General features: G+C 74.0%; 44 protein-coding genes and 2 tRNA genes. 20 read left to right on the top strand and 26 right to left on the bottom strand.

The genetic code is table 11. From position 1 onward, the window contains the following. Positions 1 to 1,260: cupredoxin domain-containing protein (locus ECOMGDLI_RS07445; protein WP_143447563.1), on the top strand; the 1,260-nt coding region annotated here is incomplete at its 5' end. 144 nt (positions 1,261 to 1,404) lie between these two features. Here ECOMGDLI_RS07445 and ECOMGDLI_RS07440 read toward each other — a convergent pair. The 3 genes from ECOMGDLI_RS07440 to ECOMGDLI_RS07425 all read right to left on the bottom strand — a co-directional run bounded on the left by ECOMGDLI_RS07440 (position 1,405) and on the right by ECOMGDLI_RS07425 (position 6,390). After that, on the bottom strand, positions 1,405 to 2,085 hold the full coding sequence (locus tag ECOMGDLI_RS07440) for a hypothetical protein (protein ID WP_088315634.1): 681 nt from the start codon (positions 2,083 to 2,085) through the stop codon (positions 1,405 to 1,407). Further along, positions 2,085 to 2,513: a multicopper oxidase domain-containing protein gene (locus tag ECOMGDLI_RS36725; protein WP_369812724.1), complete on the bottom strand. Its 429-nt coding sequence runs from the start codon at positions 2,511 to 2,513 to the stop codon at positions 2,085 to 2,087. The genes ECOMGDLI_RS07440 and ECOMGDLI_RS36725 overlap by 1 nt, the downstream gene beginning before the upstream one ends. 2,536 nt (positions 2,514 to 5,049) lie before the next feature. Next, the gene (locus ECOMGDLI_RS07425) at positions 5,050 to 6,390 is read right to left on the bottom strand and encodes a HAMP domain-containing sensor histidine kinase (protein ID WP_088315629.1); all 1,341 of its coding nucleotides are present in this window, start codon (positions 6,388 to 6,390) and stop codon (positions 5,050 to 5,052) included. Positions 6,391 to 6,460: 70 nt separating this feature from the next. Here ECOMGDLI_RS07425 and ECOMGDLI_RS07420 point away from each other — a divergent pair, with 70 nt between their 5' ends. Then, a complete protein-coding gene (locus ECOMGDLI_RS07420) occupies positions 6,461 to 7,168 on the top strand; it encodes a response regulator transcription factor (protein ID WP_088315627.1) in 708 nt (235 codons plus the stop codon). A gap of 22 nt (positions 7,169 to 7,190) precedes the next feature. On the opposite strand, the gene ECOMGDLI_RS07415 is transcribed toward ECOMGDLI_RS07420, so the two are convergent. From ECOMGDLI_RS07415 to ECOMGDLI_RS33695, 9 genes are all read right to left on the bottom strand, one after another. Next, positions 7,191 to 7,592, bottom strand: coding sequence for a DUF4440 domain-containing protein (locus ECOMGDLI_RS07415; RefSeq protein WP_088315625.1), 402 nt, complete (start codon positions 7,590 to 7,592; stop codon positions 7,191 to 7,193). Continuing rightward, positions 7,589 to 8,590, bottom strand: coding sequence for an LLM class flavin-dependent oxidoreductase (locus tag ECOMGDLI_RS07410; protein WP_088315623.1), 1,002 nt, complete (start codon positions 8,588 to 8,590; stop codon positions 7,589 to 7,591). The genes ECOMGDLI_RS07415 and ECOMGDLI_RS07410 overlap by 4 nt, the downstream gene beginning before the upstream one ends. After that, on the bottom strand, positions 8,587 to 9,033 hold the full coding sequence (locus ECOMGDLI_RS07405; protein WP_088315621.1) for a Rid family hydrolase: 447 nt from the start codon (positions 9,031 to 9,033) through the stop codon (positions 8,587 to 8,589). The genes ECOMGDLI_RS07410 and ECOMGDLI_RS07405 overlap by 4 nt, the downstream gene beginning before the upstream one ends. Continuing rightward, the gene (locus tag ECOMGDLI_RS07400) at positions 9,030 to 9,986 is read right to left on the bottom strand and encodes an ABC transporter ATP-binding protein (RefSeq protein WP_088315619.1); all 957 of its coding nucleotides are present in this window, start codon (positions 9,984 to 9,986) and stop codon (positions 9,030 to 9,032) included. The genes ECOMGDLI_RS07405 and ECOMGDLI_RS07400 overlap by 4 nt, the downstream gene beginning before the upstream one ends. After that, positions 9,983 to 10,999: an ABC transporter ATP-binding protein gene (locus ECOMGDLI_RS35300; RefSeq protein ID WP_198954643.1), complete on the bottom strand. Its 1,017-nt coding sequence runs from the start codon at positions 10,997 to 10,999 to the stop codon at positions 9,983 to 9,985. Before ECOMGDLI_RS35300 ends, ECOMGDLI_RS07400 begins: the two co-directional genes overlap by 4 nt. Positions 11,000 to 11,004: 5 nt before the next feature. Next, complete coding sequence (locus ECOMGDLI_RS35295) at positions 11,005 to 11,895, bottom strand: ABC transporter permease (protein WP_143447560.1); 891 nt, start codon at positions 11,893 to 11,895, stop codon at positions 11,005 to 11,007. Continuing rightward, entirely contained in the window at positions 11,892 to 12,974 is a 1,083-nt protein-coding gene (locus ECOMGDLI_RS07390; RefSeq protein WP_198954642.1) for an ABC transporter permease, read from the bottom strand. Before ECOMGDLI_RS07390 ends, ECOMGDLI_RS35295 begins: the two co-directional genes overlap by 4 nt. 14 nt (positions 12,975 to 12,988) lie before the next feature. After that, the gene (locus tag ECOMGDLI_RS07385) at positions 12,989 to 14,590 is read right to left on the bottom strand and encodes an ABC transporter substrate-binding protein (protein WP_088315615.1); all 1,602 of its coding nucleotides are present in this window, start codon (positions 14,588 to 14,590) and stop codon (positions 12,989 to 12,991) included. Positions 14,591 to 14,766: 176 nt separating this feature from the next. Next, positions 14,767 to 15,786: a LacI family DNA-binding transcriptional regulator gene (locus ECOMGDLI_RS33695; protein ID WP_158220926.1), complete on the bottom strand. Its 1,020-nt coding sequence runs from the start codon at positions 15,784 to 15,786 to the stop codon at positions 14,767 to 14,769. A gap of 72 nt (positions 15,787 to 15,858) precedes the next feature. On the opposite strand from ECOMGDLI_RS33695, the gene ECOMGDLI_RS07370 reads away from it, so the two are divergent. Genes ECOMGDLI_RS07370 through ECOMGDLI_RS07355 form a run of 4 tightly spaced genes read left to right on the top strand, consistent with a single transcriptional unit; the run spans position 15,859 to position 20,175 of the window. Next, a complete protein-coding gene (locus ECOMGDLI_RS07370) occupies positions 15,859 to 17,490 on the top strand; it encodes a DUF885 family protein (RefSeq protein ID WP_088315611.1) in 1,632 nt (543 codons plus the stop codon). Next, positions 17,487 to 18,785 carry an amidohydrolase family protein gene (locus tag ECOMGDLI_RS07365; RefSeq protein ID WP_088315609.1) on the top strand — a complete coding sequence of 433 codons (1,299 nt, stop codon included), beginning with the start codon at positions 17,487 to 17,489 and terminating at the stop codon, positions 18,783 to 18,785. The genes ECOMGDLI_RS07370 and ECOMGDLI_RS07365 overlap by 4 nt, the downstream gene beginning before the upstream one ends. A 20-nt stretch (positions 18,786 to 18,805) precedes the next feature. Further along, on the top strand, positions 18,806 to 19,147 hold the full coding sequence (locus tag ECOMGDLI_RS07360; protein ID WP_088315607.1) for a TIGR04076 family protein: 342 nt from the start codon (positions 18,806 to 18,808) through the stop codon (positions 19,145 to 19,147). Next, positions 19,144 to 20,175: an LLM class flavin-dependent oxidoreductase gene (locus ECOMGDLI_RS07355; protein WP_088315605.1), complete on the top strand. Its 1,032-nt coding sequence runs from the start codon at positions 19,144 to 19,146 to the stop codon at positions 20,173 to 20,175. Before ECOMGDLI_RS07360 ends, ECOMGDLI_RS07355 begins: the two co-directional genes overlap by 4 nt. 21 nt (positions 20,176 to 20,196) lie before the next feature. Here ECOMGDLI_RS07355 and ECOMGDLI_RS07350 read toward each other — a convergent pair whose 3' ends face one another. After that, on the bottom strand, positions 20,197 to 21,105 hold the full coding sequence (locus tag ECOMGDLI_RS07350; RefSeq protein ID WP_088315603.1) for a LysR family transcriptional regulator: 909 nt from the start codon (positions 21,103 to 21,105) through the stop codon (positions 20,197 to 20,199). A gap of 103 nt (positions 21,106 to 21,208) precedes the next feature. Here ECOMGDLI_RS07350 and ECOMGDLI_RS07345 point away from each other — a divergent pair, with 103 nt between their 5' ends. The 5 genes from ECOMGDLI_RS07345 (at position 21,209) to ECOMGDLI_RS07325 (ending at position 26,788) form a co-directional block, all read left to right on the top strand. After that, positions 21,209 to 22,714, top strand: coding sequence for an aldehyde dehydrogenase family protein (locus tag ECOMGDLI_RS07345; protein WP_088315642.1), 1,506 nt, complete (start codon positions 21,209 to 21,211; stop codon positions 22,712 to 22,714). Further along, positions 22,711 to 23,892: an FAD-binding oxidoreductase gene (locus ECOMGDLI_RS07340; RefSeq protein ID WP_088315601.1), complete on the top strand. Its 1,182-nt coding sequence runs from the start codon at positions 22,711 to 22,713 to the stop codon at positions 23,890 to 23,892. The genes ECOMGDLI_RS07345 and ECOMGDLI_RS07340 overlap by 4 nt, the downstream gene beginning before the upstream one ends. A 33-nt stretch (positions 23,893 to 23,925) precedes the next feature. Continuing rightward, the gene (locus ECOMGDLI_RS07335; protein ID WP_088315599.1) at positions 23,926 to 25,428 is read left to right on the top strand and encodes an aminotransferase class I/II-fold pyridoxal phosphate-dependent enzyme; all 1,503 of its coding nucleotides are present in this window, start codon (positions 23,926 to 23,928) and stop codon (positions 25,426 to 25,428) included. A gap of 194 nt (positions 25,429 to 25,622) precedes the next feature. Beyond that, a complete protein-coding gene (locus tag ECOMGDLI_RS07330) occupies positions 25,623 to 25,931 on the top strand; it encodes a hypothetical protein (RefSeq protein WP_143447558.1) in 309 nt (102 codons plus the stop codon). 44 nt (positions 25,932 to 25,975) lie between these two features. Beyond that, positions 25,976 to 26,788, top strand: a complete 813-nt coding sequence (locus ECOMGDLI_RS07325; RefSeq protein ID WP_088315595.1) for an IclR family transcriptional regulator — start codon at positions 25,976 to 25,978, stop codon at positions 26,786 to 26,788. Positions 26,789 to 26,830: 42 nt separating this feature from the next. On the opposite strand, the gene ECOMGDLI_RS07320 is transcribed toward ECOMGDLI_RS07325, so the two are convergent. Together ECOMGDLI_RS07320 and ECOMGDLI_RS07315 are read right to left on the bottom strand one after the other, a co-directional pair. Further along, entirely contained in the window at positions 26,831 to 27,208 is a 378-nt protein-coding gene (locus tag ECOMGDLI_RS07320) for a nuclear transport factor 2 family protein (RefSeq protein WP_088315593.1), read from the bottom strand. Continuing rightward, positions 27,205 to 27,573: a nuclear transport factor 2 family protein gene (locus ECOMGDLI_RS07315; protein WP_158220925.1), complete on the bottom strand. Its 369-nt coding sequence runs from the start codon at positions 27,571 to 27,573 to the stop codon at positions 27,205 to 27,207. The genes ECOMGDLI_RS07320 and ECOMGDLI_RS07315 overlap by 4 nt, the downstream gene beginning before the upstream one ends. 285 nt (positions 27,574 to 27,858) lie before the next feature. Between ECOMGDLI_RS07315 and ECOMGDLI_RS07310 the strand changes: the two genes are divergently transcribed. The 5 genes from ECOMGDLI_RS07310 (at position 27,859) to ECOMGDLI_RS07280 (ending at position 32,463) form a co-directional block, all read left to right on the top strand. Further along, positions 27,859 to 28,860: a 3-keto-5-aminohexanoate cleavage protein gene (locus ECOMGDLI_RS07310; RefSeq protein ID WP_143447557.1), complete on the top strand. Its 1,002-nt coding sequence runs from the start codon at positions 27,859 to 27,861 to the stop codon at positions 28,858 to 28,860. Positions 28,861 to 28,919: 59 nt separating this feature from the next. Then, a complete protein-coding gene (locus ECOMGDLI_RS07305; RefSeq protein WP_088315587.1) occupies positions 28,920 to 29,978 on the top strand; it encodes a homogentisate 1,2-dioxygenase in 1,059 nt (352 codons plus the stop codon). Continuing rightward, on the top strand, positions 29,975 to 30,745 hold the full coding sequence (locus ECOMGDLI_RS33690) for an IclR family transcriptional regulator (protein ID WP_158220924.1): 771 nt from the start codon (positions 29,975 to 29,977) through the stop codon (positions 30,743 to 30,745). The genes ECOMGDLI_RS07305 and ECOMGDLI_RS33690 overlap by 4 nt, the downstream gene beginning before the upstream one ends. Positions 30,746 to 30,833: 88 nt before the next feature. Continuing rightward, positions 30,834 to 31,763: an LLM class flavin-dependent oxidoreductase gene (locus ECOMGDLI_RS07285; protein WP_088315582.1), complete on the top strand. Its 930-nt coding sequence runs from the start codon at positions 30,834 to 30,836 to the stop codon at positions 31,761 to 31,763. Further along, positions 31,756 to 32,463 carry a class II aldolase/adducin family protein gene (locus ECOMGDLI_RS07280; protein ID WP_088315580.1) on the top strand — a complete coding sequence of 236 codons (708 nt, stop codon included), beginning with the start codon at positions 31,756 to 31,758 and terminating at the stop codon, positions 32,461 to 32,463. Before ECOMGDLI_RS07285 ends, ECOMGDLI_RS07280 begins: the two co-directional genes overlap by 8 nt. A 19-nt stretch (positions 32,464 to 32,482) precedes the next feature. Here the strand turns inward: ECOMGDLI_RS07280 and pdxY are convergent, their stop codons facing one another. Next, positions 32,483 to 33,334, bottom strand: coding sequence for a pyridoxal kinase PdxY (gene pdxY / locus ECOMGDLI_RS07275; RefSeq protein WP_088315578.1), 852 nt, complete (start codon positions 33,332 to 33,334; stop codon positions 32,483 to 32,485). Positions 33,335 to 33,390: 56 nt separating this feature from the next. After that, complete coding sequence (locus ECOMGDLI_RS07270) at positions 33,391 to 34,782, bottom strand: APC family permease (RefSeq protein WP_088315575.1); 1,392 nt, start codon at positions 34,780 to 34,782, stop codon at positions 33,391 to 33,393. Between the two features lie 230 nt (positions 34,783 to 35,012). Between ECOMGDLI_RS07270 and ECOMGDLI_RS07265 the strand changes: the two genes are divergently transcribed. Continuing rightward, on the top strand, positions 35,013 to 35,906 hold the full coding sequence (locus ECOMGDLI_RS07265) for a universal stress protein (RefSeq protein WP_088315573.1): 894 nt from the start codon (positions 35,013 to 35,015) through the stop codon (positions 35,904 to 35,906). A 123-nt stretch (positions 35,907 to 36,029) separates the two neighbouring features. Here ECOMGDLI_RS07265 and ECOMGDLI_RS07260 read toward each other — a convergent pair. After that, positions 36,030 to 36,103: transfer RNA gene (locus tag ECOMGDLI_RS07260), tRNA-Met, on the bottom strand. A gap of 114 nt (positions 36,104 to 36,217) precedes the next feature. On the opposite strand from ECOMGDLI_RS07260, the gene recQ reads away from it, so the two are divergent. Both recQ and ECOMGDLI_RS07250 read left to right on the top strand, forming a co-directional pair. Further along, positions 36,218 to 38,068 carry a DNA helicase RecQ gene (recQ, locus tag ECOMGDLI_RS07255; RefSeq protein WP_088315570.1) on the top strand — a complete coding sequence of 617 codons (1,851 nt, stop codon included), beginning with the start codon at positions 36,218 to 36,220 and terminating at the stop codon, positions 38,066 to 38,068. A gap of 121 nt (positions 38,069 to 38,189) precedes the next feature. Next, positions 38,190 to 39,173: a helix-turn-helix transcriptional regulator gene (locus ECOMGDLI_RS07250; RefSeq protein WP_088315568.1), complete on the top strand. Its 984-nt coding sequence runs from the start codon at positions 38,190 to 38,192 to the stop codon at positions 39,171 to 39,173. Here ECOMGDLI_RS07250 and ECOMGDLI_RS33685 read toward each other — a convergent pair. From ECOMGDLI_RS33685 to ECOMGDLI_RS07240, 3 genes are all read right to left on the bottom strand, one after another. Beyond that, positions 39,057 to 39,491, bottom strand: a complete 435-nt coding sequence (locus ECOMGDLI_RS33685) for a hypothetical protein (protein ID WP_143447555.1) — start codon at positions 39,489 to 39,491, stop codon at positions 39,057 to 39,059. The two genes, ECOMGDLI_RS07250 and ECOMGDLI_RS33685, sit on opposite strands and share 117 nt — an antisense overlap. 150 nt (positions 39,492 to 39,641) lie before the next feature. After that, complete coding sequence (locus ECOMGDLI_RS07245) at positions 39,642 to 40,541, bottom strand: LacI family DNA-binding transcriptional regulator (protein WP_088315566.1); 900 nt, start codon at positions 40,539 to 40,541, stop codon at positions 39,642 to 39,644. After that, positions 40,538 to 43,105 (bottom strand): glycoside hydrolase family 2 protein, encoded by a 2,568-nt coding sequence (locus tag ECOMGDLI_RS07240; protein ID WP_088315564.1) that lies wholly within the window; start codon positions 43,103 to 43,105, stop codon positions 40,538 to 40,540. The genes ECOMGDLI_RS07245 and ECOMGDLI_RS07240 overlap by 4 nt, the downstream gene beginning before the upstream one ends. Before the next feature lie 90 nt (positions 43,106 to 43,195). Here ECOMGDLI_RS07240 and ECOMGDLI_RS07235 point away from each other — a divergent pair, with 90 nt between their 5' ends. Further along, positions 43,196 to 44,386, top strand: coding sequence for an ROK family transcriptional regulator (locus tag ECOMGDLI_RS07235; RefSeq protein WP_198954640.1), 1,191 nt, complete (start codon positions 43,196 to 43,198; stop codon positions 44,384 to 44,386). Between the two features lie 40 nt (positions 44,387 to 44,426). Here ECOMGDLI_RS07235 and ECOMGDLI_RS07230 read toward each other — a convergent pair whose 3' ends face one another. The 5 genes from ECOMGDLI_RS07230 to ECOMGDLI_RS07210 form a co-directional block, all read right to left on the bottom strand. After that, positions 44,427 to 45,260, bottom strand: a complete 834-nt coding sequence (locus ECOMGDLI_RS07230; protein WP_088315562.1) for a carbohydrate ABC transporter permease — start codon at positions 45,258 to 45,260, stop codon at positions 44,427 to 44,429. Then, positions 45,257 to 46,231 (bottom strand): carbohydrate ABC transporter permease, encoded by a 975-nt coding sequence (locus ECOMGDLI_RS07225; protein ID WP_088315560.1) that lies wholly within the window; start codon positions 46,229 to 46,231, stop codon positions 45,257 to 45,259. Before ECOMGDLI_RS07225 ends, ECOMGDLI_RS07230 begins: the two co-directional genes overlap by 4 nt. A 6-nt stretch (positions 46,232 to 46,237) precedes the next feature. Next, positions 46,238 to 47,572 (bottom strand): ABC transporter substrate-binding protein, encoded by a 1,335-nt coding sequence (locus tag ECOMGDLI_RS07220; protein WP_088315558.1) that lies wholly within the window; start codon positions 47,570 to 47,572, stop codon positions 46,238 to 46,240. A gap of 347 nt (positions 47,573 to 47,919) precedes the next feature. Then, a tRNA-Met gene (locus ECOMGDLI_RS07215) sits at positions 47,920 to 47,993 on the bottom strand. A 56-nt stretch (positions 47,994 to 48,049) separates the two neighbouring features. Continuing rightward, on the bottom strand, positions 48,050 to 50,920 hold a 2,871-nt coding region (locus ECOMGDLI_RS07210; protein ID WP_088315556.1), incomplete at its 5' end, for a UPF0182 family protein.

The raw sequence follows: 50,920 nt of genomic DNA, 5'->3' as shown, positions 1-50,920 counted from the left end.
CTTGTTGGCCATGGACACCGTGGCCGTCTTCGGAGCGGCGGGGGCGCGCAGTCCAAGACCATCAAGGTGACGCTCAAGGACAGCGTCTTCTCCCCGACGAGCGTGAGCGCCCACGTCGGCGACACGATCGTGTGGACCAACGCCGGCCAGATGCCGCACACCGTGACGGCCGCCGACAAGTCCTTCGACCAGCAGCTCATGCCCGGCGCGACGTTCCGGCTCGTCCTGCGCAAGGAGGGCACGATCCCGTACGTCTGCACCTACCACCCCGGCATGAAGGGCACGCTCGTCGTCGGCCCGGCCCCGGCCGGGGTGACCCTGCCGCCCGCCGGCTCGGGCGGCACGGTCTCCGGCAACGGCGCCGCAGCCAAGCCGGCCGCGGCCGCACCGCCGCCCGCCGCCAAGACCGACGGGACGAAGACGTACGAGATCAAGGCCACCGAGATGGCGTTCACGCCGAAGATGCTCGACGCCCGTGTCGGCGACACCGTCAGCTGGGTCAACACCGGGACCATCCCGCACACCGTCACCGCCAAGGACGGGTCGTTCGACAAGACCCTCCAACCGGGGCAGCGCTTCAACTACGTGCTCCGCAAGGAGGGCACCGTCGACTACGTGTGCACGTTCCACCCGGGGATGGACGGCATGCTCATGGTCAAGGCCGCCGCGAAGAACGTGAAGCTGCCCGCGGCGGGCGCGGACGACTCCGCGGCCGGGCCGGCGGCACCGGCGGTGCACCGGCACGGCAGCAGCACGACCTACGAGGTGCAGGCCAAGGACGACGCGTTCAGCCCCGCGCTGCTCGACGTCCGTGCCGGCGACACCGTCGTCTGGGTGAACGTCGGTGCGACGCCGCACCGGGTCAAGGCCGCCGACGGCTCGTTCGACAGGACGCTCGCTCCCGGCAAGCGCTTCAGCCTGACCCTCGACCGCACCGGCACCGTGCGGTACGCCGACCCTGCGCACGAGGGCATGTTCGGCGCCCTCGTCGTCCGGGCGGCGCCCGTGTCGTCGACCTCGGCGTCCGGGCCGCTGGCAGGGCTGCCGCTGCGCACCACCGGAGCGGTCGCCGTCCTCGGCCTGCTCGGGCTGCTCGCCGGCGGCCGGGTGCTGCGGGGCCGGTACGACCTCGCCGACGACGGCCCGGACGGCGCGGACGGTCCGGAGGCGGGCCAGGACGCGGACCCGGACGACGGCCCCGACGGTCGGCTGCTCGGCGCGGACGCGGACCAGGACGCCGGGACCCTCGAGTCCGTCTGACGGCCGCTCGGTACGACGAAGGCCCCGTCCGGGCACGGACGGGGCCTTCGTCGTGGGCGCACCCGCTGGGACGTGTGTGCCGGCTGGGTGACCGGCGCGGGCGCTGGTGCTGCCCGTCGCGGGGACGACGGGTGGCGATCGGTGTCAGGCGGCCGCCGGGCGGCGCCGGCGTGACGCGGCGTCGAGGCTGCCACCGGCGAGGGCGACGACCCAGCCGACGACGACGACGTTCGCGAGGACGACGAACGGGGCGACGTGCGCGATGCCCCGGGCGTGGGCGCGCAGCGTCGCCCGCTTGGCGTGGCAGGGGCCGACGCACGTCGCGTCGTTGCGGCCCGGGGTCGCCGCGGCCGCGGCGGCCCCGGCCACGGTGGCCGTACCGTGGTGCATGTACGCCATCCGGTCCGCCTCGGAGGCCTGGAACTGGTAGTCCCTGGCCGCGTTGGCGACGAGCGCGCCGACGCCGACGACACTCGTCGCCGCGACCACGAGCGCGCCCGCGACGGCGAGGGTGCGCAGGGTCCGGATCGACGGGCCGACCCGGCGCCGGGCGGCGCGCAGGGCGAGCAGGACCGCACCGACCTGGAACGGCAGCAGGAGCGCGGAGATCTCCAGCCAGAGGGCGAACGGCCCCTGGGCCCGCTCGATCGAGCCGACCGCGCCCTGGAGCGACACGACGAGGAAGACGTCGGCGAGCGACACGAGCACGGAGAGCGCCGCGACCGTGCCCCACGGCACGGGGGCCCGCCCGCCGGCGGCGACGGGCGTTGCGACCTCGTCCCCGGCCTCGCTGGTCGCGGGGCCGGGGACGACGTCGAGCGACATCAGACGATCTCCCAGCCGAACATCATCGCGTGGTCCTCGTGCGCGAGGTTGTGGCAGTGCGCCACGTAGGGACCGGTGAAGTCCCGGAACCCGCGGTAGAGGATCACCGACTCGCTGGGGTCGAGGTTGACGAGGTCCTCACGGCTCAGGTCGTCCGGGTGACCGGCGTCCGCCTTCACCGAGACGTCCTTGCCGTTGCGCATGACGGTGCGGTGCTCCTCCATGTGGAGGTGGAACGGGTGCACCCAGCCGCCGCCGCCGTTGCGGATCTCCCAGAGGTTGAACGAGCCCTTGCGCTGCTGCGCGAGCGGGGTCCTGCCCGCCGGGTTCTTCAGGCTGGTGGTGATCTGGTTCGGCTCGAACGGCTGGCCGTTGACGAGCCACTCGGTCTCGCCGCCGGCGCCGCCGCGCTGCACCTCGAAGATCATCCGGTTGTCCATCAACGTCTTCCAGTTGCTCGGAAGCGGCGGGACCGGGCGCATCTTCGTCGGGATCTTGCTGTTGTCGACGACGGCCTCCTCGATGATGATCTTCACCACCGGGACCTTGTAGTTCGGGTCCGCGGAGAACCGGGTCGAGCTGTCCCACATCCGGCCGTCGCCCATCTTCATGACGTTCGTCAGGTAGATGACGTCGCCCGGGGTGGTCGGCGTGCCGTCCTGGTACTTCGTGAAGTCGACGATGAACTCGCGGCGCTTGGCGGGCCACAGCTCGAAGGAGTCGCGGACGATCGGCTTGGGCAGCAGGCCGCCGTCGGAGGCGATCTGGGTGAACTTCATGCACTGCTGGCCGTCCGTGATCCGGTACTGGCCCTGCAGCTCGTCGCCGGAGTAGCCGAGGTCCTTCGCGGCGACCGGGCCCTTCGTCGAGGTCATGAGCTTGAACTCGTAGATCCGCGCGACCGACGCGTCGAGGAAGCGCAGCCGGTACTTGCGACGCTTGACCCGCAGCACCGGGAAGGCCGTGCCGTTGACGGTGAAGANGATCGGCTTGGGCAGCAGGCCGCCGTCGGAGGCGATCTGGGTGAACTTCATGCACTGCTGGCCGTCCGGGATCCGGTACTGGCCCTGCAGTTCGTCATCCGCGTAGCCGAGGTCCCTGGCAGCGACCGGGCCCTTGGTGGAGGTCATGAGCTTGAACTCGTAGATCCGCGCGATCGAGCAGTCGAGGAAGCGCAGCCGGTACTTGCGGCGCTTGACCCGCAGCACTGGGTAGGCGGTGCCGTTGACGGTGAAGATGTCGCCGACGAAGCCGTGGTTGGGGAAGTGCTTGAAGAAGCTCTTGCCCCACCACTCCGGGTGCGTGCGGGGGTTGCCCGCGAGCGGGAACTCGCCCTGGGAGTCGTGGATGTCCTTGTGCGTCGTCACACCGTCGTCGAGGCGGACGTCGTAGAAGGCGAGCGGGATGTCGTACTTGACGTCGAACGAACCGTCGCCGTTGTCGGTGCGCACCCCGGGCAGCCGCAGCCCCTGCCGCTCGTCACCCCCGTCGTACATCCCCTTCGGCGAGCCGTAGTCCTTCGGGTCGTAGATCGGGAAGAGCCCCACCATGCCCTTGTAGACGTTGGCGCCGGTGTGGTCCATCCGGTGGTCGTGGAACCAGAAGAAGCTCTGCTTCTCCCGGTCGTCCCCACCGGCCGGCCAGTTCAGGTAGAGGTTGTCGACGTACAGCCCCGGTAGGTAGCCCTGGTACTTCGGCCCGCGCACCATGGAGTAGTGCGGGTTGCCGTCGCTCTCGGGTGCGGTGTGCGCGTTGTGCAGGTGGGTGAGGAACGACCAGTCCGGCGCCCCGAAGTNTTGTAGACGTTCGAGCCGGTGTGGTCCATCCGGTGGTCGTGGAACCAGAAGAAGCTCTGCTTCTCCCGGTCGTCGCCACCCGCCGGCCAGTTCAGGTACAGGTTGTCGCACCACTCACCGGGCCGGTAGCCCTGGTACTTGGGGCCGTACTTCATCGTGTAGTGCGGGTTGCCGTCGCTCTCGGGTGCGGTGTGCGCGTTGTGCAGGTGGGTGAGGAACGACCAGTCCGGCGCCCCGAAGTCCTGCCGGTCCAACCCCCACGGGTTCTCGTCGAGCCGGTTGCGGAACCGCACGAGCGCGGGGCGGCCGTACTCGTTGTTGATCATCGGCCCGGGGAAGGTGCCGTTGAAACCGTAGATCGTGCTCTGCGGCAGCGAGCGCACGGTGCCGGCGGCGTAGGTGGACCCGGTCGCGTCGAAGGAGACCGTGGGCCGCCCCTTGGAGTCGATCGGCAGCACCTTCGAGGTCGTGAACGAGTGCCCGCGCACGAGCAGGTCGATCTCGTAGACGAGCGGCTCGAGACCAGGCCTCGCCCCCGGGGTCTGGTCGCACCAGATCTGGTGCCGCTCGTCGGCGTCCGCGTTCGTCTGCTGGCCGGCGCCGGGCCCGGGAGGGTCGGGCCACGCCTTCCACTCCGAGGGCGGGACCGGGCGCATCGCCTTCGGGACCGGCAGCGGGTCGGAGAACGGGCTGAGGATCAGCGGGCTCGTCGGGAACGCCTCGACGTAGATGGCGTCCGAGAACGCCATCGCCGCCGCGCCGACGAGACCGCGGGCCGACATCTGCCCCTGGTTCGTCAGGTCCGGCACCGCGACGACACGTGCCGCGGCCACGCCGGCGGCGGCGGTGCCCGCGGCCCCGAGCCGTAACGCCGTCCGGCGGGACGGTCCCCTCCGCGGCCGTTCCGCCTCGGGCGCCGCGGGGGACTCTCCCGGCCGCGGTGCGGCCGTGACGCCGTCCGTCCGGATCTCGTTGTCGATGGTCACGGTGCTGCGCTCCTTCGCCCCTGGTCGGCCGCACGGGCCTCCCGCTTCGACGGGGCGAAACGCCCAGCAGGGCCGCCCCGGCGCCGTCCGCCGTCGCACCCGGCAGGACCAGCGAGGACGATCCTCGGCAGGAGACGGCGCCGCGGGCAGCCCCGGGTTGGGGGGACCCGGCTAAGTCCTGGCTAAGCCGGTTCGCCCTCCGCCCGGCGGGCGCCGGGGCGGCCGGCACCGGGCAGGAGCAGCGTGAACCGGGTCGGCTCGCGGGACGTCAGCTCGAGCCGGCCCCCCTCGGCCGCGACGAGCGAGCGCGCGAGCGCGAGCCCGATCCCGCTGCCGCCCGCGGTCGCCACCCCTCGTCGGAACAGCTCCGCGCTCGGCAGCCGCACCGTGTCGCCCTCGTCCGCGACGTCGACCGCGACCGCACCGTGCGCGTCCCGGACCGTGACCGTCACCGCCCCCCTGCCGTGCGTCAACGCGTTGTCCAGCAACGCGTCCAGCGCCTGCCGGACGGCGGCCTCGGCCGCGGCCGTACCGGCCGAACGCGCCGTGACGAGGACGTCGAGCGGGCGGCCGGCACGGGCGTAGGCGGCGGCCCAGCGCGACTGCGCCATCCGGCCGAGCGTCTCCGGAGCGAGCGGCCGGGCCTGCGGGTCGGCGGCCCCGGACCCGGCCGGCCGGCGCAGCGACACGAGGTCGTCGACGACGACGACGAGCCGGTCGGTCGCCTCCGAGACCGTGCCGAGCCCGGCCCGCAGCGCGTGGTCCGGCCCGGCCAGGGCCGCCTCGACGGCGAGGCGCAGCCCGGTGAGCGGCGTGCGCAGTTGGTGCGTCGCGTCGTCCGCGAAGCCCGCCTCCCGCTCGAGCAGACCGCCGAGCCGCTCCCCCGTCGCCGTGAGCGCGGCGGCGGCCTCGTCGAGCTCGGGGATGCCGGAGCGGCGGATGTCGACGGCGAAGACCCCCTCGGCGAGCGCCCGGGTCGCGGTCGTGAGGTCCTGGATCGGCGCCGACACCCGGGCCGAGAGCCGGCGGGCCACGAGGGCGGCGAGGCCGAGGACGAGCAGGCCGAGCGCGGCCAGCCCGAGGACCGACTGCACGGTCCGGGTCCGCACCGCCGTCGTGGGCTCCGCGGCCCGCACCATCGCGACGACGACCCCTCGCTCCTCGACGGGGATCTCGACGACGCGCGAACCGGCGGCGTCCGACTGCCGCGGCCACGTGTCGTCGACGGCGAGCACCGGCGTCGTGGCCGGTCCCTCCCCCGCGAGGCGCCGGCCGTCGGGGCCGTAGACCGCCAGGCGCACCCCGGCGCGGCGGCCCGACCCGTCGTCCGCGCCCGCCGCCCGCGCCGAGCCCGCGACGTCGGCAGGGTCCAGGGAACCGGCCAGGCGCAGCGCGGCCCGCTCGAGCCCGGCGTCGGAGTCGCGCAGGAGGACGAGGTGGATGACGACCGCGAGCGGCGCGGCGAAGAGCACGATCGCGACGAGCGTCGTCACGAGGGAGCTGACCACCAGCCGCCGCCGCACCGGGCCTCCTGGGCGCGGCCCCCTGATCCGGGGTGTTGACCGCGACGGCGCCGATCGTAGCCTTGGGGGCATGCCAGGGGCGCTGGTGGTGGAGGACGACGAGATCATCGGCCGGATCCTGGCCGCGGGACTCGAGGAGCAGGGGCACGAGGTCACGTGGTGCGTGACCGGTGCCCTGGCCCTGCGTGCCGCCGCGCAGGGGCCGGTCGGCGTCTGCATCGTCGACCTGGGTCTGCCGGACGCCGAGGGGCTCGACGTCGTCCGGAGCCTGCGCCGCAGCCACCCGCAGGCCGTGATCGTCGTCGCGACCGCCCGCGGCGAGGCGATCGACATCGTCGCGGGGCTCGACGCCGGTGCGGACGACTACCTCGTCAAGCCGTTCACGATGATGGAGGTGCTCGCCCGGCTGCGGGCGCACACCCGGCGGCTCTCGCCCCTGGCGCCGCCCGCCCCGCTCGTCGCCGGCGCGCTGACGGTCGACACCGACCGCCGCAGCGTGAGCGTCGGCGGGGTCGAGGCACCGGTGCGGCCCAAGGAGCTGGAGCTCGTCGCCCTGCTCGCACGGTCCGTCGGGCGGGCGGTCAGCCGGCAGGTCGTGCTCCGCGAGCTGTGGCCGGACCCGGGGCGCTCGGCGCAGAAGTCGCTCAACGTCACGCTGACGACGCTGCGGCAGAAGCTCCAGGAGGCGGCCGCGACGGCCGGCGTCGAGGCGCCGGTCATCACGACGCTGCACTCCTTCGGCTACCGCCTCGAGGCGGACGGCGTGGCGGGGGGCTGAGCGCCCGCGGGCGCCGCGACGCTCAGCGGGCGACGACGTCCTCGTGGTTGTGCACGGCGAGCCAGCGTCCGCCGACCCGGCGCCACACGCTCGTGTTCCGGACCGTCTCGTCCGGGTACCCGCCGTGGAAGCGGACGACGAGCGTGTGCCGCAGCAGCGCGACGTCGTCCCAGACGTCGACCACGGGGTCGCCGGCCTCGATGGCCCGTACCCCCGGCCCCTCCCCCGCCGCGGGGCGGGCCGCCCGCAGCGCGGCGAGCCCGCCGAGCCCCACGACGAGCGGGACGTGCTCGGAGTCCCAGATCGTCACGTCCGGGTGCAGGTGCGCGTCGGCCGCGACCGGGTCGCCGGCGAGGAACGCGCTGTAGACCGCGTTGATCGCCGTCCAGACCTCGGCGGCGTCCCCGGTGAGCGGCTCGGTCATGCGGGGGCTCCGATCGCGCGCAGGGCGGGCAGGACGTCGGTGCCGAGCACCCGGACGGCGGCGACCGGGTCCGGGCCGAGCGGCGGCCCGAAGGACAGGTGGTCGGCGCCCAGGGCGACGAGGCCGCGGCAGCGGTCGACGACGTCCTGCGCGGCACCGGCGATGCCGAGGGACAGCATCCGGTCGTCGACGAGCGCGGCGGCGTCCTCGCCGCGCTGGGCCAGCCGCGCCGCCGGCAGGAAGTCGCCGGGCGCGAGCCCGGCGGCGGCGAGCAGCGTCGGCGAGATCGACGGGCCGTAGTAGGCGAGCTTGTTCGCCAGCGCCGCGCGTCCGGCGGCGGCGTCCTGCGCCACCGAGACCCAGAAGCAGGCCGGCAGGTCGAAGGCCGCCCGGCTGCGGCCGGCCGCCGCGATGCCGTCCTCGACCTGGCGGCGGGCGGCGGCGAAGTGCTCCGGCGGGTAGAGCAGCGGCAGTGCGCCGTCCGCGCACTCCCCCGCCATGTGCAGCATCCGCGGGCCCATCGCCCCGACGTAGACCGGCACGGGGCGGCCGACGGCCATGCCGAGCGGCCGCTTCGTGGCGGCCCAGCCGGGCAGCCCGGCGGGGTCGACGTCCTCGTGCCCGAGGAGCTGGCGCAGGGCGTGGACCGCCTGCCGGGTCGTCCCGAGCGGGGCCGGCCGCTCGAGCCCCGCCCAGCCGAGGAACTCCTGCGACCCGGCGCCGAGCCCGAGGCTGAACCGGCCGCCGCTCAGCTCCTGCAGGGTCGCGGCCGCCATCGCGACCTCGACGACGTTCACCGAGTACGGGTTCATCACCGCGATCCCGAGCCCGAGCGTCGTGGTCCGCACCGCGAGCGCGCCGACCAGCACGGGGGCGCTGCGCAGGAACAGGTCGTTCGAGACCCACAGCTGGTCGAAGCCGAGGTCCTCGGCCGTGCGCGCGAGCAGCACGAGGTCGTCGGGGGCGACGTCGTTGTTGAGCCGCAGGGAGAACCTCATCCGGACGACGCCCCCGCGGCCGCGCCGCCGCCCGGCGCGACGAACGCCTCGGCCTCCACCTCGACGAGGAAGCCGTCACCGACGAGCCCGGCGACGTAGTAGGTGCTGTTCGCCGGTGGTGCGGCGCCGAAGACCTCCCCGTGGGCCCGGGTCGCGGCCTCCCAGTCGGCGTCCGGGGCGAGCAGGACGCGGGTGCGGACGACGTCCTCCCGGGTGCCGCCGAGCGCCTCGACCGCGCCGAGGACGACGCCGAGGCAGTGCCGCGCCTGGCCGTACGTGTCCCCGGGGAACAGGGCCGCACCGTCCGGCCCGTGCGCGGTCGTGCCGCTCACCGCGACGAGCGGGCCGCGGCGCACCGCCCGGCTGTAGCCGCCGACGTCCTGCCAGCCCGTGCCGTCGCGCAACCGTTGCGTCCCGGCACCTGTCGTGACCGGCCCGCTCATGCGTCGGCCCGGGCGGACGGCGCGGCCCGCACGAGACAGGCCACCTCGCGGCCGGCGACCGGCTCCGGGCGCGGGTCGGTCGTGCGGCAACGGTCTTCGGCGATCGGGCAGCGCGGGTGGAACCGGCAGCCGGACGGCGGGTCCGCCGGGTCCGGGACGTCACCCGGCAGGTCCGCGGGCAGCACGCCGCCGCCGTCCGGCCGCGGGATCGCCGCGACGAGGGCCTGCGTGTACGGGTGCTGCGGGCGGGACCAGACCTGCTCGGTGGTACCGACCTCGACGACCCGCCCCAGGTACATGACGGCGACCCGGTCGGCGACCTGCCGCACGACGGACAGGTCGTGCGAGATGAGCAGCAGCCCGATGCCGCCGTCGCGGACCAGCCCGGAGAGCAGGTTCGCGACCGTGGCCTGCGCGGAGGCGTCGAGCGCGCTGATCGGCTCGTCGGCGACGATGCACAGCGGGTCGGCGGCGAGGGTGCGCGCGATGGCGATCCGCTGCCGCTGGCCGCCGCTGAACTCGTGCGGATAGGCAGCGGTCGCGGACGCCGGCAGCCCGACCCGCTCGAGCAGGGCCGCGGCCCGGGTGCGGCCCTCGGCCCGGCTGCCGCCGCCGAGGGTCACGCCGTCGGCGACGAGGTCACCGACCGTGCGCCGGGGGTTGAGCGAGGAGTACGGGTCCTGGAACACCATCTGGAGCCGGCGCAGCCGGCCCGGGCGGGCGCCCCGGCCGATCGTCGTCACCGGCTCGCCGAGGAAACGGGCCGAGCCGGCGGCGAGCGGCTCGAGCCCGACGGCGGCCCGACCGAGCGAGGACTTGCCGCAGCCGGACTCCCCGACGAGCCCGACGACCTCGCCGGCGGCCACCGTGAGGTCGACGCCGTCGAGTACGGCCGCCGCGGCCAGCTCGAGCAGCACCGGTCCGTCGTCGCGCGTGGCGCCCGGGCCGGTCATGCGGGGGCCTCCTCGTCGGCCGGCGCGGCGCCGGTCCGGTGCAGCGGGTCCGGCGGGCAGGCGAGCAGGTGCCCGGCGGTGACCGGCAGCGGCTCGGGGCGGTCGGTGGCGCAGGCCGGGACGGCGAACGCGCACCGCGGGTGGAACGGGCAGCCGGCCGGCACCTCGCCGAGGGAGGGCGGGCTGCCCGGGATCGGCCGCAGCGCGACGCGGGCCGGGTCGTCGGCGGCCTCGGGGTGCGGCAGCGCGTCGAGCAGCCCCCGGGTGTACGGGTGCCGGGGCCGCGCGAGCACCTCGGCCCGCGGCCCGCTCTCGGCGAGCCGCCCGGCGTACATCACGGCGACCCGGTCGGCCACGGCGGACATCACCCCGAGGTCGTGGGTGATGACGAGGACGGCGAGCCCGCGCTCGCGGCGCAGCCGGTCGAGCAGCCGCAGGATCCCGGCCTGGACGGTCACGTCGAGCGCCGTCGTCGGCTCGTCGGCGAGCAGCAGCCGGGGCCGGGCGGCGAGCGCCACGGCGATGGCGATGCGCTGCCGCATGCCGCCGGAGAACTGCCCCGGGTACGCGCCGAGCGCCCGCTCCGGGTCGGGGATCCGGACCGTCGCGAGCAGGTCGACGGCCTCCGCCCTGGCCGCGCTCTTCGAGAGCCCGAGGTGGTGGCGCATGTGCTCGGTGACCTGGGTGCCGACCGGCAGGATCGGGTGCAGCGCCGTCGAGGGGTCCTGCGACACCATGGCGATCTGCCGGCCGCGCAGGTCGCGCAGCTGCCGGCGGGGCAGCGAGAGCAGCTCGCGGCCGTCGAAGCGGGCGGACCCGCTCGTCCGGGCGCCGTGCGGCAGCAGGCCGAGCAGCGTCATCGCGGTCATCGTCTTGCCGCTGCCGCTCTCCCCCGCGATGCCGACGATCTCGCCCTCGGCGACGTCGAAGGACAGCCCGTCGACGGCCGGCCGCAGGCCGCGCCGGGTCGGCAGGTCGACGCGCAGGTCCTCGACCCGCAGCAGCGGTTCCACGGCGCTCACTCCCGCAGCGCCCGGGCCGTGCGCGGGTCGAGCACGTCGCGCAGGGTGTCCCCGACGAAGTTGAACGCCAGGACGACCGTGAGGATCGCCAGGCCCGGGAACAGGCCGACCCACCAGCGGTCGAAGTTCTGCGACCCGGCGGCCACCATCGCGCCCCACTCCGGCGTCGGCGGCTGCGCGCCGAGCCCGAGGAACGACAGACCGGACAGCAGCAGGACGGCGTTGCCGATGTCGAGGGCCGACATGACGAGGACCGGGCCGGCGATGTTCGGCCGGACGTCGACGAACAGCGTCCGCAGCCCGGACGCGCCGAGCAGCCGGGAGGAGACGACGTACTGCGAGGTCCGGGCCGCGAGCACGAGGCTGCGCACGAGCCGGGCGTAGCCGGGCCACGACACGATGACGACGGCGATGACCGCGTTGCGCAGCTGCGGGCCGAGCGCGGCGGCGATGGCGAGCGCGAGGATGATCCCGGGGAACGCGAAGACGAGGTCGGCCAGCCGCATGGCCACGGAGTCGACCCAGCGCCCGAAGAACCCGGCGACCGCACCGACGACCGAGCCGATGAGCGTCGAGGCCGCGACGAGGACGAAGGCCAGCGGCAGCGAGATCCGGGCGCCGTGGAGCACCCGGGACAGCACGTCGCGGCCGAGCTCGTCGGTGCCGAACCAGTGCGCCCCCGACGGCGCCTGGAGGATCGCGGCGTCCTGCGCGAGCGGGTCGCTCGGGGCGACCCATGGCGCGACGGCGGCCAGGACGAGCCAGCCGGCGATGATCGTCACGCCGACGACGGCGAGCGGCGAGCGCCACGGGGCGCGGGCGACCCCGGTGACGCCGGTGACGTCCGGCGTCGTCCCTGCCGCGGCCTGCACGGAACCGGCGCTCACGACAGCCGGATCCGCGGGTCGATGACGCCGTAGAGCAGGTCGACGAGCAGGTTGATCGCGATGTAGACCGCGGCGACGACGACGCTCACACCCATGATCGCCGGCAGGTCGAGGTTCTTGGCGCTCGTGTAGGCGTACTGCCCCAGGCCCGGCCAGGAGTAGATCGTCTCGACGAGGACGGTGCCCGACAGCAGGCTGCCGAACGCGAGACCGGCCACCGTGATGATCGAGATGAGCGCCGGGCGAAGCACGTGCCGGACGACGACGACCCGCTCGGGCAGGCCCTTGGCCCGCGCGGCGCGGACGTAGTCGTTGCCGAGGATCTCGAGCATGGACGCCCGGGTGAAGCGCAGCAGCATCCCCACGGTGTAGGTGGCGAGGACGAGCCCGGGCAGGACCAGGTGCTCCAGCGCGGAACCCAGGACGCTCCACTGGCCGGCCAGGGCGGCGTCCACCGTGAACATCCCGGTGGTGCGCGGCGGCGGGGTGAGCGCCGGGCCGAGCCGGCCGCCCCCGGGGAGCCAGCCGAGCTTGTAGAAGAAGACGAAGAACGCGAGCAGGGCGATCCAGAACGTCGGCATGGAGACACCGGCGAGGCTCACCACGCGCAGCACCTGGTCCGGCCAGCGGTCCCGGAACACCGCAGCGACGACGCCGAGGGTCACCCCGACGACGAGCGAGAGCACGATGGCGAAGAGCGCGAGCTCGAACGTCGCGGGGATGTACTCGGCGAGGTCGGCCTTGACGGTGCGGTGGCTCTGCTGCGACTCCCCGAGGTCGCCGCGGACGAGCTTGCCGAGGTAGACCCCGTACTGGACCGGCAGCGGCTTGTCGAGGCCGTACTGCGCGCGGAAGGCGGCGACCGCGGCCGGGTCCTCGACCGCCCGGTTGCCGAGGTTCGCGGCCGCCGGGTCGCCCGGGACGAGCTGGGTCAGCACGAACGAGACGAGGGTGATCCCGATGCAGAGGACCACGCCCGCGGCCAGCCGCTTGGCGAGGAAACGCCACAGGTCCCGGCGGGACGCCCGCGTGCGCGGGCGTCCCACCGGGACCGGGAGGGCGCTGTCGGCAGAGCTCACTGTCGGTACGGGTCCTAACCGAGCTCGCTGAGCGTCGCGAGCCAGACCGCGTTCGACTGCACGTTCTTCACCGACGGGCCGGCGACGACGATCTGCGCCGGCTGCAGGAGCGGCATGAACGGGCTCGTCGTGTTGAGCTCGGTCTGGATCTGCTCGTAGAGCTTGACCCGCTCCACGTCGTCGACCGTCGTCGCGGCCTTCTCGCCGAGCGCCTCGAGCGCCGGGTTCGCGCCCTTGACGTAGCCGGCGCGCTTGCCGACGAGCTGGTCGGGGAGGAAGACGAGGTAGTCGCCCGGGTCCGGGTAGTCCGGGCCCCAGAACCACAGCCCCATCTGCTCCTTGCCGTCGCGGTACTCCGCGAGGGCGGTCTGCACCGACGAGCCCTTGAGGTTCACCGTGATGCCGACCTCCTTGAGGTTGGCCTGCACCCGGGCGGCGAGGTCGCCGAAGGCGATGCCGTTGGAGGCGAAGTCGCTCGGGTAGCCGATGTCGACCGTCGGGTTGCTGATGCCGGACCGCGCGAGCGCGGCCTTCGCCCGGGTGACGTCGCGCTTGACGCCGGACCCGGCCGGCAGGCTGCCGAGGAACATCGTCGGGATGACGCCGGCCGCCTGCGTCGAGCCGGTGCCGGCGAGCGTCACGAGCCCGTCGTAGTCGATCCCGTAGCGGACGGCCTCCTGGAAGTCCTTGTTCGCCGTCGTCGCGGAGATCTTGGGGTCGTCGTTCGTGAAGAGGAAGAAGACGTTCGGCGAGGCCCCGTTGACGACCTGCACGTCCTTCATGCCCTCGGCCTGGGTCGGCGAGAGGTCGAGCGCGATCTGGGACTCGCCCTTGGTGACGTTGAGCTTCTGGACGTTGGCGGCGACGTTGCGCAGCACGACCTTGGAGTAGGCCGGCTTGGTGCCCCAGTACTTCGCGTTCGCCTCGAGGACGACCTGCGTCGTCGTGCTGAAGCTCGTCAGGGTGTACGGCCCGCTGCCCTGGGACGCCGTGTTGAGCGCCGTCTCGGCCTTGTCGTTCTTGTCCGCGCCCTCGGCGTCCGTCCCGCCCGCGGCCTTGACGGCCTTGGAGTTGAGGATGCCGAGCGCCGGGTTCGGCACGATGAACGGGATCGACGGGTTCGGCTTCTCGCTCGTGAGCACGACCGTCGAGGCGTCCGGCGCCGTCACGGTGATGCCCGCCATGAGGAACGACGGGTTGCCCGCGATCGCCTTGACCCGGTTGAGGGAGAACACGACGTCGGCGGACGTGACCGGGGTGCCGTCGGAGAAGACCGCGTCGCTGCGGAGCTTGAACGTGTACGTCGTGCCGTCCGGGGACGCCGTGTAGGACTCGGCGAGGTCCGGCACCGGCTTCTTGACGTCGCCGCCCGTGAAGGTGAGGAGCGTCGAGTAGAGGGCGCGGTCGATGAGCAGGCCCGTCGTCTCGAACATCCGGCCCGGGTCGACGGTCTTGAGGTTGAAGGTCGTGTCGACGACGAGGGTCTGGTTCGCGGGCGCGGCGGCCGAGCCGGTACCGGAGGCCGGCGTGCCCGCCGAGCTCCCGCCCCCGCACGCGGCGAGCGCCATGAGCGCCACCAGCGACGCCGAGCCGACGACGAACGAGCGTTTGCGCATGCTGCCCTCACTTCCGAGGTGGTCGACGGGCCGTCCGCCCGCGCGGCGTCGCCAGTACAAACGATTACGCAGCCCGGCGACTGCGCAACGGTCGCAGCACCGCCACCGGCCGTCAAGCAAGATCCGCATCCGGGGACCGCTTGTATCCCAACCGCAACATCACCGTCTCCCCGCCGTCACCGGGGCGGCGGTGCCCCGCACGAGGCCCGCACGGTGAGGTGGGTGCCCACCCGGAACTCCCCCGGCCGGGTCGTCCCGGGCCGGGCACCGGTGATCCGCTCGAGCAGGAGCCGGGCGGCGAGCTCGCCCATCTCCGCGGGGTTGATGTCGACGACCGTGACCGCGGGGTGCCACCAGCGCATGATCTCGGCGTCCTCGTAGCAGACGACGCTGAGCCGGCCCGGCACGTCGACCCCCGCCTCGTGGAGCGCGGGGAGCACCCCGAACGCCGCCTCGTGGTTCGTCACGAGCAGCGCGGTCGGACGGCGCCGGGCCGGCAGCGCGAGCAGCCGTGCCACCGCGTCCCGCCCGTGGGCAGGGGTGAACGGGCCGGGCAGGACGAGCTCGGCGGCCTCGGCGACCCCGGCGTCCTGCAGGCCGAGCCGGTAGCCGGCGAGCCGCTCCCGGCCCGACGTCACGGTCTGCGGGCCGCACACGACGGCGATCCGCCGGTGCTCGAGGCCCGCGAGGTGCGCGGTGGCGTCCCGCGCACCGGTGAGGTCGTCGACGAGCACGCAGTCGCCCGCCGGCCGGTCGGGCCGCCGGGCCAGGTGCACGGCGGGCAGCGCGAGCCGGCGCAGCTCGTCGGTGGCCGGTGCGTCGGCCCCGACGACGACGACGCCCTCGGCGCTGTGGTCGGCGAGCATCCGCAGCGCCTCGAGCTCGTGCGCCGCGTCGCCCCCCGTGACGGACAGCACCATCTGGTAGCCCTGCTCCGCGAGGCGCTGCTGCACGACCTCGGCGATGACGTGGAAGCTCACGTTGACGAGGTTCGTCACGACGAGCCCGACGAACCGGGAGCGGGAGGTCCGCAGTGCCCGCGCGCTGGCGTTGGGCCGGTAGCCCAGCCGGTCCGCGGCCTCGCGCACCCGGCGCACGGTGTCCGCGCTCACCCGCGGAGAGCCGTTGAGCGCCCGGGAGGCGGTCGCCACCGACACCCCGCACTCGGCCGCGACGCCGCGCAGGTCGACGGCCACGGCTCTCCCTCCTCGCACGCTCCCGGCGACGATAGTTGCGCAAACGATTGTCCAGGTCGAGTCTTGGGGACCATGCAGCAGCTCGACGACCTCGCGGACCGGTTCTGGCGGTGGCGCGCCGTGCAGCAGCCGCGCGGCCGGGACGACATCCCCCGGCTCGACCGGCCGGCGGGCTGGCTGCCCGAGGTCGGCGCGGACGCCGTGGTGCGGCACCGGGCGGCCCGGGACGGCTTCGCCGCCGAGCTCGCGGATCTCGCCCCGGCGGTCGCCGGCGCCCAGGTCGCCGACCGGGTCGACCACCGCCTGCTGCGCTCGGCCGTGGCCCGGCTCACCTGGGAGCTCGACGTCCTCGAGGTGTGGGCGCAGCCGCGGTTCTACGTCGACCAGGCGATCGGCCCCGTCTTCGACACCCTGCTGCGCCCCGGCGTCGACGCGCCGCGCGCCGCCGAGGTGCTGCGACTCCTGCGGGCCGCACCCGGCACGCTCGCCACCGGCCTGGAGATGGTCGAGGGCCGCTGCGTCGCCCCGTTCACGCGCTCGGCCGTCGACGAGCTCGCCGACGTCGAGGCCCGGGTCGTCGCGAGCGCGCGGGCGCTCGTGGCCGCCGTCGCGGACCTGGCGCCGGACGTCGCCGACGACCTGCTCGCCGCCGCCGCGGACGCCGGGCGTGCGCTCGGCGCCTTCCGGGACGTCCTCGCGACGTGGCTGCCCGGGCTGCCGGACGCCGAGCCGGTCGGGCGTGAGCCCTACGCCTGGTTCCTGCGCGAGGTCGCCTGCGTGCCGTGGTCGCCGGAGCGGGTCCGGGACATCGGGCGCCTGGAGTACGACCGCGCGCGGGCCTTCGAGGTCGTCGCGCGCAACCGGGCCGCCGCCGTCCCGCTGCCGGACCTGCCCGCCGACGCCGCGGCGCAGGCCGCGGACGAGGCCCGCGGGATGGCGCAGGTCCGGGCCTTCTACGAGGACCAGGGCCTGCTCACGCAGCCGGACGCGCTGCGCGACTACCTCAACCTGCCGATGCCGGCGTACCTCGAGCCGCTGCGGTTCCTCGGCGTCACCGACGACCTCACCGGTCCCGACCGGCTCGACGAGGACGGCACCGCGTACGTCCCCGCACCGGGGCCGGACCTGCCGTACTTCTACGCCGCCAACGCGCGCGACCCCCGGCTCGGCATCGTCCACGAAGGGGTGCACTTCCAGCAGCTCGCCCTGTCCTGGGCGCACCCGCGACCGGTCCGGCGGCACTACTACGACTCCGGCTCCAACGAGGGCATCGCCTTCTACAACGAGGAGCTCATGCTCGCTGCGGGGCTGTTCGACGACGCCCCGCACTCCCGGGCGATCCTCGCGAACATGATGCGGCTGCGCGCCCTGCGGGTGGAGGTCGACGTCGCGCTCGCGCTCGGGGACCTCGACGTCGCCGGTGCCGCGGACGTGCTGGAGCGCCTCGTCCCGATGGACCGCGAGACCGCCGTCGAGGAGGCCTCGTTCTTCGCCGAGTGCCCCGGGCAGGCGATCACCTACCAGATCGGCAAGAGCCAGGTCCTCGCCCTCGTCGCCGACGCGGCCCGGGTCGAGGGCGACACCTTCGAGCTGCGGCGGCTGCACGACGCGCTGTGGCTCAACGGGAACGTGCCCGTCGCGCTGCTGCGCTGGGAGCTGCTCGGGCTCACCGACGAGCTCGCGGCGATCGGTACGGAGCCGTGACGACGACGCCGCGCGCCGACGTCCGCCCCCGCACGCTCGTCACCGGCTGCCACGTCTTCGACTCCGTGCACGACGGCGTCCTGCGCGACGCCGCGGTGCTCGTCGGCGACGACGGCCGCATCCTCGCGGTCGGGCCGGAGCAGGAGGTCCGGGCCGGGCAGGTCCGAGGTGGGGCCGGGGACGCCGTCCGCGAGATCGACCTCGGCGGCGCGCACGTCATGGCCGGGCTGCTCAACATGCACACCCACTTCTCGCTGTCGCTGCCCGGCGCCGCCGGCGACGAGATCATGGCGATGGGCCCGTACGCGCTCGCGCTGTACATGGCGGACGGCGCCCGGCGCACGCTGCTCAGCGGCGTCACGACGGTGCGCTGCGTCGCGGAGAAGGACCACTCCGAGCTCGACCTGCGGCGCGCGGTGGACGCCGGCCGGGTCCCGGGCCCGCGGATCTTCACCGCGGGCCGGGCGCTCGTGTGCACCGGCGGGCACGGGCACGACAGCCCGGACACCCTCGAGTGCGACGGGGCCGACGGCTTCACCCGCGGGGTCCGGCTCCAGGTGAAGGTCGGCGCGGACCTCGTCAAGGTGATGATCTCCGGCGGCATCGCCGGTGAGCACGAGCAGATCTCGACGCCGCAGCTGACCCGCGACGAGATGGCCGCGGTCATCGGGACGGCGCACGCCTGGGGCCGCAAGGTCACCGCGCACGCGGGCCCGGCGGAGGTCATCGCGGAGGCCGTGGAGCTGGGCCTGGACTGCGTCGAGCACGGCTACCAGCTGACCGCCGAGGTCGCGGCGGCGATGGCCGCCGCCGGCACGGCCCTCGTGCCGACGCTCGTCGTCACCCGGTGCGCGGCCTTCTTCGACTCCCTCGGGGTCCCGGCGTGGATGCAGCAGCGGTCGCTGGACGCCGGGCCGCGCCACGTCGAGAGCTACCGGATGGCGCTCGCGGCCGGCGTCACGGTGATGCTCGGCAGCGACATGCCGCCGTTCTGGCCGTTCGAGGGGACCTCCGCGACGGTCCGCGAGCTCGAGCACATGGCCGCGCTCGGCGCCGGCCACGGGCTCGACGCGCCCGCGGCGCTGCGGGCCGCGACCGTCGTCCCGGCGCGCTGGCTCGGCGCGGACGGCGACGTGGGCAGCGTGACCCCCGGCCGGTTCGCCGACCTCGTCGCGACGGACGGCGACCCCACCGCCGACGTCTCGGCGCTGCGCGGCATCCGCTGGGTCATGAAGGGCGGGACCGTCGTCCGCGACGACCGTGCCGGGTACGGCCACCCCGACCACGCGGCCTGACCGGCCCGGAGGAGAGCACCATGAGCGACGACGACGCCCCGGCCGCACCGGACGAGACCGTGCTCCACGACCTGCGGGTCACCGTCGAGCGGATCGACGGCCGACCGGTCTGCGGCCTCGCGGTCGGCGACCACTTCGACGTCGTGCGCAGCAACGAGGTCCGGCTCCCGGCCGGCAAGCACTTCTGCCTCTACGCCCTCGCGTCCGTGCTGCCGCTGCTGCCCGCCAAGCAGCGGTCGCTGCCGCCCGGGGACTGGCTCGAGCAGGACAGCCTCGTCGCCTGCCCGGACCCCGACGAGCGGCTCGTCATGCGCATCACCCGGACCGGCACGAGCCGGCTGCGGACCTCGGACCTCACGTGAGCGCACCGGCGACGGGCCCGCGGCGGGCGGTCCGGCAGGAGGTCGGGCTCGGCATCCAGTCGGACAAGCGCCCGGGCGACTACGCCCGGCTCGCCCGCGCCGCCGAGGAGGCGGGCTTCGACGTCCTGTCGGTCTACGCGGACCTGCTCTACCAGCCGCCGCTGCCCGCCCTGCTCGAGATGGCGCACGCGACGTCCCGGGTGCGGCTCGGTGCCGCCTGCTGGAACCCCTACACCATGCATCCCTACGAGATCGCCGGGCAGCTCGCGGCCCTCGACGCCGCGAGCTCCGGGCGCGCGTACCTGGGCCTGGCCCGTGGGACGTGGCTGGGGCAGGTCGGGATCGACCAGCCGGCCCCGGTCGGGCACCTGCGCGAGGCCGTGGGCGTCGTCCGGGCCCTGCTCACGGGTGACCCGGAGCCGTTCTCCGGCAAGCACTTCCGCCTCGCCGCCGGCACCCGGCTGCGCTACGACCTGCCCGCGCAGGTGCCGCCCGTGCTGCTCGGCACGTGGGGCCCGCGGACGGCGGCGCTCGCCGGTGAGGTCGCCGACGAGGTCAAGGTCGGGGGCAGCGCCAACCCCGCGATGGTCGACGTCATGCGCGGTTGGACCGGCGCCGGCGCGCTGCCCGCCGGGCGCAGCGCCGACGACGTCGGGGTCGTCGTCGGGGCCGTGACGGTCGTCGACACCGACGCGGCCGCGGCCCGGGCGAGGGCCCGCCGCGAGGTCGCGATGTACCTCGCCGTCGTCGCCGGCCTCGACCCGACGGCCGGCGTCCCGCAGGACCTGCTCGACCGGGTGCGCGCCGAGGTCGCCGCCGGCCGGGACGACGCGGCGGGCCGGCTCGTGCCGGACGACGTCCTCGACCTCTTCGCGTTCTCCGGCGACCCCGAGCACGTCGCCGCCCAGGCCCGGGCGGTGCTCGACGCCGGGGCCCGGCGCGTCGAGTTCGGCACCCCGCACGGGCTCACGGACGCCGGCGGGGTCGACCTGCTCGGCCGCGCGGTGCTGCCGCTGCTGCGCCGGTAGCGCCCCCGCGGCCGCCCCGCCTCAGCCGACCGCGGGGACCGCTGCGCGGACGACCTCGACGAGCGCGTCGACCCCGGCCCGCCCGGCGCGGTCGACGGGGACGACGAGCACGAGGTCGCGGGCGAGCGTCTCCACGGGTTCGGTGAGCCGCAGCCGGGCCCGCGGGGCGAGCCGGAGCATGAGGTCGGTGACCGGGGCGAGGCCGAGACCCTGCTCGACGAGCCGCAGCGAGCTCGCCGTGTCGTTGACCTCGTGCGAGACGTCGGGCTCGAGACCGGCCCGGCGGAACGCGGAGAGCACTGCCCGGCCCATCGCGGTCTCCCGCACCGGGAGGATCCAGGGCCGGCCGGCGAGGTCGGCGAGCGCGGCGCGCGCCGGCAGCCGGTCGGGGTCCGAGGCGGCGGAGGCCACCATGAACCGCTCGCGCCGCAGCAGGACGAGCTCGATGTCCTTGTCCCGCGGCAGCGGCCAGTCCGGGTAGTCGAGGCCGAAGGCGACGTCGACCTCGCGGTGCCGCACGGCCGCGGCGGCGGTGTTGACGTCGACCTCGCGGGTGCGGACCCGCAGGCCCGGGTGCTCGGCGGCGGCGACCCGCAGCAGCGGGACGAGGAGCGCGGCCGCCGTGCTCCCCCACGTGCCGAGCGTGACCGGCGCGGCCGGCCGACCCGACGCGACCGCGGCGGCCTGCCGGGCCCGCTCCTCCGCCCCGAGGACGGCGTCCGCATGGTCGACGAGGGCCCGCCCGACGTCGGTGAGGACGACGCCGCGCCCGACCCGCACGAGCACCGGGGCGCCGACGGCCCGCTCGAGGGCGTCCATCTGCTGCGAGAGCGCGCCCGAGGTGTAGCTGAGGGAGCGCGCGACGGCGGACAACGTGCCGAGCCGGTCGAGCTCGCGCAGGGCCGCGAGGTGGTTGAGGTTGAGCCGCACGCCGCGTCCTTCCCCGCCGGAGGCAATCTCTTAGGTTCTCTTAGACATAGCCTCGGGCAAGTCTCGCTTTTCCTCAACCTTCCGATCAGGCATGCTCGACCCCATGCCCTCGACGACCGACCTCGCCGCCTCCGCGGCCCGCGCCCTCGCCGCCTGCGGCGCCACCGTCCCCGCCGGGACCTCCCCCGTGACGTCCCCGATCACCGGCGGCGTCATCGCCACGGTCGGCCGGCCGGACGCCGCAGCGGTCGTCACGGCGATCGACGACGCGAGCGCCGCCTTCGTCACCTGGCGGACGACGCCCGCCCCGGTCCGCGGCGCGCTCGTCAAGCACTTCGGCCGCCTCCTCGAGGAGCACAAGGCCGACCTCGCCGAGCTCGTCACCCTCGAGGTCGGCAAGATCCGCTCCGAGGCCCTCGGCGAGATCCAGGAGATGATCGACGTCTGCGACTACGCCGTCGGGCTGTCGCGGAGCATGGCCGGCCGCACGCTCCCGTCGGAGCGCCCGGGGCACCGGCTCTTCGAGACCTGGCACCCGCGCGGCGTCGTCGCCGTCATCTCCGCCTTCAACTTCCCGGCCGCGGTCTGGGCCTGGAACACCGCGGTCGCGCTCGTCTGCGGCGACACCGTCGTGTGGAAGCCGTCGGAGACCACACCCCTCACCTCGCTCGCCTGCTCGGCGATCCTCGACCGGGCGATCGCCGAGACCGGCTCGCCGGACGGCGTCCACCGCCTCGTCCTCGCCGAGCGGGACGACGCCGCGGCGCTGCTCGACGACCCGCGCGTCGCCCTCGTCAGCGCCACCGGCTCGGAGCGGATGGGCCGCGAGATCGCGCCCCGGGTCGCCTCCCGGTTCGGCGAGACCCTGCTCGAGCTCGGCGGCAACAACGCGGCCGTCGTCGCGCCGTCCGCCGACCTCGACCTCGCCGTCCGCGGCATCACCTTCGCCGCCGCCGGCACCGCCGGGCAGCGCTGCACGACGATGCGGCGCCTCGTCGTCCACGAGTCGGTCGTCGAGGACCTGCTCGGCCGGCTCGTGCCGGTCTACGAGAAGCTGCGGATCGGCGACCCGACCGACGCCGACGTCCTCGTCGGGCCGCTCGTCAACCGGGCCGCCTTCGAGAAGATGCAGGCCGCGATCGCCGAGGCGGTCGCCGACGGCGGCACCCTGCTCGTCGGCGGCGACCGGCAGCCGGGCGACGACGGCGCCTACTACGTGCGGCCGGCGATCGTGCGGATGCCCGCGCAGACCGACGTCGTCCGCCGCGAGACCTTCGCGCCGCTGCTCTACGTCATGACGTACACGACCCTCGACGAGGCGATCGCGCTCCACAACGACGTCCCGCAGGGGCTCTCGTCGAGCATCTTCACCCTCGACCAGCGCGAGGCGGAGCTGTTCCTCTCCGCCGCCGGCTCGGACTGCGGCATCGCCAACGTCAACATCGGCACCTCGGGCGCCGAGATCGGCGGCGCGTTCGGCGGCGAGAAGACGACCGGCGGCGGCCGCGAGTCCGGCTCCGACGCCTGGCGCGCGTACATGCGCCGCGCGACGAACACGGTGAACTACTCCACCGAGCTCCCGCTCGCGCAGGGCGTGAGCTTCGGATGACCACCCCCCGGCCGGTCCCCGACCGGGCGGAGGTCGTCGTCGTCGGCGGCGGGGTGATGGGGGCGTCTATCGCCTTCCACCTCGCCGAGGCGGGCGTGACCGACGTCCTGCTGCTCGAACGCGACCAGCTCGCGGCCGGGTCGACCTCGCGGTGCGCGGGCGGTGTCCGGGCGCAGTTCTCCGACCCGGTGAACGTCGCCCTCGGCGCCCGCGGCCTCGACGCCTTCGAGCGGTTCGCCGTCCGGCCGGGCCAGGAGATCGACCTGCACCAGCCCGGCTACCTGTTCCTCGTGACCGACCCGGACGACGTCCCCGTCTTCACCGAGTCCGTCGCGCTGCAGAACCGGATGGGCGTCGCGTCGCAGGTGCTCACCGCGGAGCAGGCCGCCGCGCTCTCGCCCGGGGTCGTCACGGACGACGTGCTCATGGCGACGTTCCACCACCGCGACGGCTACTGCTCGCCGGAGTCCGTCGTCCTCGGCTACGCCACCGGCGCCCGGGGCCACGGCGCGACGGTGCGCACGGGCGTCGAGGTCACGGGCATCGAGGTCTCCGGCGGCGACGTCACGGGCGTGCGGACGACGGCAGGCACCGTCGCGACGTCGACCGTCGTCGTCGCCGCCGGCGCCTGGGCGCAGCCGCTCGCCGCGACCGCCGGCGTCCACCTGCCGGTCACCCCGCTGCGCCGTCAGATCCTCGTCACCGAACCCCTCGACGCGGCCACCGAGGCGCTGCTGCCGCCGACGATGCCGATGACGATCGACGCGACGTCGACGTTCTACCTGCACCGCGAGGGCCCGGCCGTGCTGCTCGGGATGTCCTACGCCGCAGAGGAACCCGGTGTGAAGCTGGGGTACAGCGAGGCCTGGCTGCCCGACCTCATGGACGCCGTCGAGCGCCGCTGCCCGACGCTCGGCGAGGTCGGGATGGCGCAGCACTGGGCCGGGCTCTACGAGGTGACGCCCGACCACAACGCGCTCATCGGCGAGGCGGCCGGGGTCTCGAGGGTGCTCTACGCCACCGGCTTCTCGGGGCACGGCTTCCTCCAGGGGCCCGCCGTCGGTGAGGTCGTGCGGGACCTCTACCTCGGCCGGGAGCCGGTCGTCGACGTGTCGTCGATGTCGGCCGAGCGGTTCGCCGTCGCGGGCGGCGGCCGGCCCGAGCGGAACATCGTCTGATGCGGCCGACCTGCTGATGCGTCAGACCTGCTGATGCGCGAGACCTGCGCGCCGGACCTCGACGAGGGCACCCGGCGGTCCCTCGACGTCCCGCCGGACCTGCTCGACCTGCCGCCCGACGAGATGCGCCGGCTCGGGCATCTCGTCGTCGACCTCGTCGTCGACCACCTCGCCGGGATGCGCGAGCGGCCCGCGCTGCTCGCCGGCGACCCCGCCACGTTGCGGGCCGGGCTCGGCGGCCCGCTGCCCCGGGATACCGGCCACCCGGCCGGCGGCCTCGCCGCGGGCCTGCGCACCCTCGCCGCGACCGCCGTCCCGCACCAGCAGCACGGCGACCACCCACGCTACTTCGCGCGCGTCCCCGGGCCGTCCTCGTTCGCGGGCGTGCTCGGCGAGTGGCTCGCGACCGGCACGCAGTCGATCGCGTCGAGCTGGGGCGGCGGGGCCGGCCCGACGACCGTCGAGCTCGTCGTCGTCGAGTGGTTGCGGGAGGCCCTCGGGCTCCCGCCGGGCACCGAGGGCGTGCTGCAGTCGGGCGGGTCGACGGCCAACGTCACCGCGCTGCTCGCCGCCCGGCACCGGACGAGCCGCGACGGGACGACGGGCGTCGTGTACCTGTCGGACCAGACGCACTCCTCGATCGCCCGCGGCCTGCTCTCGACCGGGTGGGCACCGGACGACGTCCGCGTCCTGCCGACCGGCGACCGGTACGCGCTCACCGCGGACGCCGTCCGGCGGGCCGTCCTCGCCGATCTCGCCGTCGGCCGCCGACCGGCCGTCGTCGTCGCGACCGCCGGCACGACGAACACCGGCCGCGTCGACGACCTCGACGGGCTCGCGGACCTGTGCGCCGAGCACGGCCTGTGGCTGCACGTCGACGGCGCCTACGGCGGCCCGGCCGCGGTCACGCCCCGCGGACGGCAGGTGCTCGCCGGGCTCGACCGGGCCGACAGCCTCGTCATCGACCCGCACAAGTGGCTCTTCCAGCCGTACGACCTCGCGTGCGTCCTCGTCCGGCGGCCCGGTGCGCTCGAGGCCGCGTTCGCGATGCACCCCGAGTACCTCGCCGACGTCCAGGGTGGCGGCCAGGGTGGCGGCCAGGGCGGCGACCAGGGCCGGGTCGACCTGCACAACCGCAGCCTCGAGCTGACCCGGCGCGGGCGGGCCTTCAAGCTGTGGCTGACGTTCCGCACGTACGGCGCCGACCGGGTCGCCGCCGCCGTCGACCGCGGCATCGGGCTCGCCGAGTACGCGCAGGCCCTCGTCGAGGCCGACCCGGCGCTCGAGGTCGTCACCGGCGCGAGCCTCGGTGTGGTCACGTTCGCCGCGCCGGCCCGGGACGACGACGCGCACCGCCGCGCGGCCGCGGCCCTCACGGCCTCCGGCTGGGCGGCCGTGAGCAGCACCGTCCTCGGCGGCCGCACCGTGCTGCGGCTGTGCACGATCAACCCGAGGACGACGACCGCGGACCTCGACGGGACGGTGGGCCGGCTGTCGGCGCTGCTCGCGGCGGACGACCGCGCCGCCCGGCCCTGATCGCCACCCGTCGTTCGGCCGGTACCGCCGTCGGTCGTTCAGGTCGTGCCACTGCAACCGGGACGCCCGGCCGGTCATGTGTCGGTTGAATGGTCCACGAGCCGGACGCCGTACCGGGGCGCCGGCTCACCACGGGGAAGGTCCGAGAGAACGTGCCGTTCAGTCTTTGTACCGCAGTGATCCGCGCCGCCACCATGTCCGTCGACGAGGTGGCCGCCCTGACGAGCCGGGCGGCCGGCCCGGGCGGCGCCGCGCAGCGCGGCGATCGCCGTCCGCTCGTCCTGGACCTGTCCGACCTGCCCGCGGCCACGGTCGCGAGCGTGCTGCGCGCCGTGGCGGCCGAGCTGCCCGCGCCCGACCTGCTCGTGCACGTCGTGCTGCCGGACCGCGCCCTGGTCCCCGCCGAGGCCGTGCTCGTGCCCCGGGCGTGGCGCTGGCACGCCTCGCTGCCCGAGGCCGTCTCGGCGTCCCGGGTGACGTTCGGGCTGGCCGCGGTCTCCTGAGCGCGAGCCGTCGCTCTCCACGGGCGACGACCTAGAGTTCTGCCGTGCAGAACTCGCCCCGGTACGCGATCGAGTCGGTCGACAACGCGCTGGTGCTGCTGCAGACGGTCATGCGGGACGGGGTCGTGCGGGTCGGCGAGGCCGCACGGGACCTCGGCGTCGCGAAGTCGACGGCCCATCGGCTGCTCGCCATGCTCGCGTACCGCGGGTTCGTCGTGCGGGCACCCGACAGGTCGTACGTCGCCGGGCCCGCACTGACGGCACCGAGGGCGTCGGCCGACGCGGCCGGGCTCCTCGTCGACCGCGCACTGCCGCACCTGGAGGCGTTGTGCGCGAAGGTCGGCGAGACCGTGCACCTCATGGTCCTGGACGGCGCCGACGTCCGCTTCGCCCGCAGCGTCGAGAGCAGCCAGGCGCTGCGGGTCGGCAGCCGCGAGGGGGTGCGACTGCCGGCCTGCGTGACCCCGGGCGGCCTGGCGATCCTCGCCCGGCTGCCCGCCCGCGACGTGGAGCGGCTGCACCCGGCGCTGCACCCCGGCTCCGCGGAGATGACGCACCTGCTGTCGCAGCTGGCCACCACGCGCAAGGCCGGCTACGGCCTCAACTACGAGGCGACGGAGTCGGGGCTCACGGCGATCAGTGTCGCCCTGACGACGGACGACCCGCTCCCCCGCGCGGCGGTCGCGGTGAGCGCACCCACCGTGCGCCTGCGGCGGTCGCAGATCCTCACCCTGCTGCCGGACCTCCAGGTCTGCCGGCAGCGCATCGAGCAGGACCTGCGCCGGCCGCCGGGCCCGCCGCCGGCCCGGCCCGCCCCCGCGCGTGCCCGGCGTCCGCCAGTGGCGGACCGCCCGTGACGTCCCGGGAGCCGTTGCAGGAGAACGGGGACGCCGGAGCGCTCAGGCCGCGGGCGCGAAGACCGGGGCGACGTCCGCGTAGACGCGGTAGAGCCTGATCCGGTCGCCGTCGAGCTCGAGGACCCCGGCGCCGGGCAGGGTGACCGGGACACCGTCCAGGCGGGTGTACGTCGTCCGGAACTCGGCGACGACGACCGACGGGTCGGGGCTGTGGCTGCCGACCACCTCGTGACTGATCGCGCTGATCCCGGCGAAGAAGGCACCGATCCCGGCCCGGATGCCGTCGTGCCCGACCATGGCGGGGTTGTTGCCGTAGGTGAACTCGGCGTCCGGGGTGAAGAACGACACCAGCCGGTCGAGGTCGCGGCTGTCGACGGCCGCCGTGAAGCCGGCCAGCCACTGCCGGGCGTCGGCGGTCACGCGGCACCGCCACCCGCGAACAGCGGCGCGACGTCGATGTAGGCGCGCATCGCGGTGATGACGTCACCGGAGCGCTCGGTGACGGAGGCCCCCGGGACGGTGACGGTCGACCCGTCGAGCCGGGTGTACGTGACCGCGGCCTCCATGACCTCGACCGACCCGACGGTGTACCGGTGGCTGAAGTCGTGCCGCATCCCCGCGATGAGGCCGAAGAAGCCCTTGAGCCCGGCCTCGATCTCGGCGGGCCCCGTCAACGGCGGGTTGTTCCCCATCGCGAACGAGGCGTCCGGCGCGAAGCGCGCGGCGAACGCGGCGGCGTCGAGGCTGTCGGCGTCGTCGTAGACGGCACGCACCCAATCACTCATCAGGACTCCTTCGTCGTGTGCTGGTCGGGCGACCGGCGCAAGGAGACGGCGCGCGGCGCCGGGCGCGCAACGGTAGTTCTGCATGACAGAACTTCTGCGGGGATCCGTCGACCGGACACGCCGCCATGGCGGGCGCGCTGACCTGCGACGACCCCGGAGAAGTGCGGATATCGCACGTGCAGGGCGATATTGACCCGCCCGGACCGCCTTCGTACGTTCCCTGCCGTCCACCAGCCGCCGCCCAGCCACCGGCGGTGCCGACGGAACGCAGCAAGGAGCGCCCCCGTGACCCAGGACCTGCCGTCCCTCGACCTGTCCCAGCCGTGGGAGAGCCTGCCGTCCCGGGCCACGCTGCTCGCGGCGCGCGGTGCCCGCGAGCTCGACCTGCCCCCGTCGCCGGACGTGCAGCCCCCGTGGGACATCCCCGACCTGGTCGCGATCACGACCGCCGTCTCCGGCCGGGTGGCGCGGGAGGCCTCGACCGGTGCGCCGGCGAGCTTCCCGCTCGACTTCGACGGGTTCCGTGCCGCCGCGGTCGACGTCCTCGAGGAGGGCGCCTGCGGGGTGCACATCGACTTCGGCGGCATCCCCGCGATCCAGCAGTCCGGGCTCAGCGTCCCCGAGGCCTACGACCGGCTCATCCCGGCGATCCGCTCCGCGACCGACCTCGACTGCGTCTTCGACGCGAACGTGCTGCGCGGAGACACCTTCGCGGAGAACGTGCACCCGCTGACGGCCGGCCTCGCCGAGACCGTCCCGATGGCGCCGAACTTCCCGCGCCCGTGGATGGAGGCCGTGGCCAAGGTCGTCGCCCAGCGGGGCGCGCGGCTGTTCTTCTCGATCCACTCCACCGCCGAGGTCGACCTGGCGAACCGCTACATCCTCAGCGCCGGCCTCGCCCCGCAGCCGGCCTGCTGGCTGATCCTCATCGGCTACCAGTACGACGACGCGACCGACCGGCTCGCGACGTACCTGGCGCACCCGCGGGCGATGCTCACCGAGCTCATGCAGGTCGTCGAGCGGATCCGGGAGATCGACCCCGACGGCTTCGTCACCGTCTGCGCCGCAGGTCGGGCCGGACACTACCTGGCGACCGCGGGACTGCTCCTCGGGCTGCACGTCCGCGTGGGCACCGAGGACACCGTGTACCGCTACCCGCACAAGGACGACCTCGTCGAGGGCAACCGCGAGATGGTCGCGCGGGTCGTCCAGACGGCCACCGCCCTGGGCCGGACGGTGGCGACCCCGGCCCAGTACCGGGAGATGATCGGGCTGCCCGCCCGCTGATCCCCCTCAGTACGCAACGGCTCCACATCCATCCGGTCAGGACTCGACGAGGAGATCTCATGGCTGAGGCAGGACACCACGGCCCGCCGCCCGGGCTGCACCTCTACACCCGGGACGGGTTCGTCGGGCAGATGGCGGTCGCCATCCGCCCCCACACCGTGTTCGAGTACACGTCGGTCACCGGACCGCACGCGCCGAGCCGCGTCGCGCTCGACCGGGTCGAGTGCGAGGACGCGACCGACGCGAGGGCGCTGCCCACGGTCTTCGCCCGGACCCGCAACGACGTCGTCCTCAGCGTGTCACGCCGCGGCGCACCGATGCCCTACGCCTTCCGCAACACCGAGTGCGACGAGCTGCACTTCGTGCAGGAGGGCACGTTCGAGTACGTGACCGACTTCGGCGTCCTCACGGCCGGCCCCGGGGACTTCGTGGCGATCGGGCGCACCGTCACCTACCGCGTGACGCCGTCGCCCGACAACACCGAGAGCCTGCGGTTCGTCGTCGAGACCCCGGAGCAGCTCAACCTCAACCCGCCGGCTCCCTTCGGCATGGTGAACTTCGGCCGCGACGTCAAGCGGCCCGTCGTCAGCCCCGGCGGCGAGGACGGCGAGACCGAGATCTGGGTCAAGTCCTTCGACGGCGTGACGGTCTTCGTCGCACCGCACGACCCGTTGCTGTGCAACGCCGTCGTCGACGGGCTGGCGCCCGTGTGGCAGCTCAACCTGGCGGCCATCGCCCCGCTGACCTACGCCACGGGAGGTCCGCCCGGTCAGTTCGCGCAGACCCCCACGACCGACCTCATGCTCTACACCCTGAGCTCGCGGCCGCCGGCGGCCCGCCCGCCGCAGCACCACAACGCGGACTACGACGAGCTGATCTTCTACGTCCGCGGCCCGGGCGCCTACGGCGCGGTGAAGGACCCGGCGACCCTCGCCTGGGTCCCCAAGGGGGTCGCGCACTGGGGGCCACTCGAGCACGTCCCCGAGGGCTACCTCGCCTGGCTGCTCGAGTCCCGGGGCACCCTGCGGCTCGCCCCCGCGGGCCTGGCCGCCGCGGAGCCGATGGAGACCGGCCAGTTCGGGCTGCACGACGGCGCGGCCGGCCCGGGGCGGGAGTGAGCCGGGCCGGGAGCGCCGGGCCCGGGGACAGCCAGATCGCACAGACGCTGGACCGTGGTCTGGCCGTCCTCGAGCTGCTCGCGGCCGTCGGCGGCGGGCTGACCGTCTCGGAGATCGCGGCGGCGCTGGGCATCCACCGGACGGTGGCCTACCGGCTGCTGGCCACCCTGGAACGCCGTTCCCTCGTGCAGCGGTCCACGGACGGGCGCTACCGGCCCGGCGGCGGCCTCCTGCGGCTCAGCGCCGGCGTCGGTGACGAGCTGCGCGCGGTGGCGGTGCCGCACCTGCAGTCGCTGCACGCGGACACCGACGAGACGGTCCACCTCGCCGTCCGGACCGGGACCGAGATCCTCTTCCTCGAGTCCTTCGAGAGCACCCGCCCGCTCCGGGTCGCGTCGCGGATCGGGCGCACCATGCCCGCGCACGCGACCTCCGTCGGGAAGGCGCTGCTCGCCACGATCACCGATCTCGAGGTGCGCGCGCTCTACCCGCGGGGACGGCTCGAGCTCGTCGGTCCGGCGACCTGCCGGACCGTGACCGAGCTGCTGCGGGACCTGGCCGCCGTCCGGCACCGCGGGTACGCCCGCAGCGACCAGGAGAGCGAGCACGACGTCGGCTCGGTGGGCGTCGCCGTCCGCGACCCGGAGGGCCGTGCCCGGGCCGCGATCTCGATCGCCGCACCCACCACCCGGCTCACCGGCAGGACCGTCGCCGACCTCGCCGAGGCCGCGCGGGCCACGGCGGCGGCGATCGGGAGCTCCCTCTAGCCGACAGCACGTCCGCGCCGTCCGCACCGTCCGCGCCGCACGCCGTCCGCGTCGCGGTGTCCCTCCGTCACGCCCCCGAGGAGCCCCCATGTCCGGTCCGTTCGAGCTCGGCCTCGCTCTCCCCCCGACCCCCGACGCGCAGACCCTGGCACCGACGCTCGCCTACGCCGACACCGCCGGGTTCTCGCACATCTGGGCCCCGGACCGGACGCTGTCCGCGCAGCCGGCCTTCCTCGACGCGCTCACCGTCCTCAGCGCCCTCGCCGTCCTGACGAGGAACGTCACGATCGGCCCGGTCTCGCTCGTCGCGTCCCGGCGCAACCCCGTGAACACCGCCCACGCGCTCGCCTCGGTCGAGTACCTCAGCGGGGGTCGGCTCACGGTGGGCGTCGGGGTCAGCGGGATCGAGCCCAAGGAGTTCGCCATCGCCGGCATCGACACCGCAGTCCGCGGCGCGGTGACCGACGAGTACCTGCACCTATGGCGGCGGCTCTGGGGCGAGGAGGAGGTCACGCACGAGGGCGTCCACTACCGCTGCGACGACATCACGCTGCACCCCAAGCCGTCGCGGCACATCCCGGTGTGGATCGCCGGCGGCTCGGAGGCGGCCCAGCGCCGCGCCGGCCGGCTCGGCGACGCCTGGATCCCGACGTTCGTCACGCCTGACTCCTACCCCGCGCAGTTCGACGTCGTCCGGCGCACGGCCGAGGACTGCGGCCGGGACCCGGACGCGATCACCCCCGCCGTCTACGTCTTCGGCGCGATCGCCGAGGACGGCGCGCTGGCCCGGCAGGTCGCGGACGGCGCGCTGCAGGGGATGCTCGGAGCGCCGCTCGCCGCCCTCGAGCAGTCGTGCCTCGTCGGCACGCCGGACGACTGGGCCGCCCAGCTCGGGCGTTGGCAGGAGGCCGGCGTCCGGCACGTCAGCGCCGTCCTCTTCACGCAGTCGCTGCTGGACGACGTCCGGCTGGTCGGCGAGACGGTGCTCCCCCGGCTCGGGGCGGCCGCCCGTGCCTGAGACCGCAGACCCTGACGACCTGCGCGAGCTCGTCGCGACCGGTTGCCGGGTGCTGGCGGCGCACGGCGCGAGCGACCTCATCTGGGGTCACGCGTCCGTCCGGGACCCGGGCGGGCGCGGCGCCTGGCTCAAGGCGGCCGGCTGGGGCCTGGAGGAGATCGACGCCGGCCGGGTCCACCTCGTGACCGCGGACGGCGAGGTCGCGGCCGGCGACGGCCAGCGGCACGCCGAGTACCCGATCCACACCGAGGTGCTGCTCGCCCGGCCGGACGTCGGGGCCGTCGTCCACATCCACCCGCGCCACGCGATCGCGCTGGCCGCGACGGACCAGCCGCTGCGGCCGGTGAGCCACGAGGCCAACCTGTTCGGGCCCGAGCCGCTGCCGCGGTTCACCCGGACGACGGACCTCATCGTGACGCCGGGGCTCGGCCGGGCGGTCGCCGAGGCGCTCGGCGACCGCAACGCGCTCTTCCTCGTCAACCACGGCGTGGTCTGCGTCGGCCCGGACCTGGCGACGGCGGTCGTCACGGCGGTCCTGCTCGAGCGGGCCTGCGAGCAGCAGCTGCTCACCGTCGGCGCCGGCGGCCGGCCGTCGTGGACCGGAGCCGAGGAGTCGGTCCGCAAGCGGGACCGGATCTACACCGACCAGGCCCTCCACCAGGCGTGGGACTACCTCGTCCGGCAGCTGCCGGCCCGGTGACGGCCGCCGCGACGACGGGTCAGATCTCCTCGGCGGCGAACGTCCGGGACGGCGCGACGAGCTCGTCCTGGGCGGCCACGAGGAGGATCTCGCGGGAGCCGGCCGCCTCGGTGCGGGCGAGCAGCCCCCACACCGAGGCCGCGGCGGCCGCGACCGCCTGCTCCGCCGACCCGGTCCGCAGGTGGTGGGCGAGGAAGAGCGCGGCCACGGCGTCCCCGGCGCCGTTGACCGACAGGCCGAGCCGCGGCGTCCGCACCCGGAAGTGCCGGCCGCCCTCGGAGGCGAGCAGGTCGACCGCGTCGTCGGGGGTGTCCTCGGTGACGAGCGACGTCGTGAGCACCGTGGCAGGGCCGATCGCCTGCACCGCCGCGACGGCGTCCTTGACCTCGGCCGTCGTCCGCGTCGTCCGGCCCGAGAGCAGGTCGAGCTCGAAGTGGTTGGGGGTCACCAGGTCCGCCGCCGGCAGTGCGACGTCGCGGATGAACTCCGGGACGCCGGGCCGGACGAAGACGCCGCGCCCGACGTCCCCGATGACCGGGTCGCAGCAGTACCGGGCGGCAGGGTTCGCGGCCCGCACCCGGGCGACCGCGGCGACCACCGCGTGGCCGATGTCCGGCGACCCGAGGTAGCCCGACAGGACCGCGTCGCAGCCCGGCAGCACGCCGCGGTCCGCGATGCCCTCGACGACTTCGTCGACGAACTGGCCGTCGAACACCCGGCCCGTCCACGCGCCGTAGCCGGTGTGGTTGGAGAACTGGACGGTGTGCACCGGCCAGACCTCGATGCCGAGGCGCTGCAGGGTGAAGACCGCGGAGGAGTTGCCGGCGTGACCGTAGGCGACGTGGGACTGGATCGAGAGCACGGAGGGCACGACCAGAGCCTGCCAGGGCCGGGGCGCCGCCGTCGCACCGGCGCCCCGTGCCGCCGTCAGTCGTCGCCGACCTGGATGATCCCCTCCTCCTCCAGCCGCAGCGTCAGCGGCCGGCGGAGGAACCGGGTCATGCCCAGCAGGACGACGATGCCGACGCCGAACCAGATCAGGCCGTAGTTGCGCGACTCGGGCGACAGGTTCGCCCACAGGACGAGCGTGGCGGCCACCCCGAGCAGGGGCAGCACGATGTTGCGGACGATCTGGTCCGCGCCCCGCGTGAGCTTCTTGCGGTAGGCGAAGTACACGATCACCGTGAGGTTGACGAACGTGAACGCGATGAGCGCGCCGAAGTTGATGAGCGAGGCGACGAAGTCGAGGTTGAACGGGATCGCCAGCAGCGACACGACGCCGACGAACGCGATCGCGTTCGCGGGCGTGAGGAACGTCGGGTGCACCGACCCGAAGAACTTCGAGACGGGGCCCTTGCCGTTGCGCCCCATGACGTAGAGGAGGCGGGCGACCGAGGCGTGCGAGGCCAGGCTGGACGCCATGGTCGCGGCGAACGCCGCCGAGGTGAGCAGGATCTTGAACAGGTCCCCGCCGACCTTGAAGGCGATCTCGGGGAGGGCGCTGTTCTCCAGGGCGTCCTGGCTGAAGCCTTCGAGCGTCGGGAACAGCGACTGGGTGAACCACGCGGCGACGAAGAAGATCGCGCCACCGATGAGCAGCGCCAGGACGATCGCCTTCGGCACCGTGCTCGCGTCCTTCGCCTCCTCGGTGTACATGGTGATCGCGTCGAAGCCGATGAACGAGAAGCAGACGATCGTCGCGCCGGTGATGAGCAGGCCCAGCTGGCCCTCGTCGTTCCAGACCGGGGACGTCGACAGGAGCGTGCCGTTGCCCTCGCCGTCGAGCAGCGCGCGGCCGGCGAGGAACAGGAAGACGGCGATGAGGACGACCTCGAAGACCACGAGGAGGGCGTTGACCCTCGACGTGTTCGACATGCTGCCCGCCACCATCACGGTGATGACGGCGACGTAGACGACGACCCAGATCCACGGCGGGACACTGGGGAAGAACGACTCGAGGTAGCTGCGGATGATCAACGCGTTGACCAGGGGCAGCAGCAGGTAGTCCAGGAGCGAGGCCCACCCGATGAGGAAGCCGACGTTCGGGCTCATCGTCTCGGAGGTGTAGGTGTAGGCGGAGCCGGCCGACGGGAAGACGCGCGTCATCCGGCCGTAGCTGATCGCCGTGAACACCATGGCCACCAGCGCCAGGAGGTAGGCGGTCGGGACGAGCCCCTTCGTCTCCTCGGAGACGATGCCGAAGGTGTCGAAGATGACCGTCGGCGTCATGTAGCCCAGGCCGAGCGCGACGATGGCCCAGAGCCCGAGCGACCGGGACAGGTTCGCGGAGCCGTGCGACGCGGTCACGTCCTGCGACATGACAGCCCCCTTCCGGGTCGGCCGCTTGATCGCCCCAGTCGGAGCCTGGGCAACATAACAGCCAGGGTCCGCCCGACGGCAGACCCCGGAGGGGCACGGTCGTCGTCCGGCCGGGTCGTCCCTGGTGCAGCGTCGGTCCCGCGGCCTACGCTGACGGATCTCAGGCGCGTGATCCCGTCCGCCCGTCGGCGTCGGGACCCGTGTCGTCGACCTCGGCGCAAGGAGCCAGCGTGCGATACGTCGTGGGGTACGTGCCCAACCAGCACGGCGTCGACGCGGTGACCCTGGCGGCGACGCTCGCCGCGGCCGGGACGGCGACGCTCGACATCGTCGTCGTCACCCCGGTCGAGACCGTCACCTTCGACATGTACTCACCGGACCACGCCTACTTCTCCCAGGTCGAGAAGCAGGGCAAGGAGTGGCTCGACGCTGCGATGACGCACGTCCCGGACGGCGTGACCGCCACCGCGCGACTCGTGCACGGCGAGTCGGTCACCGAGGGCCTGATCCACGCGGCGACCGACCCGGCCGCAGGCGACGAGGCCGGCCTCGTCGTCATCGGGGCCGCCCAGCGCGGGCTGCTCGGCCGCTTCACCGTCGGCAGCGTCGCCGGCGCCCTCCTGCACTCCTCCCCGGTGCCCGTCGCACTCGCCCCGGCCGGCTACGAGGGCCACCCGGCGATCACCCGCATCACGTGCGCCACCGGCACCAGGGAGGGCGCCGACGCCCTGGTGACCGTCGCGATCGACTCGGCCGGACGGCGGGGCGTCCCGCTGCGGCTCATGTCGCTCGTCGCCCTGGGCGACGGCCCCGGCGAGGACGGCGACGCACGCGTGGCCGCCGCCCGGGCCCACGCCGACCGGCTCGCCGAGAAGGCGAACGCGGCGCTGCAGGGCCGCAGCGAGGTGACGACCGTCGTCGGCCACGGGCACTCCCTCGAGGACTGCGTGCAGGCCCTCGACTTCTCCCCCGGCGAGATCGTCCTCGTCGGGTCCAGCCGGCTCGCCGGCCCGCGCCGGCTCTTCATCGGGGCCTCGGCGAGCAAGATGCTCCGCGCGCTGCCGGTCCCGATGGTCGTCGTGCCGAGGGAGTACGAGCCGCCTGCGGGGTCGTTCGCGCCGTAGGTGGGAGCGGGGGCAGGAACCGTCGCTCGCTGCGCTCGCTCCTCCCAGATCCTCCTGGCCGACAGATACGAAATGGTGAAGGCCCCGGATCCAAGTGCGGGATCCGGGGCCTTCACCATTTCGTAGCGGGGGCAGGATTTGAACCTGCGACCTCTGGGTTATGAGCCCAGCGAGCTACCGAGCTGCTCCACCCCGCGTCGGTAGTCCCAACCGTACGGCAGCGGCGGCCGGGGACCAAATCGGCGCGGGCGTCGTCCACAGGCGACCGCTCGAGGGCCCTCGTGTCGCAGCCGCCACCTACACTCCTGCGGGTGACCGCCCCCGGCCTCGCGACGCCGTCCGATGCTCTCGACGCGCTCAAGCGCGTCTTCGGGTACGACGCGTTCCGCGGCGACCAGCAGGCGATCGTCGACCACGTCACCGCGGGCGGCGACGCCCTCGTGCTCATGCCGACCGGCGGCGGCAAGTCGCTGTGCTACCAGATCCCCGCCCTCGTCCGGCCGGGGACCGGCGTCGTCATCTCGCCGCTCATCGCGCTCATGCAGGACCAGGTCGACGCGCTCACCGCCCTCGGCGTCCGGGCCGGGTTCCTCAACTCGACGCAGGACCTCGAGACCCGGCGGGCGGTCGAGGCCGCGTTCGTCGACGGCGAGCTCGACCTGCTCTACCTCGCGCCCGAGGCGCTGCGCAGCGAGTGGACGACGCGGCTGCTCGACCGGGGCCGGATCGCGCTGTTCGCCATCGACGAGGCGCACTGCGTCGCGCAGTGGGGCCACGACTTCCGGCCCGACTACCTCATGCTGACGATGCTCAAGGAGCGGTGGCCGGCGGTCCCCCGGATCGCGCTCACCGCGACCGCGACCGCCGCCACCCGGCGCGAGATCGCGACGAACCTGTCGCTCACCGACGCGCGGCACTTCGTCGCCGACTTCGACCGACCGAACATCCAGTACCGGATCGTCCCCAAGGCCGAGCCGCGCGCCCAGCTCCTCGACCTGCTGCGCACCGAGCACGCCGGTGACGCCGGGATCGTCTACTGCCTGTCGCGGGCGTCCGTCGAGGCGGTCGCGACCTTCCTCGAGGCGCAGGGCATCCCCGCGCTGCCGTACCACGCGGGCCTCGACGCGGGCGTGCGTGCGCACAACCAGAGCCGGTTCCTCCGCGAGGACGGCCTCGTCATGGTCGCGACGATCGCCTTCGGGATGGGCATCGACAAGCCCGACGTCCGGTTCGTCGCCCACCTCGACCTGCCCAAGTCCGTCGAGGGCTACTACCAGGAGACCGGCCGGGCCGGCCGCGACGGGCTGCCCGCGACCGCCTGGCTCGCCTACGGTCTCGCGGACGTCGTCCAGCAGCGCAAGCTCATCGACAGCTCGCAGGGCGACCTCGCGCACCGGCGCGCCCAGAGCGCGCACCTCGACGCGATGCTCGCCCTCTGCGAGACCGTCGAGTGCCGCCGCAGCCAGCTCCTGGCCTACTTCGGGCAGACCGCGGACGGCCCGTGCGGCAACTGCGACACCTGCCTCGTGCCGCCGAAGACGTGGGACGCGACGATCCCCGCGCAGAAGCTGCTGTCGACCGTCTACCGGCTCGCGAACGAGCGCAACCAGCGCTTCGGCGCCGGGCAGAGCATCGACATCCTCCTCGGGCGCACCACGGACAAGGTCCGCCAGCACCGCCACGACGAGCTCACCGTCTTCGGGATCGGTACCGACCTCGCCGAGGCGCAGTGGCGGGCCGTCGTCCGCCAACTGCTCGCCCAGGGGCTGCTCGCGGTCGAGGGCAACCACGGCACGCTCTCGCTCACCGAGGCGAGCGCCGACGTCCTCGGCCGCCGCCGCGAGGTGACCCTGCGCGTCGACCCGACGCCGGCCAAGGGATCCTCCGCCGGCCGCTCGTCCCGGGGGCGGACGGCGGCCGCGGCCGCCGAGCTCCCCGCCGCCGCCCAGCCCGTCTTCGAACGGCTGCGAGCCTGGCGCGCGGCGACCGCGAAGGAGCAGGGCGTGCCCGCCTACGTGATCTTCCACGACGCGACGCTGCGCCAGATCGCCACCGACGCCCCGGCCGACCTCGCGGCGCTGGGCCGGGTCGGCGGCGTCGGCGAGACGAAGCTCGAGCGCTACGGCAGCGGGATCCTCGAGGTGCTCGCGGAGCAGGGCTGATCCGCGCAGATCCCGCAACCGCCGCGGGTCGGTGCCCCGGTGCTGGAGACTGGGTGCGCTCCCGGGCACCCTGGGGCACACCAGCCCCACAGACCCCGGGGCCGCAGAGGGAGGACCGCCGATGACTCCCGCCCTGCTCACGCCCCCCGTGCGCACGGACCACGCCCTCACCGACGACGACTCGGCCGTCTCGCACTGGCGGTCGCACTACGGGCCGCGCAGCGCCGTCGCGTCGCTGCCGCCCGGCGCCGGCCTGCGGCACGTCGTGGCCGACGCGGGCGCCCTCGCGCTCTGCGAGCTCGATGCGCCGGCCGGCTTCGGCTACCGGTTCGACTCGCTCGGCCCGCTCGTCGTCGCCTCCGTGCGCAGCGGGCGGTTCGAGTTCTCGACCCAGGGGTCGCACCGGCGCGTCCAGAGCGGCGACGTCCTGCTCACCGCCGAACCCGACGCACCCCGCTCCGGGCTCAGCGAGGGCGCCGTCGTCCAGCTCGCCCTCCTCGACCAGGACCTCGTCGCGCAGGTGGCGTCCTCCGGGGCCGACGCCGCCGCACCCGTCCGCTTCACCGGCCTCGACCCCGTGTCGCCGGCGGCGGCCGCGCACTGGAAGGCCACGCGGATGTTCACCGCGGGCGTCCTCGCCGACCCGGCGGCCGCCGCGAACCCGCTCGTCCTCGGCAGCGTCGCCCGGCTGCTCGCCGCGACGACGCTGGCGACGTTCCCGAACACGGCGTCCGGCGGCCCGACCCGCCGGGACAACCGCGACGCCGCTGCCGACTCGCTGCGTCGCGCCGTCGCCTACATCGACGACCACCCGCGGGACGACCTGAGCGTCGCCGACGTCGCCGCGGCCGCCCGGGTCTCCGTGCGCGCCGTCCAGCTCGCCTTCCGCCGGCACCTCGGCACCACCCCGATGGGGTACCTGCGGGCGGTGCGGCTGCGGCACGTGCACGACGAGCTGCTCCGCGCCGACCCGGCGGCCACGACGGTCTCAGCCGTGGCGCTGCGCTGGGGGTTCGGGCACCACGGCCGGTTCACGACCCTCTACCGGCGGACCTACGGCGTCCTGCCCCACGAGACCCTGCGCCGCGGCGGTCCCCGGGGCTGACCGGCCGGCCGGCCCCGCGCCGGCGAGCTCGTCGAGGAGCTCCGCGGTCGCCACCGCCGGGGGCAGCGCCTCGAGGGCACCGAGCGCCGCCCGGACGGCGTCCGCGTCCGGCGCGGCGAGGGCCGCGCCGCGCGCCGCCGCGCCCTCGTCGAGGTGCCAGACGTCCCAGGCGACCCGGCACGGCCCCGGGTGGTCGTCGTCCGCACCGCAGAGCGCCCGGGCCAGGACCTGCCGCACGAGCTCCACCTGGTCCGGCGTGACGAGGGTGTCGACCACGAAGCGGACGACCCGGCGGTCCGTCCCCTGCGCACCTGACATGGCCACAGTGTGCGGCTGCGCGCGGGCGGCGAGCGCCCGTACGCGCGGGGCCGGGCCGGTTCCCGGGCCGGCCGGGGTGTGACGTCGGACAGACCGGACCGTCCCGGCCGGACAACGAAGCCCGTAGCCGGATAGCGAAGCGGTCGACCGCTACGGCCGACGGGTCCCGGGGACCCGGGCGGCGGACGACGACCGGGCGGCGGACGACGGGCCGGCCGGTGCGGGCGCCGTCGACCGGCGCAGGAGGAGCCGGTGCGGCGCCGCCCGGTGGCAGCGCCGTGGCCCGCCGGCGACCGCGTCGAGGACGACGCCCGCGAGCTGCTCCCCCATCGCGTGCACGTCGACGGCGATGACGGACAGGGCCGGGCTCGTCAGCCGGCACAGCGTCGAGTCGTCCCAGGCGACCACGGACAGCTCCTGGGGCACGCGCAGCCCGGCGGCCGCCGCCTGGGCCAGGCCGGCCGCGGCCATCGCGTCGTTGTCGAAGACGAGCGCGGTGAGCGGCAGCCCGGTCCCGAGCAGGTCCCGGGTCAGCCGGGCGCCGGCCTCCTCGGTGTAGTCCCCCTCGAGCGTGCGGATCGTCATGCCGCGCCGCGCGCACTCGTCGGCGAACGCCTCGTCGCGGCGGGCGGTGTGCCACAGCCGCCGCGGGCCGCTCACGCGGCCCAGGTGCCGGTGACCGAGGTCGGCCAGCCCTTCGACGACGGCCCGGGCGGCGGCGTCGTCGTCGACGTAGACGCTCGACACCGGCAGGCCGTCGGGCGGCCCGCCGAGGACGACGGCCGGCAGCCGCAGGTCCGCCAGTGTGCGCAGGCGGGAGTCGTCGACGAGCAGGTCGACGACGACGAGCGCGTCGAGGAGGCGGTCGGCGTCCCAGCGCCGCCACGTGGCCTGCTCGGCCTCGTGGTCGGGGACCATGTGGAGCAGCACCGACAGCCCGTGCGGCGACAGCGCCTCCTCCATGCCCGCGACGAGCTCGCTGAAGAACGCCTCCTCGCCGAGCAGGCGCGCCGGCCGGGCCAGGACGAGCCCGAGCGCCGCCCCGCTCACGTGCCGGCCGCCGCGGCGGCGACGTCGCCGACCCGGGCCGCCCGGAGGTCGTTCGCCGTCCGGAGCACGGGTGCGGCGAGGAGCACCGCGGGGTCGTCCAGCTCGCCGCACGTGATGTCGAGCGTGGCGGCCGCCCCGGCGGGCAGTGTGACGAGCGCGTCGGACACGACCGCCTCGGGGGCGATGCGGTCGGCGTGGACCACGAGGTCACGGACGAGGCTGCGGGCCTGCACACGCAGACGGTAACCGGTCGCCGTCCGCTCGACGGCGTAGTCGGCCGGGTCCGGGTCGAGCGCGAGCCGGACGTCCTCCGCGCCCGGGTGCACGGCGACGTCGTCCCCCATCGTCGCGACGAGCACCTCCGTCACCGGGTCGTCCCAGCCGGCCACGGCCGCGCGGACGACGTGCAGGTGCACCTGCCGGGGGTCGACGGCGACGGCGACGGACTCCTCCGCGACGAGCCGGCCGCCGAGGGTCTCGCGGCGTACCCGCAGGTCGCCGACCCAGGGCTCGTCGGTGTCGTTCACCGCGGCGACGCACGTGGCGCCGTCCCGTTCGACGACCGTGAGCAGCCGCGGCGCGAACGCCTGCCGCAGCGCCCACCACAGCGGCTTGGGCCGTCCCGCGCCGTCGACCGCGGCCCAGCTCGTCACCGGCCAGCAGTCGTTGAGCTGCCACACGATCGCGCCCGCCGTCCGCGGCCACCACGAGCGGTAGTGCTCGAGGGCGTACCGGACGGCGCGGGCCTGGACGAGCTGCGCCGCCCAGTGCCAGTCGACGAACCGCTCCGGCACCCCGACGTGCGGGGCCATCCCCCGGTCGAGCTTGCCGTTGCCGTCCTCGGCCTTCTGGTGGACGAGCCAGACCGGGTCGTTCTTCGGGTCCGGGGCGTCCTCGATCGGGCCGCCGTCGGCCGCGTGCACCGACTCGGTGAGCGTGCGCCACGTCGGCGGGCCCTGGAACCCGAACTCGGAGCAGAACCTCGGCACCTCGCTGCGGTACTCGGTCCAGTCGACCCGGTTCCAGACCTCCCACTGGTGGTGGGTGCCGTGGTCGGGGTCGTTCGGGTGCACCTCGTCCGGCGTGCGCCGCGGCGAGTAGGGCGAGTTGTCGCAGTACGGGCGCGTCGGGTCGGTCCGCGCGACGACGTCCCGGAGCAGCTCGTGGGCGTACCCGCCGCCCCAGGTCAGCCCGCCCAGCTCGGCCTTCCAGCCCCAGTCCTCGTGCCCCCAGACGTTCTCGTTGCCGCCGTTCCACACGACGAGCGAGGGGTGCGGCATGAGGCGGACGACGTTCTCCCGCGCCTCGGCCGCGAGCTCGCCGGCGAGCGGCTCCTCCTCCGGGTAGGCCGCGCAGGCCAGCAGGAAGTCCTGCCAGACGAGCAGGCCGCGCTCGTCGGCGAGGTCGTAGAAGTCGTCGGACTCGTAGATGCCGCCGCCCCACACCCGCAGCAGGTTGAGGTTCGCGCCGAGCGCCTGGTCGAACCGGGCCGCGAGCCGCTCCCGGGTGACCCTGCTGACGAAGTGGTCGTCCGGGATCCAGTTCGCGCCCTTGACGAACACCGGGCGGCCGTTGACGACGAGCGTGAACGCGGTGCCGTGCTCGTCGTCGTCCGTGCGCAGCTCGACGGTGCGGAAGCCGACCCGGGAGGTCCACCGGTCGAGCACGTCGTCAGCACCGTCCGCCCCGTCCCCGTCGTCCGCGCCTTCCCCGTGGCTACCGCCGTCGAGCAGGGTCACCACGACGTCGCAGAGCGGCTGGTCGCCGTACCCGGCCGGCCACCACAGCGGCGCGTCGGGCACCCGGACGACGAGCGCGGAGCGGCCGGCGTCCGCCGGTACGACGGCACGCGCGACGACGCCGGCGACCTCGGCCCGCAGCTCCAACGCACCGGCCGCCGCCAGCCCGCTGCGCTCGACCTCGACGTGCAGCTCGACGACGCCGGTGCCGTCCGGCCCGACCCCGACGAGCGGGCGTACCTCGGCCAGCCGGGCGACCCGCCACCGGTGCAGGGTTACGGGCTTCCAGATGCCCGCGGTCCGCAGGTCGGGGCCCCAGTCCCAGCCGAACGAGCAGGCCATCTTGCGCACGTAGTTGAAGGGCGTCGGGTAGGCGTTGGGCCGGGCCCCGAGCCGGTCCCGCTCCCCCTCGGCGTACGTCGTCGCCGACGCGATGTCGACGACGAGCTCGCGCTCCTGCCCGTCGGCGAGGGCCCGGACGTCGAACCGGTGGCCGCGGTGCATGTTGGCGGTGCGGCCGAGCACGACGTCGCCGAGCCGCACGGTCGCGACCGTGTCGACGCCGTCGAGGACGAGGTCGACCCGCTCGTCCGGCGCCGCCGGCTCCAGCCGCAGCGGGCGGGCGAAGCGCCAGTCGACGCGGTGCATCCAGACCAGGTCCTGCTCGGCGGCGTCCACGTACGGGTCGCCGATGAGACCGGCCGCCAAGAGGTCGGTGTGCACGCACCCGGGGACGGCCGCGGGCACGGTGCGGCCGGCGACCTCCGGCGGGACGGGGCCCCCGCCGGCGACCCGGACCGTCCACCCCTCGTGCAGCGTGCTCATCGTGCGCTCCTCGTCGAACCGGTTGCGGGCAAGGATCTCGCGGGGCCCGTCGCACGAGGTGCGCGACGGGCCCGCTTGTACTGTGTCGACGTGGCTTCCGTGGCGACGCACCCGACGCAGAGCCGCACGATGATCCTCGACATCATCCGTGCGTCGCGGATGATCAGCCGCGTCGAGCTCGCGCAGGCGACGGGGCTGACCCAGGCGACGGTGTCGAACGTCGTCCGACGGCTCCTCGAGGACGGGTTCGTCGTCGAGGTCGGCCGCGGCGCGTCCACCGGCGGCAAGCCGCGCACCCTGCTGCGGATCGAGCCGACCGCACGGTACGCCCTCGGCGTGCAGCTCGGGGCGGACGCGACGACGTTCGTGCTCGCCGACCTGGGTGGGGCGACGGTCTCGCGCTGGCGGCGGCCGGCGCTCACCGACCCCCGGGAGGCGGTCGACGTCATCGGCACGGAGGTCGACGGCAGCCTCGAACGCGCCGGCGTCCCCCGCGACCGGCTCATCGGGCTCGGCGTCGTCGCACCGGGGCCGCAGCTCGCGGCGTCCGGCATCGCGCTCGCCCCGCCGGCGATGACCGCCTGGGTGGACTTCCCGCTGCGGGCCCGGCTCGAGGACCGCACCGGCCTGCCGGTGCTGCTCGACAACGACGCGACGGCGACGGCGGTCGGCCTGTACTGGGCGGACGGCATCACCGCGACGACGACCATCGCCGCCCTCTTCATGGGGCAGGGCATCGGCGCCGGGCTGCTGTCCGGCGGCCAGGTGTACCGGGGCGCGACGAGCAACGCCGGCGAGATCGGGCACGTGACCGTCGACGTCGACGGACCGCTGTGCTGGTGCGGCAACCGCGGCTGCGTCGAGATGCTCGGCGGCACCGCGGTCACGGTCGAGCGGGCCCGCGCCGCGGGCGTCGACCTCGGCCCGCAGGACCGGCCGACCCTGGCCGCCTTCGGCGCGCTGGCACGGCGGGCGCTCGCCGGTGAGCCGGCCGCGCTCGAGGTCGTCGAGCGGTCGGCCCGGTTCGTCGCGGTCGCCGCGCACACCCTCGTCAACGTCGTCGACCCCGACCTGCTCGTCCTCACCGGGCCGGCGTTCGCCGTCGCCGGCCCGCTATACCTGCCCGTCGTCACCGAGGTCGTCACCGGCACCCGGTTCGCCCGCGGCAGCGGGCCGATCGAGGTGCGCCTGTCGACGCACGGGCCCGAGTCGGCCGCCCTCGGGGCCGCGGCGCTCGTCCTGCAGGCCGAGCTGGCCCCGCGCGGCGGCGACCCCGCGTAACCGGGCGGGGCCGCGTCGGCGGCCGGGTCGTGCTGGCCCGTCACTTCGTCGCGCCCGAGGTGAACCCGTTGTAGATCCAGCGCTGCAGGGCGAGGAACGCGACGAGCGTCGGCACGAGGATGATGACGATGCCGGCGCAGATCACCTCCCACTGCGACCCGAAGGGTCCCTTGAAGGCGAACAGGGACGTCGCGATCGTCTTGTGGTCGGGCATGTAGAGGTACGGGATGTAGAACTCGTTGTAGATGGCGATCCCCTTGATGATGACCACGGTGGCGATCGCCGGCTTGAGGTTCGGCAGGATGATGCGGAAGAAGATCCGCAGGTGGCCGGCCCCGTCGAGGGTGGCCGCCTCGTCGAGCGCCCGCGGGATCGAGCGCATGAACTGCCAGAAGATGTAGATCGACACGATGTCGGTGCCGGCGAACAGCAGCACCCCGGCCCAGATCGTGTTGTAGAGCCCCAGTCCGTTGATGATCTGGAACGTCGCGACCTGGGTCGTCACGCCCGGGACGAGGGTCGCGACGAGGAACGCGACGAGGACGGCACTGCGCCCGGCGAAGCGGAACCGGTCGATCGCGTAGGCCGCCCCGGCGCCGATGAGCACGGTCCCGGTCACCGCGAGGGCGAGCACGACCGCGGTGTTCAGGAAGCCCGACACCATCTCGCCGTCGCGGAACGCCGTCACGAAGTTCGAGACGTTCGACCAGTCGGCCGGCGGGTCGAGCGGCTGGCTCGTGAGGTACTCCTGGTCGGTCTTGAACGCGCCGAGGACGACGATCGCGATCGGCAGGACGACGACGACCGTGGCGAGCACGAGGCTCGCGTACACGCCGCCCCGTGCGAGGACGCTGCCGGTACGGACCCGGGTCATGCGATGTCCACCCCTTCGTCGGGGACGAGCCGGCGCTGGACCCAGCTCACGAGCAGCACGACGAGGAGCAGGACGACGGCCATCGCCGACGCGAGCCCGACCTTCTCGAGGTTGAACGCGAGCTTCACCGCGCGGATGACGAACGTCTCGGAGCCGTTGCCGCCGTTGGTCATGATGAACGGGATCTCGAAGACCGACAGCGAGCCGGAGATGGCGAGGATGAACGACAGCGACACGATCGGCCGGATCGACGGCAGGATGATCCAGCGGAACTGGGCCCACCGGCCCGCGCCGTCGATCTCGGCCGCCTCGTAGATGTCCGCCGGGATCGACTGGATGGCCCCGAGGAACATGACGAAGTTCAGCCCGAGGTAGCGCCACACGGAGACCGACGCCAGCGTGTAGTTGACGATCGCCGGGTCGCCGGTCCACTGGTGGATGAGGCTCTGCAGCCCGACGGCCCGCAGCGTCGTGTCGAGACCGCCGTCCGGCCGCAGGAAGTCCAGGAAGATGAGGCCGATCGCGACCCCGTTGATGAGGTAGGGGAAGAACAGGATCCCCTTCCACATGCTGCGGAAGCGGAGCCTGGCCGACAGCACCGTCGCGAAGTAGAGGGCCAGCCCCATCTGCGCGAACGACGCGACGAAGTAGTAGAGGCTGACCTTGAAGACCTGGACGTTGCGGGGCTGGGTGAAGACGTCGACGTAGTTGTCCAGGCCGACGTACGTCTTGGTCTTGTCGAGACCGTCCCAGTCGGTGAACGAGTACCAGACCATGTTCGCAACGGGCAGGTACGTCAGGCCGACGAGCAGCACGAGCGGGACGAGCAGGAACAGGTACGGCGTCCCCCGGCGCAGCAGCCGCGCGGGCCGGCGCGGCCCCGGGCCACCCGGGCGAGGTGCCCGGGTGGCCGGGGCCGGCCGGCCGGCGGCGGACCGTGCTGGTGGGGCCTGCGGCGCGGTCTCGGTCATGACGGGTCAGCCGGCGTCCGCGACGCCCTGCGCCCACTGCTTGTTGAGCGCGTCGAAGACCTGCTGCTTGGTCTTCTTGCCCGAGCGGGCGTCGTCGATGAGGGCCTGCCGGTAGTCCGGCGTGTCCATGCTCAGCTCGGCGGCCTTCTGCACCTGGTTGAGCGCGTCCTCCTTGCCGGCCGGGGCCGGCTCGAGCGTGATGAGCTCGACCTTCTCCACGAAGGGCTTGAGGGCAGCGGGGACCTCGCCCGCGGTCAGCGGCGACAGGCCGACCTGCGCCGCCGAGAAGCCGGACTCGTTGTTGAACCAGTCGATCCAGGCCCGGGCCGTCACCTTGTTCTTCGAGTTCACGTTGATGCCCAGGTTGTAGTCGCCGCCGGCGACCGCGTAGAACTTGCCGTTCGCCTGGTTCGGGAACGGCATGTAGCCGATGTCGTCCGCGCTGCCGCCTGCGGCGACCGCGGCCGCCTGCATCTGCGGGATCGCCCACGAGCCGAGGAACATCACGCCGATCTTGCCGGTGCCGACGAGGTTCTTCGAGCTCTCCCAGTTCGTCGTCGTCGGGTCGGCCTCGGTGAGCTTCTTCGCGACGGCGTCGTAGACGAGGCCGTCGATGACCGCCATGTCCTTGGTGCCGGTCCACGGCGCCTTGTCGGCGGTCAGCTCGTTGCTGAAGTTCACGTCGCCGCTGACGCCGCCGCGGTAGTACGTCCACGCGGTGAGGGGCCAGCCGTCCTTGTAGTTCGTGTAGAGCGGCGTGACGCCGGGCACCTTGTCCTTGATGGCCTGGAGGTCGGCGAGGAACGCGTCGGGCGTCGTCGGGAAGTCGGTGATGCCGGCCGCCGCGAACACCTTGGTGTTGTAGAGGACGCCCTGGACGTTGCCGACGACCGGGATGCCGTAGGACTTGCCCTCGTAGGACTTCGTGTCGAGCCAGCGGTAGGTCTTCTCCAGCTCGGCCTGGTCACCGAGGGGCTCGAAGAAGTCCGGGAGCTGCTTGCCGCTGACGGTGTTGGGGATGGCGAGGACGTCACCGTAGTTGTCGGTGTTCATCCGCGTCTTCACCTCCCCCTCGTAGTCGGTGATGCCCTCGACCTTGACGTCGGTGACCTTCGGGTACTTGGCCTTGAAGGCGGCGACGTACTTGTCGAAGGTGCCGTCCTTGACGAGGTCGGTGCGCCAGGTGAGGAGCTGGATGGCTCCCGACGGCTCGGCCGCGGCCGAGGGTGCCGACGACGCCTGCCCGGCCGAGGAGCCGCCGCCGCACGCCGCGAGCAGGGCACCGACAGCGAGCACGGAGGTCGCACCGAGCACGGCGCGACGTCGATAGGACAACGACATCGTTGCTCTCCTTCGTTCACCGCCGGAGGCGGCACCCACCAGGCGCCGACGCCCGGGCGCCCTCGCCGTCGAGGGGCAGGACTAACTTAATCAAGTGAAGTAAGGAAGAGCAACGGTAAGTCTGTTGCGGAGTGGTCACGGAGCGGGGGCACCGGTTGTGCCCGGCCCGCCGACCGCTCCCAGCAGCAGCCCGCCCCACCACCCGCCGATGCTCACGGCGGGTACCGGTTCCGGGGCGTCGCGGGCTCGGATTCGGTACCGGGCGTGAGCATGAGCGGGGGGCTGTGCCCGCTACGAATGACTGAAGGCCCGGATCCAGGAACAGGATCCGGGCCTTCAGTCATTCGTAGCGGGGACAGGATTTGAACCTGTGACCTCTGGGTTATGAGCCCAGCGAGCTACCGAGCTGCTCCACCCCGCGTCGGTACCTCGACACTACGGGCCCTGCGGGGGCGGAGGCAAATCAGTTGCCCGGCGTCACCCGGTCGCGCTCGCCGAACCGGTCGCGGTCGGGCTCGGCGTCGCTCCGGCGCTCGGGCTCGCCGTCGCCGTGGACGCCGTCTCGCCGAGGCGGGCCTGGGCGTCGATGGCGCGGTTGACGGCGTCCTGCAGGTCGGTCTGGGCCTTGCCGTAGGCCGCGAAGTCACCCTTGGCGAGGGCGTCCTTGCCGGCCGCGAGCGCCCGCTGGGCGTCCTGGAGGGCCGTGGTGAGGTCCGCCTGCGCCGAGCCGGTCCCGCCGGTCCCGCCGGTCGGGGAACCGGTGCCGGTCCCCGTCCCGGTGCCGGTGCCCGTCCCGGTGCCGGTTCCGGTGCCCCCGGTCCCGGTCGACGCCCCGCCGCCGAAGAGGGCGTCGAGGGCGAGCGGCAGGGTGTCGGCGAACGCGATCTTGTCGCCGAAGCTCACGAGGACCTTCTGCAGCTGCGGGTACGTGTTCTGCCCCGCCGGCCGGACGTACACCGGCTGCACGTAGAGCAGACCGCCGCCGAGCGGGAGCGTGAGCATGTTTCCGTACTCGATCGTCGCCCGGTTGATCACCGCCGGGTTGAGGACCGCGCTGATCCCGGTGTCGGCACGGAAGGCCTGCTGGACCTGCGCCGGGCCCTGGACGACGACGTCGTCCGGGAGCTCGAGCAGCCGCAGCGTGCCGTAGCCGGACCTGCGTTCACCGGCCTGGGTGCCGGCGTCCGCGTCGACCGCGAGGAAGCCGGTGAGGTTGTTCCGCTGGTTCGACTGCCCCGTCGCCGGGATGTACGCCGACGTGAGCGAGAACGCGGGCGCCTCCTGGTCCGGCATCTGCAGCGTGAGGAAGTACGGCGGCTGGAACCCGGCCGTCGTCTGGCTGTCCCGGGTCGGGTCGCGCGGCACCGTCCAGAGCTCGCTCTGGGAGAAGAACACGCCGGGGTCGGTCACGTGGTAGCGGCCGAGCAGCTGGCGCTGGACCTTGAAGAGGTCCTCCGGGTACCGCAGGTGCGACATGAGGTCGGCGCTGATCCGGCTCATCGGCTGCACCTTGCCCGGGAAGACCTTCATCCACGTCTTGAGGATCGGGTCCTTGTCGTCCCACGCGTACAGCGTCACGGTGCCGTCGTAGGCGTCGACGGTCGCCTTGACGGAGTTGCGCATGTAGTTGACCCGCTTGGCCCCGAGCGGGACGACGTTCGTCGCCCCGGTCAGCGCGTCCTCGGTGGCGTCCGCGAGGATCGTCGACTTCGAGTAGGGGTACTTGTCGGTCGTCGTGTACGCGTCGACGATCCACACGATCTTGCCGTCGACGACGCTCGGGTACGGGTCGCCGTCGAGGGTGAGGAACGGGGCCGCCTTCTCGACGCGCTGCCGCGGCGTGCGGTCGTAGAGGATGCGCGAGCGGTCGTTGATCGAGCCTGAGAGCAGGATGTTCTGGTCGCGGAACTTCGTCGCGTATAGCAGCCGGTTGACGAACGAGCCGATCGGGACGCCGCCCGTGCCGGTGTACGTGTAGCTCGCGCCGTTCGTCGAGGTCGTCGACTCCGGCGAGTCGAACTCCTGCGGGGGCGCCGTGCTCGGCGCACCGACGATCGAGTAGTCGGGCGACTTCTCACCGAAGTACACGCGCGGCTGGTAGTCCTTGCCGTTGAAGGCGTTCGGGAAGCCGCTCTGGAAGAAGACCGGCCGGCCGTTGTCGGTGCGCTGGTTCCCGTAGGCCGCGACCAGGCCGTAGCCGTGGGTGTACACGATGTGGTCGTTGATCCAGTTGCGCTGGGTCGTGGGCGCCTCGGCGAGGTCGAGCTCGCGCACGGCCGTCACGGTGTCGCGGCGGGTGCCGTCGATCGTGTACCGGTCCACGTCCAGGGCCGCGGGGAACGAGTAGTACTGCGCCTTCTGCTCGAGCTGGCTGAACGCGTCGGACACGATGTACGGGTCGATGAGCCGGATGCCCGGGATGAGGCCCGCGTCCTGGCGCAGCTTGTCGGGCGTCGCCTGCGTCTGCGCGTTGTACTGCGTCTTCTCGACGCCCTCCAGCCCGTAGGCCGCCTTGGTCGCCTTGATGTTCTTCGCGATGTACGCGGCTTCCTTGGTGCGCTCGTTCGGCTTCACCTGGAAGCGCTGGACGACGGCCGGGTAGATGCCGCCGACGACGATCGCACTGAGGACGAGCAGGACGACACCGTAGAGCGGGAGCATCCGGAACCGGTCGACGATCGCGGCCACGACGAAGAGCACCGCGACGATGATCGCGATGCCGGCGAGCACCCCGCGCGCGATGAGGACGGCGTTGGCGTCGGTGTAGCGCAGGCCCGTGATGAGCCCCGACTCCTTCGTCGTCAGCGCGAACCGGCCGAGCCAGTAGTCGACGCCGCGCAGCAGGAGGAAGACCGCTGCCAGCGTCGCGAGGTGGATCCGCGCGGCATCGGTGAAGCGCGAGCCGGTGCCCTGCAGCCGGATCCCGCCGTAGAGGTAGTGCGTGACGACCGCCGACAGGGACGCGAGGAACACGACCGCGGTGAGGAAACCGGTGAGGAACTGCAGCCACGGCAGGGTGAAGACGAAGAAGCCGATGTCCATCCCGAACTGCTCGTCGCGCTGGCCGAACGGCTCCCGGTTCCACCACAGGAGGAACGTCTGCCACTGCTGGCTCGCGGCCGAGCCGGCGAACAGGCCGAGCGCGAGCGGGACCCCCGCGACGACGACCCGGCGCAGCGGCTCGATCGAGTCGCGGTAGCGGTCCAGGCTCGCCTGCTCCGTCGAGACGGGGGCGTAGACCGGCCGGGCCCGGTAGGCGATCGTCAGGCTGGCGAAGACCGCCGCGGCCATGACGACGCCGCCGACGACGAACAGGACGCCCTTGGTCAGCAGCTCGGTCGTGTAGAT

The organism is Kineosporia sp. R_H_3, assembly GCF_002198675.1.
GTDB lineage: Bacteria > Actinomycetota > Actinomycetes > Actinomycetales > Kineosporiaceae > R-H-3.
This window is presented reverse-complemented; position numbering and strand designations above follow the sequence as displayed.

What these genes read in the sequence shown, in the direction of transcription:
- ECOMGDLI_RS07385 (WP_088315615.1), bottom strand. Translation starts at nt 14,590, where the DNA reads ATGCGCAAACGCTCGTTCGTCGTCGGCTCGGCGTCGCTGGTGGCGCTC.
- ECOMGDLI_RS07415 (WP_088315625.1), bottom strand. Translation starts at nt 7,592, where the DNA reads ATGACCGAGCCGCTCACCGGGGACGCCGCCGAGGTCTGGACGGCGATC.
- ECOMGDLI_RS07330 (WP_143447558.1), top strand. Translation starts at nt 25,623, where the DNA reads ATGTCCGTCGACGAGGTGGCCGCCCTGACGAGCCGGGCGGCCGGCCCG.
- ECOMGDLI_RS07240 (WP_088315564.1), bottom strand. Translation starts at nt 43,105, where the DNA reads ATGAGCACGCTGCACGAGGGGTGGACGGTCCGGGTCGCCGGCGGGGGC.
- ECOMGDLI_RS07225 (WP_088315560.1), bottom strand. Translation starts at nt 46,231, where the DNA reads ATGACCGAGACCGCGCCGCAGGCCCCACCAGCACGGTCCGCCGCCGGC.
- ECOMGDLI_RS07420 (WP_088315627.1), top strand. Translation starts at nt 6,461, where the DNA reads ATGCCAGGGGCGCTGGTGGTGGAGGACGACGAGATCATCGGCCGGATC.
- ECOMGDLI_RS07410 (WP_088315623.1), bottom strand. Translation starts at nt 8,590, where the DNA reads ATGAGGTTCTCCCTGCGGCTCAACAACGACGTCGCCCCCGACGACCTC.
- ECOMGDLI_RS07220 (WP_088315558.1), bottom strand. Translation starts at nt 47,572, where the DNA reads ATGTCGTTGTCCTATCGACGTCGCGCCGTGCTCGGTGCGACCTCCGTG.
- ECOMGDLI_RS07305 (WP_088315587.1), top strand. Translation starts at nt 28,920, where the DNA reads ATGGCTGAGGCAGGACACCACGGCCCGCCGCCCGGGCTGCACCTCTAC.
- ECOMGDLI_RS07400 (WP_088315619.1), bottom strand. Translation starts at nt 9,986, where the DNA reads ATGACCGGCCCGGGCGCCACGCGCGACGACGGACCGGTGCTGCTCGAG.
- ECOMGDLI_RS07345 (WP_088315642.1), top strand. Translation starts at nt 21,209, where the DNA reads ATGCCCTCGACGACCGACCTCGCCGCCTCCGCGGCCCGCGCCCTCGCC.
- ECOMGDLI_RS07405 (WP_088315621.1), bottom strand. Translation starts at nt 9,033, where the DNA reads ATGAGCGGGCCGGTCACGACAGGTGCCGGGACGCAACGGTTGCGCGAC.
- ECOMGDLI_RS07440 (WP_088315634.1), bottom strand. Translation starts at nt 2,085, where the DNA reads ATGTCGCTCGACGTCGTCCCCGGCCCCGCGACCAGCGAGGCCGGGGAC.
- ECOMGDLI_RS07270 (WP_088315575.1), bottom strand. Translation starts at nt 34,782, where the DNA reads ATGTCGCAGGACGTGACCGCGTCGCACGGCTCCGCGAACCTGTCCCGG.
- ECOMGDLI_RS07230 (WP_088315562.1), bottom strand. Translation starts at nt 45,260, where the DNA reads ATGACCCGGGTCCGTACCGGCAGCGTCCTCGCACGGGGCGGCGTGTAC.
- ECOMGDLI_RS07370 (WP_088315611.1), top strand. Translation starts at nt 15,859, where the DNA reads ATGCAGCAGCTCGACGACCTCGCGGACCGGTTCTGGCGGTGGCGCGCC.
- ECOMGDLI_RS07285 (WP_088315582.1), top strand. Translation starts at nt 30,834, where the DNA reads ATGTCCGGTCCGTTCGAGCTCGGCCTCGCTCTCCCCCCGACCCCCGAC.
- ECOMGDLI_RS33685 (WP_143447555.1), bottom strand. Translation starts at nt 39,491, where the DNA reads ATGTCAGGTGCGCAGGGGACGGACCGCCGGGTCGTCCGCTTCGTGGTC.
- ECOMGDLI_RS07340 (WP_088315601.1), top strand. Translation starts at nt 22,711, where the DNA reads ATGACCACCCCCCGGCCGGTCCCCGACCGGGCGGAGGTCGTCGTCGTC.
- ECOMGDLI_RS07360 (WP_088315607.1), top strand. Translation starts at nt 18,806, where the DNA reads ATGAGCGACGACGACGCCCCGGCCGCACCGGACGAGACCGTGCTCCAC.
- ECOMGDLI_RS07335 (WP_088315599.1), top strand. Translation starts at nt 23,926, where the DNA reads ATGCGCGAGACCTGCGCGCCGGACCTCGACGAGGGCACCCGGCGGTCC.
- ECOMGDLI_RS36725 (WP_369812724.1), bottom strand. Translation starts at nt 2,513, where the DNA reads ATGATCTTCGAGGTGCAGCGCGGCGGCGCCGGCGGCGAGACCGAGTGG.
- ECOMGDLI_RS07315 (WP_158220925.1), bottom strand. Translation starts at nt 27,573, where the DNA reads ATGAGTGATTGGGTGCGTGCCGTCTACGACGACGCCGACAGCCTCGAC.
- ECOMGDLI_RS07250 (WP_088315568.1), top strand. Translation starts at nt 38,190, where the DNA reads ATGACTCCCGCCCTGCTCACGCCCCCCGTGCGCACGGACCACGCCCTC.